General features: G+C 60.9%; 45 protein-coding genes and 7 pseudogenes. 30 read left to right on the top strand and 22 right to left on the bottom strand.

The genetic code is table 11. The annotated features are described in order from the left end of the window. Positions 1-139: 139 nt before the first annotated feature. The 3 genes from AC57BR_RS04745 to AC57BR_RS04735 are packed head-to-tail and all read right to left on the bottom strand — an operon-like array spanning position 140 to position 2694. A complete protein-coding gene (locus AC57BR_RS04745; RefSeq protein ID WP_496358600.1) occupies positions 140-1309 on the bottom strand; it encodes an acetyl-CoA C-acyltransferase in 1170 nt (389 codons plus the stop codon). Then, positions 1306-1983, bottom strand: coding sequence for a CoA transferase subunit B (locus AC57BR_RS04740; protein ID WP_496358599.1), 678 nt, complete (start codon positions 1981-1983; stop codon positions 1306-1308). Before AC57BR_RS04740 ends, AC57BR_RS04745 begins: the two co-directional genes overlap by 4 nt. A gap of 3 nt (positions 1984-1986) precedes the next feature. Continuing rightward, positions 1987-2694 (bottom strand): CoA transferase subunit A, encoded by a 708-nt coding sequence (locus AC57BR_RS04735; RefSeq protein WP_496358598.1) that lies wholly within the window; start codon positions 2692-2694, stop codon positions 1987-1989. Positions 2695-2844: 150 nt separating this feature from the next. Between AC57BR_RS04735 and AC57BR_RS04730 the strand changes: the two genes are divergently transcribed. The 14 genes and pseudogenes from AC57BR_RS04730 to AC57BR_RS04665 all read left to right on the top strand — a co-directional run bounded on the left by AC57BR_RS04730 (position 2845) and on the right by AC57BR_RS04665 (position 17715). After that, positions 2845-3612, top strand: coding sequence for an IclR family transcriptional regulator (locus tag AC57BR_RS04730; RefSeq protein ID WP_496358597.1), 768 nt, complete (start codon positions 2845-2847; stop codon positions 3610-3612). 234 nt (positions 3613-3846) lie between these two features. Next, positions 3847-5044 (top strand): annotated as a pseudogene (locus tag AC57BR_RS04725) (IS110 family RNA-guided transposase). An 861-nt stretch (positions 5045-5905) separates the two neighbouring features. Continuing rightward, positions 5906-7051 (top strand): acyl-CoA dehydrogenase family protein, encoded by a 1146-nt coding sequence (locus AC57BR_RS04720; RefSeq protein WP_496358596.1) that lies wholly within the window; start codon positions 5906-5908, stop codon positions 7049-7051. Further along, positions 7048-7815, top strand: coding sequence for an SDR family NAD(P)-dependent oxidoreductase (locus AC57BR_RS04715; RefSeq protein ID WP_496358595.1), 768 nt, complete (start codon positions 7048-7050; stop codon positions 7813-7815). The genes AC57BR_RS04720 and AC57BR_RS04715 overlap by 4 nt, the downstream gene beginning before the upstream one ends. Next, positions 7812-8645 carry an SDR family NAD(P)-dependent oxidoreductase gene (locus tag AC57BR_RS04710; RefSeq protein WP_496358594.1) on the top strand — a complete coding sequence of 278 codons (834 nt, stop codon included), beginning with the start codon at positions 7812-7814 and terminating at the stop codon, positions 8643-8645. Before AC57BR_RS04715 ends, AC57BR_RS04710 begins: the two co-directional genes overlap by 4 nt. Next, positions 8642-9541 (top strand): CoA transferase subunit A, encoded by a 900-nt coding sequence (locus AC57BR_RS04705; RefSeq protein WP_496358593.1) that lies wholly within the window; start codon positions 8642-8644, stop codon positions 9539-9541. The genes AC57BR_RS04710 and AC57BR_RS04705 overlap by 4 nt, the downstream gene beginning before the upstream one ends. Positions 9542-9548: 7 nt before the next feature. Continuing rightward, the gene (locus AC57BR_RS04700; RefSeq protein ID WP_496358592.1) at positions 9549-10337 is read left to right on the top strand and encodes a CoA-transferase; all 789 of its coding nucleotides are present in this window, start codon (positions 9549-9551) and stop codon (positions 10335-10337) included. Positions 10338-10354: 17 nt separating this feature from the next. Continuing rightward, positions 10355-11902, top strand: a complete 1548-nt coding sequence (locus AC57BR_RS04695; protein ID WP_496358591.1) for an AMP-binding protein — start codon at positions 10355-10357, stop codon at positions 11900-11902. A 1-nt stretch (position 11903) separates the two neighbouring features. Next, positions 11904-12668, top strand: a complete 765-nt coding sequence (locus tag AC57BR_RS04690) for a citrate/2-methylcitrate synthase (protein WP_496358590.1) — start codon at positions 11904-11906, stop codon at positions 12666-12668. Between the two features lie 100 nt (positions 12669-12768). Continuing rightward, the gene (locus AC57BR_RS04685) at positions 12769-13800 is read left to right on the top strand and encodes a 3-keto-5-aminohexanoate cleavage protein (RefSeq protein ID WP_496358589.1); all 1032 of its coding nucleotides are present in this window, start codon (positions 12769-12771) and stop codon (positions 13798-13800) included. Between the two features lie 17 nt (positions 13801-13817). Beyond that, positions 13818-14336: a thioesterase family protein gene (locus AC57BR_RS04680; protein WP_496358588.1), complete on the top strand. Its 519-nt coding sequence runs from the start codon at positions 13818-13820 to the stop codon at positions 14334-14336. A 60-nt stretch (positions 14337-14396) separates the two neighbouring features. Then, positions 14397-15173, top strand: coding sequence for an electron transfer flavoprotein subunit beta/FixA family protein (locus tag AC57BR_RS04675; RefSeq protein ID WP_496358587.1), 777 nt, complete (start codon positions 14397-14399; stop codon positions 15171-15173). Positions 15174-15175: 2 nt separating this feature from the next. Then, positions 15176-16156 carry an electron transfer flavoprotein subunit alpha/FixB family protein gene (locus tag AC57BR_RS04670; protein WP_496358586.1) on the top strand — a complete coding sequence of 327 codons (981 nt, stop codon included), beginning with the start codon at positions 15176-15178 and terminating at the stop codon, positions 16154-16156. 263 nt (positions 16157-16419) lie between these two features. Continuing rightward, the gene (locus tag AC57BR_RS04665; protein WP_496358585.1) at positions 16420-17715 is read left to right on the top strand and encodes a cytochrome b/b6 domain-containing protein; all 1296 of its coding nucleotides are present in this window, start codon (positions 16420-16422) and stop codon (positions 17713-17715) included. Between the two features lie 433 nt (positions 17716-18148). Here AC57BR_RS04665 and AC57BR_RS04660 read toward each other — a convergent pair. Together AC57BR_RS04660 and AC57BR_RS04655 are read right to left on the bottom strand one after the other, a co-directional pair. Further along, positions 18149-18310 (bottom strand): annotated as a pseudogene (locus AC57BR_RS04660) (IS30 family transposase); the annotation flags it as partial. A 467-nt stretch (positions 18311-18777) separates the two neighbouring features. Further along, on the bottom strand, positions 18778-19593 hold the full coding sequence (locus AC57BR_RS04655; protein ID WP_496358584.1) for a FadR/GntR family transcriptional regulator: 816 nt from the start codon (positions 19591-19593) through the stop codon (positions 18778-18780). 725 nt (positions 19594-20318) lie between these two features. Between AC57BR_RS04655 and AC57BR_RS04650 the strand changes: the two genes are divergently transcribed. From AC57BR_RS04650 to AC57BR_RS04640, 3 genes and pseudogenes are all read left to right on the top strand, one after another. Then, positions 20319-21686: an MFS transporter gene (locus tag AC57BR_RS04650; protein WP_496358583.1), complete on the top strand. Its 1368-nt coding sequence runs from the start codon at positions 20319-20321 to the stop codon at positions 21684-21686. Between the two features lie 70 nt (positions 21687-21756). Further along, positions 21757-22178 (top strand): annotated as a pseudogene (gene panD, locus AC57BR_RS04645) (aspartate 1-decarboxylase). Positions 22179-22343: 165 nt separating this feature from the next. Then, positions 22344-22883: a 3-methyl-2-oxobutanoate hydroxymethyltransferase gene (locus AC57BR_RS04640; protein ID WP_496358582.1), complete on the top strand. Its 540-nt coding sequence runs from the start codon at positions 22344-22346 to the stop codon at positions 22881-22883. Positions 22884-23356: 473 nt separating this feature from the next. On the opposite strand, the gene AC57BR_RS04635 is transcribed toward AC57BR_RS04640, so the two are convergent. Next, positions 23357-24106 (bottom strand): FadR/GntR family transcriptional regulator, encoded by a 750-nt coding sequence (locus AC57BR_RS04635; RefSeq protein ID WP_496358581.1) that lies wholly within the window; start codon positions 24104-24106, stop codon positions 23357-23359. A 628-nt stretch (positions 24107-24734) separates the two neighbouring features. On the opposite strand from AC57BR_RS04635, the gene AC57BR_RS04630 reads away from it, so the two are divergent. The 11 genes and pseudogenes from AC57BR_RS04630 to istB all read left to right on the top strand — a co-directional run bounded on the left by AC57BR_RS04630 (position 24735) and on the right by istB (position 34602). Then, positions 24735-25583, top strand: coding sequence for an HpcH/HpaI aldolase family protein (locus AC57BR_RS04630; protein WP_496358580.1), 849 nt, complete (start codon positions 24735-24737; stop codon positions 25581-25583). A 72-nt stretch (positions 25584-25655) separates the two neighbouring features. Beyond that, a complete protein-coding gene (locus AC57BR_RS04625; protein ID WP_496358579.1) occupies positions 25656-26186 on the top strand; it encodes a PPC domain-containing DNA-binding protein in 531 nt (176 codons plus the stop codon). A gap of 17 nt (positions 26187-26203) precedes the next feature. Then, complete coding sequence (locus AC57BR_RS04620; RefSeq protein WP_496358578.1) at positions 26204-27319, top strand: mandelate racemase/muconate lactonizing enzyme family protein; 1116 nt, start codon at positions 26204-26206, stop codon at positions 27317-27319. Positions 27320-27336: 17 nt separating this feature from the next. Beyond that, on the top strand, positions 27337-28098 hold the full coding sequence (locus AC57BR_RS04615) for an SDR family NAD(P)-dependent oxidoreductase (RefSeq protein WP_496358577.1): 762 nt from the start codon (positions 27337-27339) through the stop codon (positions 28096-28098). A gap of 308 nt (positions 28099-28406) precedes the next feature. Beyond that, positions 28407-28967, top strand: coding sequence for a PCC domain-containing protein (locus AC57BR_RS04610; protein ID WP_496358576.1), 561 nt, complete (start codon positions 28407-28409; stop codon positions 28965-28967). A gap of 16 nt (positions 28968-28983) precedes the next feature. After that, on the top strand, positions 28984-29529 hold the full coding sequence (locus AC57BR_RS04605) for a nuclear transport factor 2 family protein (RefSeq protein ID WP_496358575.1): 546 nt from the start codon (positions 28984-28986) through the stop codon (positions 29527-29529). Between the two features lie 27 nt (positions 29530-29556). After that, positions 29557-29995: pseudogene (locus AC57BR_RS04600) on the top strand (CoA-transferase). Positions 29996-30022: 27 nt separating this feature from the next. Continuing rightward, positions 30023-30574: a group II intron maturase-specific domain-containing protein gene (locus AC57BR_RS04595; RefSeq protein ID WP_496358574.1), complete on the top strand. Its 552-nt coding sequence runs from the start codon at positions 30023-30025 to the stop codon at positions 30572-30574. Next, positions 30571-31321, top strand: a pseudogene (locus AC57BR_RS04590) (ISL3 family transposase). The gene AC57BR_RS04595 and the pseudogene AC57BR_RS04590 overlap by 4 nt, the downstream one beginning before the upstream one ends. A 966-nt stretch (positions 31322-32287) precedes the next feature. Continuing rightward, positions 32288-33817: an IS21 family transposase gene (gene istA, locus AC57BR_RS04585; RefSeq protein WP_496358573.1), complete on the top strand. Its 1530-nt coding sequence runs from the start codon at positions 32288-32290 to the stop codon at positions 33815-33817. Beyond that, the gene (gene istB, locus AC57BR_RS04580) at positions 33814-34602 is read left to right on the top strand and encodes an IS21-like element helper ATPase IstB (protein WP_496358572.1); all 789 of its coding nucleotides are present in this window, start codon (positions 33814-33816) and stop codon (positions 34600-34602) included. The genes istA and istB overlap by 4 nt, the downstream gene beginning before the upstream one ends. A gap of 177 nt (positions 34603-34779) precedes the next feature. On the opposite strand, the gene AC57BR_RS04575 is transcribed toward istB, so the two are convergent. The 13 genes and pseudogenes from AC57BR_RS04575 to AC57BR_RS04515 all read right to left on the bottom strand — a co-directional run bounded on the left by AC57BR_RS04575 (position 34780) and on the right by AC57BR_RS04515 (position 51168). Next, entirely contained in the window at positions 34780-35592 is an 813-nt protein-coding gene (locus AC57BR_RS04575) for an SDR family NAD(P)-dependent oxidoreductase (protein ID WP_496358571.1), read from the bottom strand. A 19-nt stretch (positions 35593-35611) separates the two neighbouring features. Beyond that, positions 35612-36394 carry an SDR family NAD(P)-dependent oxidoreductase gene (locus tag AC57BR_RS04570; RefSeq protein ID WP_496358570.1) on the bottom strand — a complete coding sequence of 261 codons (783 nt, stop codon included), beginning with the start codon at positions 36392-36394 and terminating at the stop codon, positions 35612-35614. Positions 36395-36887: 493 nt separating this feature from the next. Continuing rightward, complete coding sequence (locus AC57BR_RS04565) at positions 36888-37925, bottom strand: ABC transporter permease (protein WP_496358569.1); 1038 nt, start codon at positions 37923-37925, stop codon at positions 36888-36890. Further along, positions 37925-39451 carry a sugar ABC transporter ATP-binding protein gene (locus AC57BR_RS04560; RefSeq protein WP_496358568.1) on the bottom strand — a complete coding sequence of 509 codons (1527 nt, stop codon included), beginning with the start codon at positions 39449-39451 and terminating at the stop codon, positions 37925-37927. Before AC57BR_RS04560 ends, AC57BR_RS04565 begins: the two co-directional genes overlap by 1 nt. Before the next feature lie 82 nt (positions 39452-39533). Further along, a complete protein-coding gene (locus AC57BR_RS04555) occupies positions 39534-40652 on the bottom strand; it encodes a sugar ABC transporter substrate-binding protein (protein ID WP_496358567.1) in 1119 nt (372 codons plus the stop codon). 862 nt (positions 40653-41514) lie between these two features. Further along, a complete protein-coding gene (locus tag AC57BR_RS04550; RefSeq protein WP_496358566.1) occupies positions 41515-43497 on the bottom strand; it encodes a hydantoinase B/oxoprolinase family protein in 1983 nt (660 codons plus the stop codon). A gap of 8 nt (positions 43498-43505) precedes the next feature. Beyond that, on the bottom strand, positions 43506-45545 hold the full coding sequence (locus tag AC57BR_RS04545) for a hydantoinase/oxoprolinase family protein (RefSeq protein WP_496358565.1): 2040 nt from the start codon (positions 45543-45545) through the stop codon (positions 43506-43508). Positions 45546-46024: 479 nt separating this feature from the next. Continuing rightward, complete coding sequence (locus AC57BR_RS04540) at positions 46025-46165, bottom strand: hypothetical protein (protein ID WP_496358564.1); 141 nt, start codon at positions 46163-46165, stop codon at positions 46025-46027. 494 nt (positions 46166-46659) lie between these two features. Next, on the bottom strand, positions 46660-46815 hold the full coding sequence (locus AC57BR_RS04535; RefSeq protein ID WP_496358563.1) for a hypothetical protein: 156 nt from the start codon (positions 46813-46815) through the stop codon (positions 46660-46662). Between the two features lie 148 nt (positions 46816-46963). Further along, positions 46964-49108 carry a hypothetical protein gene (locus AC57BR_RS04530; protein WP_496358562.1) on the bottom strand — a complete coding sequence of 715 codons (2145 nt, stop codon included), beginning with the start codon at positions 49106-49108 and terminating at the stop codon, positions 46964-46966. A 195-nt stretch (positions 49109-49303) separates the two neighbouring features. Continuing rightward, positions 49304-49813: a GNAT family N-acetyltransferase gene (locus AC57BR_RS04525; RefSeq protein ID WP_496358561.1), complete on the bottom strand. Its 510-nt coding sequence runs from the start codon at positions 49811-49813 to the stop codon at positions 49304-49306. 107 nt (positions 49814-49920) lie between these two features. Further along, a complete protein-coding gene (locus AC57BR_RS04520) occupies positions 49921-50229 on the bottom strand; it encodes a hypothetical protein (RefSeq protein ID WP_496358560.1) in 309 nt (102 codons plus the stop codon). A gap of 378 nt (positions 50230-50607) precedes the next feature. Next, positions 50608-51168 (bottom strand): annotated as a pseudogene (locus AC57BR_RS04515) (recombinase family protein). A 205-nt stretch (positions 51169-51373) separates the two neighbouring features. Between AC57BR_RS04515 and AC57BR_RS04510 the strand changes: the two are divergent. Further along, a pseudogene (locus tag AC57BR_RS04510) lies at positions 51374-51675 on the top strand (DUF4193 domain-containing protein). A 1020-nt stretch (positions 51676-52695) separates the two neighbouring features. On the opposite strand, the gene AC57BR_RS04505 reads toward AC57BR_RS04510, so the two are convergent. The 3 genes from AC57BR_RS04505 to AC57BR_RS04495 form a co-directional block, all read right to left on the bottom strand. After that, on the bottom strand, positions 52696-53178 hold the full coding sequence (locus tag AC57BR_RS04505; protein WP_496358559.1) for a cupin domain-containing protein: 483 nt from the start codon (positions 53176-53178) through the stop codon (positions 52696-52698). Positions 53179-53472: 294 nt separating this feature from the next. After that, entirely contained in the window at positions 53473-54237 is a 765-nt protein-coding gene (locus AC57BR_RS04500; protein ID WP_496358558.1) for a glucose 1-dehydrogenase, read from the bottom strand. A gap of 111 nt (positions 54238-54348) precedes the next feature. Next, positions 54349-55782: a sugar porter family MFS transporter gene (locus tag AC57BR_RS04495; RefSeq protein ID WP_496358557.1), complete on the bottom strand. Its 1434-nt coding sequence runs from the start codon at positions 55780-55782 to the stop codon at positions 54349-54351. Between the two features lie 562 nt (positions 55783-56344). Here AC57BR_RS04495 and AC57BR_RS04490 point away from each other — a divergent pair. After that, positions 56345-57535 (top strand): ROK family protein, encoded by a 1191-nt coding sequence (locus tag AC57BR_RS04490; RefSeq protein WP_496358556.1) that lies wholly within the window; start codon positions 56345-56347, stop codon positions 57533-57535. Positions 57536-57671 lie beyond the last annotated feature (136 nt).

Raw genomic sequence — 57671 nt, 5'->3', positions numbered from 1 at the left:
TTGGTCCGAAAAACAGCACGTAGTCGCCAGGAATGAGCTGATCCCACTTCTCGATGCGCGATCTGGTGACGCCGTACTGGCTCGGTCTTGTCAATTGATCGAAAGAAAGCTCCACGCGTTGGGTCATTGAGGTACGGTCCTAAAGCGATCTGAGAACGACCGCGGAGCCCTGTCCGCCGCCGCCGCAGATGCCTGCTGCGCCCAGCCGTCCTGGTCCAAACACGAGAAGTTGCCTTGCCAGTGTGCCAACGATGCGTGCTCCTGATGCACCGATAGGGTGCCCGAGAGCGATAGCGCCGCCACGCGTATTGACGATGTCCGGGCTTATCCCCAGTGTGCGGACGGATTGGACGGCAACTGCGGCGAACGCCTCGTTGATCTCTACAGCGGCCAGCTCTTCCACTCCGGCATTGACGCTCTTGAGTGCGGCCAAGATGGCTTTGGCCGGCTGGTCGTGCAGCCGCACGTCCGGCCCGGCCACGAAGGCATGCGATTCCACGACGGCGATTGGGGCCAAGCCCAGCCGTTCAGCAGCTGCTTGGCTGACGAGGACCAATGCACCGGCCCCGTCCGTAATCTGCGAGGCGTTGCCCGCGGTGATCGTGCCTTCCTTGCTGAAGGCCGGGCGCAGACCCGCCAATGACTCGGTTGTCATCCCGTTCCGCACCCCGTCGTCAGCGGAAACCAGGGTGTCTCCACGGCGCGAGGCAATCGTATAGGGGGCGATCTCTTCGGCATGGAAGTGTGTGTGTGCCTCGGCACGCTGGTGCGAGGAGGCCGCCCATGCATCCTGGATTGCCCTGTCCAAACCGTAGTCGGTATTGCCGTCCTCGGTGGAGATCCCCATGGATCTTCTTTCGAAGGCGTCAGTAAGGCCGTCGATTTCCAGTGTGTCCACCGCCTGCACGGCCCCGTACTTTTGACCGGTCCTCGCGTTGAACACGTGAGGGGCCAAGGACATGGATTCCTGGCCCAGCGCTACGACGATGTCTGCCTCACCACTGTCGATCAAGCGTGTAGCAGCAACGACGGCCTCCATCCCGGAGAGACACACTGCGTTCAGGGTAATTGCCGGGACGTTCAACGGGATGCCTGCGCCCACGGCAGACTGCCGGGCCGGGTTCTGCCCAGCTCCGCCCTGGAGCACCTGCCCGGCGATCACTCTTTGGACTTCTTGCGGATTTACACCGGCACGGCGAAGTGCCGCGTCGATTGCGTGGGAGCCCAGGGCTGTGGCCGGGACCGAGGCGAATTGTCCGTTGAACCGAGAAAAAGGGGTCCGGGCGTATCCGGCGATCAGCGCGCTCACGCGTCTGCTCCTACAGCCTGTGCTGCGGTCTCCACCTTGCAGTCGGGTCCAACGCTAAAGGGCGCCCCGGTCTGTTCGCGAAGTTCCGCGACAGTGTGCCCTGGGGCTATCTGGCGCAAGACCAAGGCTTTGTCCACTACATCGAAGACGGCGCGGTCGCTGATGATGCGATCGACGACGCCAACGCCGGTCAGCGGAAGGTCGCACTCTGACACGATCTTCGGGGTACCGTCCTTGGCCACATGGTCGGTGACTACGATCACGCGTGGTGTGCCGGCGACCAGGTCCATAGCACCGCCCATGCCCTTGACGAGCTTGCCGGGAATGGTCCAGTTGGCCAAGTCTCCTGCCCCGGATACCTGCAGGGCGCCAAGGATGGCGGTTTGCACGTGTCCGCCCCGGATCATGCCGAACGAGACGGCCGAGTCGAAGAAGCTGCCGCCCGGCAGCACCGTCACGGTCTGCTTGCCCGCGTTGATGAGGTCCGCGTCCTCTTCACCTTCATACGGGAAGGGACCCATGCCCAGCAGTCCGTTCTCGCTCTGCAGCGTCACTCGGACACCTTCGGGCAAGTGGTTGGCGACCAGGGTCGGGATTCCGATGCCCAGATTCACGTACTGGCCGTCTTCGAGTTCACTAGCAGCAATGGCCGCCATTTCATCCCGAGTCCACATGATTCATACCTCCACGCGGACGCGCACGGTCCGCTGCTCGATGTCTTTGGTTTGGTTGGCGACGCATACCACTCGCTGGACGAAGACTCCCGGCGTCGCGATCTCGTCAGGATCCAAGTAGCCCTCGATGACCTCTTCCGCTTCAGCGACAGTCATCCGACCGGCTGCAGCGACGAGGGGATTAAAGTTCCGGGCGGTCATCCTGTACCGCAGGTTGCCTTCACTGTCCGCCTGGTAAGCGCGCACCAATGCAACGTCGGCGACGATGCCACGTTCCAGAATGCAGCGCCGGCCGTCGAACTCGGCCTCAGGCTTGCCTTCCGCAATTGGCGTACCAACGCCGGTGGGAGTGTAAAAAGCGGGGATTCCGGCGCCACCGGCACGCAGACGTTCTGCGAGGGTGCCCTGCGGAACGAACTCAACGTCGAGTGTGCCTGCCAGGTATTGCTCGGCAAAGAGCTTGTTCTCTCCGACGTAAGAAGCCAGAATCTTGCTCACCTGCTGGTTTTCCAGGAGGAGCCCGAGACCCTTGCCGTCGACGCCCATGTTATTGGATACGACTGTCAGGTTCCGCGCTCCGCTGTCCCGAACTGCTTCGATGAGGTCCCGGGGGATGCCGCTAAGGCCGAAGCCGCCGACAGCGAGGATCGTTCCGTCCTGGATTGTCCCGGCCAGTGCCTCGGCGGCGCTGCCCCAAAGCTTCGTTGACATTATGATTCCTACCTGTCCATTATGTGGCTCATCTGCGACTCGTCATGAACCGTAGCTTTGTCCACGAGTAGCGGTCAATCCTATTAGGACTCGAATACTAATATTGATCGTTATGTGGTCATCCCGAGGTTGTCTGTCCATAATGTAGACATGAATGACCCAGTACCCGGAGCCCAGGTGGTCGGCCGCATCGGCCAAGTCCTTCGAGCTGTCAGCGGGGCCATGCCGCGCGGCATTGGCACGACGGAAGTCGCTCGGACCACGGGACTGGCCCGACCGACCGCTCACCGCTTGCTCTCTTCCCTGGCGGCCGAGGGGTTCCTCGACCATGATTCCAAGCTCGGCCGCTGGCACCTTGGGCCCGAGCTCTACCTGATGGGGGCCGTGGCCGCCGAGCGTTACGACATCACCGAACTGGCCCGCGATCAGGTCCGCGCACTCGCCGACGAGACCGGAGAGAGCGCCTTCCTATCGGCCCGGCGCGGCGACGAAACGGTCTGCGTGTTGCGCCAGGACGGCAGCTTCCCGATACGGTCCTTCGTTCTCTACGAGGGCAAGCGGTTCCCGCTCGGCGTCGCATCGGCAGGCTTGGTCATCCTCTCCTTCCTGCCGCAGGACGCCGCCGAACGCTACCTCGCCCGCGCTGGCCTCGAGGAACACTACGGTCCGGAGCACGCTCCCGACCGGATCCGCCAACGCGTCGAAGCGACCCGCGCCGCGGGATACGCAACCAATCCCGGGCTCATCGTGCCCGGCAGTTGGGGCATGGGCGCTGCAGTGTTCGACGCTGCCGGGCAGCCCGCTTGGGCCCTGAGCATCACTGGCATAGAGTCCCGCTTCTCCCCCGAACGGCGCCCCATGCTTGGGAACTTACTGCTTCGCCAGGCCCACGCGTTGTCCGAGAGGATCAAGCGCTGATGCCCGTTACATTTATTCCGTCCCCGAAGGCCGGGGATTTGGTCGCTGGACCTGGTATGACTTTGTTGCCATGTCGCTGATGATCCGGGGGTGTTGTCGCCAGGTTCGGAGGCACGCGTTGACTGCTGATAGGGACACGGCCGGCTCCTTTCGCGGGGGCCAGGTCTCTTCGTAACGTGGGTGCCAGCATCGGGTGTCGTGACTGCGGCCAGAAGTGGTGCAAAGGAGCGCCGGATGGACGAAGGTTACGAGGTCTACTGCGGGCTTGATGTGGGCAAGTCCGAGCATCACGCCGCGGCGTTGAACGCGGCCGGTGAGCGAGTTTTCGACAAGCCGTTGCCGCAGGACGAGGCGCGGCTGCGCGAGCTGTTCACCGGCCTGCAGCAGCACGGCAGGGTGCTGGTGATCGTGGACCAGCCCAACACCATCGGCGCCCTGCCGATAGCCGTGGCCCGGGACTGCGGCTGCACTGTTGCTTACCTGCCGGTCCTGGCGATGCGCAAAGCCGCTGATCTGTACCCGGGAAAGTCCAAGACGGATGCGCGGGATGCCTTCATCATTGCCGAGACGGCTCGGGCGATGCGGCACACGCTACGGGCGGTTGACCGGGACAGCGAGGTGCTCGCGGCGCTGAAGGTCCTCTCTGGATTCGACGCGGACCTGACCCATGAATGCACCAGGGCGATCAACCGTTTGCGGTCCCTGCTGCTGCAGATTTTCCCCGCCTTGGAGCGGGTCTTCCCGGGAACGGTGCTGACCCGGTCCCTGGTGCTGGAGCTGTTCATCAAGTACTCCGGGCCGTCCGGCTGCGGGTTGCCGGCCGGTCCAACGTGCTGCGCTGGGCCAGGAACCACAGCCGCAAGGACCCTGTGAACCTGGTCGACGCTATCTTCGCGGCACTGGGCGCGCAGACGGTCACTGTCATCGGCACTGAAGCCGTCGAACTGGTCATTCCCCGCGTCGCAGCCCAGATCAAAGAACTCAAACATCAACGAGCCATCGTGGCCGAAGAAGTCGAAAAGCTCCTCGATGACTTCCCTCTTCCAGGGTCTTGATGTCCATGCCAGGAGTAGGCATCAAGACCGCAGCGACGATACTCCTGACCATTGGCGATGCCGGCACCTTCACCTCAGCCGGGCACCTCGCGGCCTACGCAGGCATTGCTCCAGTGACACGACGCTCCGGCACCTCGATCCGCGGTGAATTCCCTGCCCGCTCCGGCAACAAACGACTCAAGAACGCCCTGTTCAGATCGGCGTGGATCGCCAGCTGCCACCATCCGGCCTCGAAGGCCTATTACCAAAAGAAACGCGATCAGGGAAAGAAGCACAACGCCGCCGTCATCTGCTTGGCTCGGCGCCGCTGCGACGTCATCTACTCAATGCTCAAAAACGGCACCCTCTACGAGGAGAACCCTGCCCAAGCCGCTTGACGAAAGACATAGGGACACCACCCTGAGCCCGGGCCGTCGGCAGCGCGTATCCGGAACGCATTAGGATCGTGCAGCCAGGTCGAGATCGGCCGATTCGGGGAAGGCCCGAGCACCGACATCGGCGAAACCATGGGGAAGGTGAGGGAGGAACAGAATCCCCCAGAAGTGGTTCAGGGTTCAGCTGAAGAATTCCTGCAGAACAGCTCTCGCCTACATGTTCGCGCCACGTCGACGGCAGCGCCGCAAAGTGGTGCCTCCAGTGGGAAGCCGTTCCCCAAGCGTAGGCGCTGTGGCAGGTCAGGGAGCGCCTCGGTCCTAGAGGAGGCAACCGGTCAGCATCTGGCGGAAAGGCAGGCAGAGCACCACGTGAACATCCTCCTCGACAAAGTTTGTCTGTTCCACAAAGGCGATATGCAAACACAGCGACCCCGAACATCTGATCCAAAAGGCTCCGAACCGGTGGTTCCCCGGCGTGTGAGTACGCGAATGCAGACACTCCTTGAGCGCTGTCTCGTGGGGTAACGAGGCACGGCCTGGGCCTACGTTCCGGATTCTTGCACCTACACCCCTGGTGCGTCTTTGAGTAGACCAGAAAGCTGAGAACTGTCTGTCAAGCGGCGCTCTTGCTCTTTTTCTCGCAAGTTTGTAAGAGGACTCCTTCAGGCCAATGTTCAATATCAGGCAAGGCGCAAGACCTAGCGGGATGGCGATGCACGGCCTTCCGGCAGCAATGGCCCCGGTGTTCGTCGGTCGAAGCCCGAGACCGCGTCGTTCTTAGACCAGCGCCGTAGGGGCATGGTTGACTTTGTCTGACAAGCGTGAAATGGTATGGATAAGTACAGGACGTCGAAGAGGACCCCAATGGCCACTACCAGTGAAGACCAGCAACTAATGGTCAAGGCGATTGATCAGATCTGCCGAAGCATTGTTACGGACGAGTACTCTGCCGAGATTGATCGTGAAGCGCGCTACCCGGTGGAGGTGATGAACGCACTCGCGGCGCAGGGCTGGGCGGCACTCCCGGTGCCGGCCTCCGCGGGAGGCGGCGGGGCGTCGGCCCGCGATCTCGTGGTGATCCACGACGCACTCGCCCGTCATAACCTGGTGGTCGGGCAAGCGTTTTTCTCCCTGTGGGTGCTTGGTGCCGAGGCGATTGAGCGGATGGGCACGCAGGAGCAGAAGGATGAATGGCTGCCCCGCGCCGTCGAAGGGGCGAACATCGCGTTCGCATTGACCGAGCCCGGGTCGGGATCGGATGCGGCAGCTCTCCGCACCTCGGCTGTTCGGGAGGGCGAAGACTTTGTGCTCAACGGGTCGAAGGTGTTCATTACCGGCGCGGCGGTCGCTGACGTGATCATCACCGCGGTGCGTACGTCGACTGAGGGCAAAAAGCACGGCGGCATCACGCTCCTGCTCATCGATCCGAAGGCACCGGGTGTGGAGATCCGGAAGCTCTCCAAGATGGGGCTGAAGGGGCTCGACCTCTGCGAGGTGTTTTTCGAGAACGCCCGGGTCCCCGTATCCGCGGTACTCGGCGAAGTGGACCGCGGATGGTCCGGGGTCACTCCGGGGCTGGCCAAGGAGCGGATGCTCCTCGCCGCGCTTGCCGTGGGCGCGCTGCGTGACCTCCTCGACCGGTGCCTGGAGCATGCACAGGCGCGGACGACCTTCGGTAAACCCATCGCGAGCCATCAGTTCATCGCGGACAAACTCGTAACGATGCGGGTCGCGATCGAGGCCGGCGAAGCGCTGGCGCTGCGCGCCGCAGACGCAGTCGACGCCGATGATCCTGACGCCGCGAGCATCGCTGCGATCGCCAAGCTGTACGCCACCGACGCGTACTGCACTGCGACCCGCGAGGCCGTGCAGATCTTTGGCGGCTACGGCTTCACCGACGAGTATCCGGTATCGCGCCACTACCGCGACTGTAAGTATCTGGAGATCGGCGGCGGTACCAGCGAGATCCAGAAGATTGTGGTCGCTCGCTCGATGGGGATCCGGCTGTGAGCGTCCTCGACGCCTTCCGGCTGGACGGCCGGATCGTGATAGTCACCGGCGGGTCCGGCGGGTTGGGGGCAGAGGGCGCCGCAGCGGTTGCCGACGCGGGGGCGACGGTGATCATCACCGGACGCCGCGAGCAGAAGCTGGCGGAGGTGGCCGACCGCATCCGTTCCGCCGGAGGCTGTGTGCACACCCGCGTTCTCGATATGACCGACGCCGACGCCGTCCGTTTGGCGTTCGCCGAGCTCGCTGACACTGTCGGCCCGTTCGATGCACTCATCAACAACGCCGCGCAGGCCCACCAGGCCGGAGTGCTCGATGTCACCGATGTCGACTGGGCGCGCATCATCGACATCAACCTCACCGCCACCTTCACTGCGGCGCAGGCGTTCCTTCGCCTGCGCAACATGACACGGTCCACGTCAATAGTGAACATCTCTTCGCTGGCCGGCGTGATCGGTGTGCGCGGCCAGGCCGCGTATGTGGCGAGCAAGACGGGCGTCGTCGGACTGACCAAGGCGCTTGCTCTCGAAGTGGCGCGTGAAGATGTGCGCGTGAACGCTTTGGCGCCTGGCTACTTCGCGACCGATATGCCCGGCGAGGTGCTCGCCTCTGAGGCCGCGGCCGCGGCGCTGCTGCGCAAGATCCCGCTTGGCAGGGTAGCCGAGCCGGCCGAGATCGGCCCGGCTCTCCTCTTCCTGGCATCTGATGCCTCCCGGTACATGACCGGGGCCGTTCTCAATTTCGATGGAGGGTACACCGCACAATGAGCGAACAGACACGTCCCGTCGCGCTGATCACAGGCGCCGCGGGAGATATCGGGCAGGCGACCGCGGTCGCCTTTGCCCGACGAGGATATGACATTGCCGTTTTCGACAGGTTCGAAGAGCTCCTCGCCGAGACAGTCTCACTTTGCGAGGCGGAGGGTGCCAAGGTGCACGCCGCGGCTGTCAACCAGACTGACTTCGAAACCGTGCGCCAGGGCGTCGCCGACGTCGTCCGTGCGCTCGGGCGCATCGACGCGCTCTTCGCCAACGCTGGCTACGGCAAAATGGCCGAACTCGTGAACGAGCCGATCAAGGAGTGGCAACGCCATGTCGACGTCAACTTGAACGGCACATATTACATCGCCCGCGAGGCCGCGAACGCCATGATCGCGCAGGGTGAGGGTGGAGCCATCGTGCTCAACGCCTCCTCCGGTGCATCGCAGTACTCCGACCTACTTGGCGCGTACTGCATCACGAAGGCCGGCGTGAAGATGCTCTCGGTGGGACTCGCATCGGAGCTTGGCACGCACCGCATCCGTGTCAACTCCATCGAGCCCGGCGTCGTCGAGACCGGTATGACCGCCCCGATGCTCAATGGCGAGAACGGCGAAAGCCACCGCGAGGTGCTCGGTGTGAACACGCCCGTGGGGCGTCTCGGGGCGCCCGAGGACGTCGCCCAGCTGGTCGCCTTCCTCGCCTCGAACGAGAGCGCCGGGTTCATCACCGGCGTTAGCGTGCCGATCGACGGCGGTCAGGTCATTCACGGCCACCCGCAGTGGTACGCCACCGACTACCGCGATACCGGAGCTCCGAAATGGGAGGCGAAACTGTGAGTGACGTGCGTGCATCCCGCATCGTCGAGGTCGAAGAGGCCGCGGCCGCCGTCGAAGACGGTATGACCATCGCGATCGGCGGGTTCATCAACTCGGGCCACCCGATGGCCATCGTGCGCCAGCTGATCAAGGACGGACGCAGGGAGCTTACGGTCGTTGGCGCCGCATCTTCGGGGCTGGAGACCGATCTGCTGATCGCGGCGGGCGTGGCCTCGCACGTCGTCTCGCCCTATGTGGGCGCCGAGGGCTTCGCAGGCATCGGACCCGCCTTCCGCAAGGCCGGCCAGGACGGGCTGATCGACATCTTCGAACTTGACGAGGCGCATTTCTACGCAGGGCTGCGTGCCTCCGCGCAGCGGGTGCCTTATAACCCGTGGAAGGCTGGCGTCGGCACCGATCTGCCCAAGGTCAACCCCTGGCTGAAGGAGTACCGGGACCCTATAAACGACGAGTTGCTCATCGCTGTTCCTGCCATCAACATCGACGTCGCCTTCCTGCACGCTGCAGTCAGTGATATCTACGGCAACGTACAGCACAACGGCACCCGGTACGGCGACATCTCGATGTACAACGCTGCTACGAAGACCTACGTCTCAGTCGAGAAGGTCGTGTCTCCGGAGCGTATCAAGGCCGATCCGTTGCGCACCAGCATCCCCGGTGCGACGGGCATCATCCGCGCACCCTACGGATCGCACCCGTACTCCGCCGACGGGTACTACGTGCCGGACGCCGAGCACATCAACACCTACCTCGCCGCGGCCACCTCGTGGCTGAAGACCGGCGACCGGACCGAACTCGACGCCTACATTGCCGAGTTCATCACGGGTCCGGCAGACCACGCTGACTACCTGGAGCGTATCGGCATCCGCACGTTGCTCTCCCTGAATGAGTTCTGAGGCTGAGATGACTGAGACTGCATCCCCGAAAGAGGTTATGGCGGCAGCCATCGCCCACGACCTGAAAGACGGCCAGTGGGTCGAGGTCGGGGCCAATCTTCCCGTCCCGCGCGCGGGCGCTCTGCTCGGCCACCTGCACCACGGTCCTAACATGACCGTAATGATTGCCATGACCAAGGCCTATCTGCGTGACACACCGGTAATCGAGGAGTTCGAGTTCATCACCGATGTCGGCGCAATGCAATGGTCCGAGGCGTACTACCAGCACGACCAGCTGCTGAACAACCAGCGACACCGAGCGAACGGAGTGTTCTTCTGCGGGGGCATCCAGATCGACCGCTTCGGCAACTCCAACATGATCGGCATCGGCTCGGACTACAAGAAGCTCAAGTTCCGGGGGCCGGGTCCAATAGGCACAACCAACGCCACCGCCCAGAACGGCACATGGCATCTGGTGACCAACTCGCATGACCCCCGCGTCCTCGTCGATCGCGTCGACTACATCTCGGCTCTTGGATACGGTCGCGGTGAGAAGAACCTGCGCGAAGACCTGGGGCTTCCAAACGCAGGTCCCAGTTCGATCATCACCCCGTTGTGCGTGTTCGACTTCGACGAGGAGACGCGCAGTGCCCGCCTGAAGTCGATTCACCCCGGTGTTTCCCTGGATGAGGTTGTCGAGAGCACCGGCTTCGAGATCATCGTCCCCGAAGACGTGCCGACCACTGCCGGCCCCACTGCCGAGGAGCTCGTGCTGCTGCGAACCCGCATCGACGCAAAGGGGGCCCTACGGGGATGAACATCGACGATCGATCTATGCGGACCCTGCCTGCGCTGCTAGCACGCAACGCCGCAGAGGATCCGGATCGCGTCTTCCTCGCCCACGGGGGCGGGCACTCGAGCCGCGGCGAGGTCTGGGAGCGCGCGCAGCGCACAGCAACCGGGTTCCTGGGCCTCGGCCTTAAGCCGGGAGATCGCGTCGCGATCATGCTCGACAACGGGCCGGAGTTCATCTCAGCCTGGTTCGGTCTCGCCACCGCTGGGCTCGTGGAGGTGCCGTTGAACCCAGAGGTGGGCAACGCTCGGCTTCTGCATGCGATGCGCAACTCAGGCGCTGTCGCTGCCGTCGTCGATGTGCGCTACCTCGCTCAATTCACCCAACTGTGTCACGAACTGGCGGATCTCACGACGATCGTGCTCGTAGGCGGGGACGCCGAATCCCCCTTCAGGACCGAGTCTTTGGCGGCCCTGGAAAAGACTCCGATCGGGGAGCTCCCCGAAGTGACCCGGGCGGATCCCGCGGCAATCATGTACACCTCCGGGTCGACCGGGCCTGCCAAGGGTGTCATCCTTCCGCACGGCCAGCACTACATGAACGGCTGGCAGGCTCGCCGCCAGGCCGAGATCAGGTCGGATGACCGGATCTTCGTCGTACTTCCGCTGCACCACAACCAGGCACAAGGCTATGGCGTAATGGCCGCGGTCGTGGCGGGTGCGCAGGTCTTCATCGCCTCGGGATTCCGGCGGGCCACGTTCTGGCAGGAGGTAAACGACGCACGCGCGACAGTCTTCGTATTCGTCGGGGCACTACTGGCGCTGCTCGGCGCGCAGGAAGGGAACCCGCAGAACACAATCCGTGTGGCGTACGGGGCGATGGTGCCCAAAGAGCTCTACCTCGAACTCGAGCAGCGCTTCGACATGCGGATCATCGACGGATACGGATCAACCGAGGGCACGATTCCGGTGTGGGGGAGCCTGCGCGGAGACCGCGCCATCGGTTCCTCCGGGAAAGTGATTCCCGAGTTCGAGGTGACCATTCGCAACGAGATGGACGACGAACTGCCCGCCGGCCGGATCGGCGAGATCTGCATCCGCTCACGCGAACCGTTCTCGATGTTCCAGGGCTACTTCGGCAATCCAGAAAAGACGGTCTCGGCTTGGCGCAATCTCTGGTACCACTCCGGTGACAGGGGACGGTTCGACGAGAACGGAAACCTCTGGTTCGAAGGCCGGGTCGATGATGCGATGCGCCGTTTCGGTGAATTCGTCTCCGCTAAGGAAGTCGAGGACGCCATCCTCACTCTCGACACCGTCGAACTTGTCGCCTGCTACGGCATTGCCGATCCGGTGGCCGGCCAGGAGGTCATGGTCGCCATCGTCCCGCGTGAGGGCCGTACCCTCGACGCCGACCAGGTAAGGGAGCGGACGGCGGCGATGCTGCCGAAGTTCGCAGTGCCGCGCTACGTCGAAATCGTCGACGAGTTACCCATGACCCCGACCGGCAAGATCCAGAAGCACACACTGCGGGCACGTGGTGTTACAGACGTCACCTCGGATGCCCGACGTGAACAGGAAGGAAAATAACATGTCCTACTTCAGCACCAGCGTAAGCGAGGTGACCGAGGGCGTCGTGAACCTCCGCGGGTACTCCCTTGCCGAAATCATGAAGAAGGCGACCTACACCCAAGGCGCATTCCTTTCGCTCACCGGGCGACTGCCCGACGCTGCCGAGACACGTCTGGTCGATGGCGTGCTCACCAGTCTTCTTGACCACGGTTACGTCGCTTCTACGATCACCGCTGCGCGGTACATCGCGTCCGGCAACCCGCAGTTCATTCCCGCGGTCGCCGGAGGTATTCTCGCCGCGGGCAGCAACACGCTCTCACCCGAGCACTCTTTCCACCTGCTCGATCACACCGACGAACTGCGCGGAGACGGCACGTTCGAGGAAGGCGCCGAACGAGTCGTCGAGGAGTACGTCTCGCAGAAAAAGCGCTTGCCCGGCTTCGGCCACCCGACCCACAAGACGAGTGACTTCCGTGCAGACGTTCTGTTCGATCTCGCAGAAGAACTCGGTCTGGACGGCAATTCAATTAAGCAGATACGCGCCATCAACCGGGCGTTCATCGCCAGGACAGGCAAGACGAACATCCCCATCAACATCGACGGTGCACTCGCGGCGGTCGGCCGCGACTTGGGCTGGTCCGCGAACCAGACTGTGGCGTTCGCGGTTCTCTCCGTCCTGCCGGGGCTGATGGCCCACGTGGTTGAGGAGATTGAGACCGGGCGGCCATTGCGCTACATCCAGGACGGCGTCTATGTGGGCGAACCCCTGGCGAAGCAGATTTAGCGATCCACTCACCGTAAGACAAGAAAAAGATAAATTCCTCGGCAAGCCAGCGAGAGTGAGTCTCTCAAGCGCTGCCGGGCAGAAATAAGGAGCATCAGATATGGGACTCAACGACAACACTGTGCACTGGGATCGAGTTCAAAAGGGCGTCGAGCGCGCGGACGGGCGGCTGATCTGGCGGCCGTACGGCTTCCCGGAGATCATCGACCCCTCGCACTCGTACTTCCACGAGGGGGAGATCCAGCCGAAGTGGGACGTTTCCGACAAGATCGTCGTGCAGTCCGCGATCACCGGTGCCTTCTACACGCGCACCGCGAACCCGAACCAGCCGATCACCACTGAGGAGATCCTCAAGGACGCCCAGGAGTGTGCTCGCGCCGGCGCCAGCGCGATCCACCTGCACATGCGTGGCGACAACGGCTACAACGCACTCGACCGTGAGCGCTTCAAGGCCGTAGTGAACCCGCTGCGTGAGGAGTTCCCCGGCATCTCGGTCGACGGTTGCTACGTCACTGCCCTTCAGGGTGAGTGGGACGAGATGAAGATCGCGATCAAGGAGCAGATCCTCGATGGCGTGCCCGTGAACACCGCCGTGCTCTACAATGGCGACGCGCTGTTCGCGAAGCCCGCTCCGCTCATGATCGAGAAGACCCGCCTGATCCTCGAGTCCGGCGCCGCGCCCATCGTTGCGGTCTACACCGATGCCGACGTGAACAACGCTGAGCGCTTCCTGTTCCGCTCGGGCCTGCTCGGACCGGGCCAGGTGTGGTGCGTGTTGCCCTCCATCCCGGGCGCGAGCCCGATGGAGAACCCACATCAGATGTTCACCGGCCTGCTCCGCCTGGTCGAGCTGGTGCGCGACGTGGATCCCGAGGCGAAGATCTTCGTCTGCGCCGCAGGCCGGGCGTCCGTCTTCCTTGCGACGGCCGCTGCCCTTCTTGGCCTGCACATTCGTGTCGGCATGGAGGACACGGTCTGGAAGTACCCGCACAAGGACGAGAAGCTGACCAGCAACCTCGAGGCCTTCCTGCAGATTAAGCAGATCGTGGAGGCGCTCGGGCGCGAGGTGGCCACCCCGACCGAGTACCGCGAAATTATGGGCGTGAAGCCGCTCGAACAAGTGGCGAGCTGAGAGCCACGGGAGCTTCCATGCGTGTCAGACGTCCGGTCGACGACGAGGTGCTTCAGCTCCCCGTCGTCGACCGCGGTGTCGTCGGGACTGCGGATATCGACTTCAACGATCACATGAACGTCAATGTGTATCTGCGTATCCTCACGACGACGACAATTCGTGGACTCGAATACTGCGGACTGGGGTATGACTACCCGCCTAACTACCACTGCGGGCTGTTCTCGGTCGACCACCATGCACGTTACCTCTCCGAACTGCGGCTCGGGGCCAGGTACACGACGCACGTACGCCTCGTAGAGGCCTCCGACCGCGGCGTCCGGACGGTCGCCTTGCTTCGAGATGTGGAAGAAGAACGGATCGCTTGCTCGCTGGAGAGCCTGCTTCTGAACGTGGACCATGCCACCAGAAAGGTCACGCCGTTTGCGCCCCGGATCGCCGAAAGGCTGGCCGAGGCGGCGAAAAGGGCGAGCGGTTGGGAGTGGTCGGCGACAAGCTGCGATTCGATCGCCATACCGGGGAAACTTCTGCCGGCCTGACAATGGTCCTAGGATGCAAACCGGACCCAGGGGTGTAACCGTGAGTTTGAGAGGTAAACGATGAAAATTTTCGTCCTGGTGAAAGAGGTACCCGATACCTACGGGGACCGCAAACTCGACGTGGAGACGGGCCTCGCCGACCGCGGCGCCGGCGACGTTGTGCTCGACGAGATTACCGAGCGTGCGCTGGAGGTCGCGCTCAGCTACGCGGACGCGAAGCCCGACACCGAAGTAGTCGCGCTGTCAATGGCTCCCGAGTCTGCGACCGCATCGACACGCCGGGCCCTCGCGATCGGCGCGGAGTCCGCGGTGCACGTCGTCGATCCGGCACTCCGCGGTGCTGACCTGGGACTCACCGCGGCAGTTCTGGCGGCAGCGATCCGGCGCGGAGCGCCGGACCTGGTCATCACAGGCAATCTGTCAACGGACGGGTCCGCGGGCGTGATCCCAGCGATGCTCGCCGAGCACCTCGGCTACGCGCAGGCAACATCCCTCAGCGCCGTACAGATTGACGCCGGTACCGTGACCGCGACCCGTGAGACAGACTTCGGACCGCAGCAAGTGACCGCACCGCTGCCGGCAGTGATCTCGATCACCGAAGCGCTCCCGGCGGCGCGTTTTCCCAACTTCAAGGGGATCATGGCGGCCAAGAAAAAGCCGCTTGAAGTGCTCTCGCTTGCGGATCTCGGCGTGACCGCCGATCCTGGCCAGGCACCGCAAACGATCCTCACCGCGGTATCCGAGAAGCCGCCGCGCGCGGCAGGGGTGAAGATCAAGGACGAGGGCGATGCGGCCGCGCAGCTCATCGAGTACCTCGTGCAGAACAGGCTGGTGTGACCATGGCGTACCCTAAGAACCCGATCCTCGTCCTCGTCGATATAACCCCGTCCGGTGCGGCAGCACCCTCGACCGCTGGACTGCTCGGCGCAGCCGCGCAGCTGGGAGCTCCGATGGCGCTGGTCGCCGCACCCGCGGACACTGCCCAGGCCGCGGTGAATGCCGCCGTCGCGGCGGGGGCGCAGCTCGTGCTCACCGCCGACATCGACGCAGGAGCCGTTACGGTACCAATCGTCGATGCGCTGCAGACCGCCTACCGCGCGGTCCAGCCGGATGCAGTGCTCGTGTCAAACTCAGTCGCCGGGCGCGACGTCGCCGGACGTCTGGCCGTGCGCGAGCACCTGGCGCTGTCGGTCGACGCGATCGGCGTCTCACGCGACGACGAGGGCGTACTGGCGCACCACTCGGTCTACGGCGGGGCGTTCCTCACCGACTCCGCGCCGACCTTTGGTGCCCCCATTATTACGGTCCGCCAGGGGGCGATCGACGCACGTGCAGAGGTCGCGGCGGATGCCCATGTGAAGGCGCTCACGTTCGAGTCGTCCGGAGCGCCCGTCGCGACGGGAGCCGCGATCGAGGCCGCTGAGGCCGCCTCCTCCCGGCCCGAGTTGCGAGGCGCTAAGATCGTGGTGGCCGGGGGTCGAGGACTCGGATCAAAGGAGAACTTCTCGCTCGTCGAGGACCTCGCGGATGAGCTCGGTGCCGCGGTCGGTGCCTCCCGCGCCGCGGTCGACGCAGGGTATGTCCCTTTCTCGCATCAGGTGGGCCAGACGGGTGTCTCGGTCTCGCCGCAGTTGTACATCGCACTCGGCATCTCGGGAGCGATTCAGCACCGCGCCGGCATGCAGACGGCCAAGACGATCGTCGCGATCAACAAGGATCCAGGCTCTCCCATCTTCGACGTCGCTGACTTCGGGATCGTCGGCGACCTGTTCACCGTCGTGCCGCAGATGATCGAGGCGCTGCGCGGGCGGAAGAAATAGCGATGGCGACCGTACGCAGAGGATTACCCCGCACCCGCGGCGGCGAAGCCTGGCCACCCGCAGGGATAGTCGCCGTCCGTGCCGAGGAAACCCTCTCCGGTGTACCTGGGAAGGGATCCCGGGATTCGGGCACCCGGGGTGAAGCGACACCAAGTGTAAATACCATTTTGTCTCCCGTCAACGTCTCCGGGACTGCCACCTCCGTGCGCCGGGGGCTGCCCCGAGTCCCCGGCGGGGATCCATGGCCTCCCGCCGGATCCACCGTGGCAGTGACTTCCCCCGCCCACCCCCAAAACGAGTCCACGCAGCCATTTGAAGGTGCCCACTCCGACGGTGCCGCTCCCATCGCTGAACGCGCGCGGAGCGCCAAGGCATTGCTCGTTGACGACGCCGTTCCGTCGCTGGCAGCGTCGGTGCAGGATGCGTCCGGCAAGTCCGGTTCTGCTCTGCGCCGGGGTCTTCCGCGCGTCGCCGGGGGAGAGGCGTGGCCTCCTCCGGGGACGGCAGCCGCCAAGCAGGGCAACGCAGCTCGTGGGGCTTTGGGGGTCTCAGCGGCCGGAGCCGTGGCTCAGGTGGACCCGATCACTGTTTCCGCTCCCGCCGGGCGTCCCGATGCCGCCACCCCGCAGCTGCCCGCCAGGGCCGGAAAGACCCAGGGACGCGCCACGGCTCAGCCCGACGCGAAGCGCCGTCCGAGCCGGGCGCAGGTGCTTGGCGCAATCGGATTCGGCGTGGTTGCGGTTTCGGTAGTGTTCCTTGCCAGAGCGGTGCTGAGCCTGCAGGCCGTGCAGGACTTCCTGACGCGGTTCCCAGGCGAGTACGCCACTCCTGCGCGACCCGGCGTTGCGCTCTGGGTGGGGTGGCAGCACTTCTTCAACATGTTCCTGATGGTCCTGATCATCCGCTCCGGCCTCGGCGTACGCCGTGAGAAACGCCCCGAGGCTTACTGGAATTCGCGGAGCGGGAAGACCAAGATCAGCCTGACGCTCTGGCTGCACCAGACCCTCGACATACTCTGGCTGGCGAACGGCGTGGTCTTCGTGGTGCTTCTGTTCCTCACTGGGCATTGGGCGCGGCTCATCCCGACCAGCTGGGAGGTCTTCCCGAACGCGCTGTCGGCTGCGTTGCAGTACCTGTCGTTTGACTGGCCGGTTGAGAACGGATGGAGCAACTACAACAGCCTCCAGCAGCTCGCCTACTTCACCACTGTCTTCCTCGCGGCACCGCTCGCTGCGATCACAGGGTTCCGGATGTCGGGCCTGTGGCCAAAGCGCGCGGAGTGGTTGTCCAAGGCATACCGCGTCGAGTGGGCGCGGGCTGTTCACTATCCGGTGATGCTGTATTTCGTCGCCTTCATTGTCGTGCACGTCGCTCTGGTGGTGCTCACAGGGTTCCTACGCAACCTCAACCATATGTACGCATCACAGGATACTGATGGCTGGCTCGGATTCTGGATCTTCCTCGGATCGATCGTTATGATCGCAGCCGGGTGGATTCTCGCCCGCACCTCGCTGCTCTCTTCTGTAGCAGGCTTCTTTGGCAAGGTGTCTTCGCGATAACGGCCTGGCCGCGTCCGGTTAACTAATCGAGCACGATGGTCACCACGAACGAGACGCCATTCGCGAGGAGTCGCGGCTATACACCACATCGCTGCCGCTGTGAGCTCGGGCGACACCGGGCAGAGGCCAATTGTGCGGTGACGGGCCTGATGGAGGCGCGCACCTTGAAAGCCGGCCAATTACGAAAATGAGAACCGGAAGATTGATCAGCGCTGGTATATGCAGCGATCCGTGCGATTCCTCGGTGTTCCCTATGCACTGGGGGAAGGCACGGGGGTCCGGGCACGGCCAGGCTCGTTTGGACCACAGCAACCGTACTGACGTGTCAAAAAACACGGGATGTCATGTGTTAGCGGCCATGAAAAACTGCCCGTAGGCGGCCACGAAAAAAGTCCACTAAGGCGGATTCTAGGGGTCGATGCAACACCCGAGGTCAGCTGGGTATCAGTAAATCACGAAGACGCTCGGCGGGTGTGTCCCAGTCCAGCGTTTTGCGTGGTCGTGCGTTGAGTTCTTGAGCGACGTGTTCGAGGTCCTCGGGGCCGTAGGCATTGAGGTCGGTGCCTTTGGGGAAGTATCGGCGTAGGAGTCCGTTGGCATATCTGGGTCTCTTTTTCATTGGGAAGCGTAGTCGCTACCAATTCAACGGCGCTCGATCTCTCCCTTCCCGCATCATGCCGCAGCGAAACAGCCCACCGCCGCAACCGCTGGTTCAACCTGTCTGAACACTCTCATTTGCGAAGGGCCGCTTTGCAACATGTGCCCTCCCCGCAATCCGAACCAAATCTACGGAGTGCGGAGTGCGGTAACTGGACAGCTTCTGGATATTCGTAGTTCAGTCGCGCTCATCGCAGTGTCCCGCCCTTTGCCCGCCTTTCTTGCATATACCCGGTGCGCGGCTCTTTCCGCGGCGGTTTATCGCGATGCGCCGGACAAACTTTCCACGACACCCTCGATGACGCCCTGCTTACTGTGTAAGGACGTGGACTCACGCCACTGGGACTTCGAGTGGACAATGGGCCGCTCACTTGGCAGCTAAAAAGGGGGCCGGATGGTCTCAGATTAAGAAGCCTGTGTCAGTGCGTCAGGCAAGGGTCCGTTTGAGTGCCACCCGCCGCCCACTGGGAGAGGTGCTTCCTTGCTATTGCCGTTCGCGACGGCGTGGTCGCGTAAATAATTCAAATGTGATTGCATCGCCTCTGCAGCCGCCGCCTGATCCTGAGCCTGGATTGCTCGATAAAGCTGGATATGATGCGCGACCGACTGTTTCCCCAATGCCTCATCCGTGTTAACGAAAGCGAGTGGGCGTGCCGTGCGATGTAAGGCGGACACAAAGGCAGCGAGGACCCGGTTGCCCGATGCATTCGCGATCACACAATGGAATTGTGCATTTAGTTCGGGAATCGCGGGATCATCATAAGTAGTCGCACGCTCCCGGTCTATGATTTCGTGGAGTTCGACGAGATGGTCATCGTTTCTGTGGTGTGCCGCTAACCGCGCGCTAGGTACTTCCAGCATGTCGCGGAAGTTTGAAACTTCACCTGGCGTTACGGATCCTATATCCAGAACGCTGATCAGCCGATCAGAGACCACCCGCGAGAACGAGTTATGGTCCACGCTTTGTACGAAGAGTCCGCTTGTCGTTCCAGGCCCCTTAGTCAGCAAGCCCGCCTCAACCAAGGATCTCAGGGCCTCCCGAATCGTTGCTCGGCTGACGTTGAAAGACTGCGCCAGGGCATGTTCGGCTGGCAACCGGGATCCGTCTCGGAGCGAACCATCGAGAATGGCTTGCTTGATCTGGCTCTCCACTTGCTGGCGAGGCCGTTGCACGGGCATCGCCGGGAATGGCATCGACGTTGGTGACGTATCCGGCATCATTTCCTCCTATAAGACAAGCATCTACCTCATTGTATGACTAGTTCAGGCAGAGCCATAGACCGTTCGAGTGGCTAAAGTCTGACAGGGGCTACTGTCTGCTGAGTGGGAGGTGTCCAGGAAGGAACCGTCGTTTCCGCGGCTTGACTTGCCACGTAATCAAGGAGCGTTGTAGCAACGGGCGTGGGCGAGCGGACGGCAAACGGCCCGCCCTATACAAGTGGCGAGAGGAGCCTCTTCCTTCTCCTTTGTATGGAAACCCCCATCTAGTACAATCATGTGACTCTTGACACTTGTCGGACAAAGATGCAAAGATACTTTTGTGAGGGCTTAGGTTCAGTGAGGATGCCAACAGGCCCGCTTGCAGAGTGCGCGATTCTTGGGGTGCCACCCGATATCGAATTTTTCGGAGGTGCTCATCCCTCGGAGCCATCGTCCGTAGGCCTCGAAGGTTCACTACAGTGCAACCGAGTAGCCGACTAAACCACGTGGGGCTCCAGTGGTAGTCGATCCGGCAGGACTTACCCGCAATCCAGGGCCTGTGCGCCCGAGCCGGGCTGGAGGACCTGTACGTCCTTGTCTTTCACCCCTAACATCACGTTCCTGCTGGCTCCCGTCGCCTCCCAAGGCAAAGGTCTACTCTGACCCAAGCTCGGCTTCGAATCGGGAATATCGCCCGAGCCATTGCAGGTGCGTTCCATCTACTGGATCTTGAAAGGATCGCAGCTATGAGCCCATCACCAGCATCGATTGTTATCGACCCCCGAGCCAGGCGTCGCGTAATCGCAGCAACCCTTATCGGAAACTTCATGGAGTGGTTCGACTTTGCCGTCTACGGCTTCGTGGCAACCATCATCGGAGCTACGTTCTTTCCAGCCGGCGATGCCACGAGCCAGCTGCTGGCCTCCCTGGCGGTCTTCGGAGTTGCGTTCTTCTTCCGTCCCCTGGGCGGAGCAGTTTTCGGCTACATCGGAGACAAGATCGGACGCCGAACCTCCCTTGCACTCGCCATCATCATCATGAGTGTTGCCACCGCTCTTATAGGAGTACTTCCGGGGTACGCCACCATCGGCTTAGCCGCCCCGATCCTGCTGGTTGCCATTCGGTGCATCCAAGGACTCTCCGTGGGTGGTGAATGGACTGGCGCGTCCTCGTTCCTCGTCGAGTACGCTCCAGATCGCAAGCGCGGACTCTGGGCCAGTTTCATCGCCGCGACAGCCGCCCTCGGCATTATCGGAGGCAGCGGGGCCGTCTTTCTACTTTCCAACGTCCTCAGTGCTGAGAACATGAATTCATTTGGGTGGCGTCTTCCCTTCCTGCTCGCCCTTCCCATCGGTATTGTGGGCCTCTTCATGCGAATGAAATTGGAGGACACCCCAGTTTTTGAGGAGATCAAGAGGACCGGGGAGCGGGTCAATCCCTTCAAGCACATCGGCAAAGGCGGAATTCGCAACATACTCATCGCCTTCGCGTTCTCCTCAGCAACCGGCACTGGCTTTTACTTCTTCGCAACGTACTTCGTTAGCTACCTGAGCGTCACTTTGGAATTTCCTCGCCCTACGTCAATCCTTCTGAGCATGCTTGCCCTGGTGCTGTACGCAATCCTCTGCCCCTTAGTGGGAGCATTTTCCGACCGTTTCGGCCGCCGCATCAGCTACATCCTTGGATGCGTCGGACTCGCCGTTATGGTCGTCCCCGTCTTCCTGCTGATGGGAACCGGAAGCTTTGGACTCGCGCTACTTGGCCTCGGAATCTACGCAGTCTTCGTCTCTGCGCTAGTAGTCATGAGCTCGGTGACCATCGTGGAATTCTTCCCACCCAAAATCCGCCTTACCGCCGGCGCTATCGGTTATAACCTAGGAGTTGGCCCCGTGGCTGGTATGGGTCCACTGGTAGCTGCTGCACTGGTCGCCGCCACCGGGAATCCGCTCTCTCCGGCGTACTACCTGATGGGGCTCATGGCCTTCGTTGCCCTAGTCCTCCTCAAATTCCTGCCGGAAACCTACAAGCGCTCTCTGTACGCGGAACATGATCAGGCGGGACGGCCCTCAGACATCAGGGGCAGCGAACCAACTGTAGCAGTCGACCAGAAGTAATCGTCGAGGGACTTCAGACGACACTGCCGGCGTCCCGCGCCTCCCAAGGGGTGTAAAAAACCATGCATTTTTGAATCGCAAAATGTTCAAATCCAAAATCCACCGGCCACGGTCACGCAGGCCGACCTGCACTACGTTGGTTCCGTCACCGTCGATTTGGACCTGCTGGAGGCCGCGGACATCCTGCCAGGCGAACTCGTTGCGATCGTAGACGTTACCAACGGCGCCCGCCTGGAAACCTATACAATTGCCGGCGAACGCGGCTCCGGTGTCCTCGGCATCAACGGCCCCGCCGCACACCTGGTCCAGGAGGGCGACATCGTCATCCTCATTACTTATGCCTTGATGACCACGGAACAGGCCAAGGCCCACGACCTCAAAGTCGTCCACGTTGATCAGCACAACCGGATACTTGAGGTAGGCAGTGATCCAGCTGAAGGTCTCACTCCAGGGCTTATTCGCCCGTCCTTCGCAGTGAAAAACCAGGGGTGAACTGACGCACGACAATGGACAGAAACCCAGACTCCATATCGTCCGCGGAAGTTTCACGCCCCTACGGCAACAGCCCAGGCCAGCCGGCTGCAACGCCGCCGGTCACCGGGAAGAAGCCGATAGCACGAATCCCTACCCACTACCTGCAGCAGGTCAGGGAAAAGGGTGAGCACCTTGCGATGCTCACAGCCTAAGACCAGTACACGGCCGAAATCTTTGACGAAGCGGGCATCGAGGTGCTCCTGCCAGGGGACTCCGCCTCCACGTCTTCGGCAACCAAACCAGCCTCCTGGTCACCGTGGACGGACTGCTTCCCCTTTGCCGCGCCGTTGCCCGGTCGGCCAAGCGTGCCCTGTCGGTCGCCGACTTGCCTTCGGTAGCTACGAGGCATCAGTCGAGCAGGCAGTCGCAACTGGTGTCCGATTCGTGAAAGAAGAAGGACTCGCTCATGACGGCAAGATTGAAGGCTGCAAGTTTTATGCGGACACCGGTAAACCCATTTCCAAGCCGGGGTCTCGGTCAGGGTGCACATTGCTTCACGCCGCAAAGCGAACATTTCCTGGGCGCTACCGGGTTCCGGGCACAGGCGACGATGTGCAACGGCTTGTCGACGACGCCGATGCCGCTGCCGGTGCCGCTGCCGGTGCTTTCAGCGTGCTGATGGACATGGTTTCGGTCGCCCAGCCGCGGCTGTCGTCATTCTAATCGTGGCCCGGAAACTCTCGGCCGCCCAGGTAGGGGAGTGGGCCGTTTTACCTCTTGGGTGGAGTCACAATGAGCGCTGTCTTTGTCGTGTCCCGTCCGTACTTACGGTGGACAGCTTGTTTGCTCATCCCAAGCACAGCGGGATGACCTCCTGAGTAAGGCCGGACAGGTGGTCCGACTGCGACAGGTGGCCCAGCACTGGTCGTCGGGGCGTGCAGTCATGATCTGAGATGAGAACGTCATGGACTTGTCGTACTAGCAGCGATCTCTCGCACACTTTCGGCTCAGTTGCCGCGATTAATGCGCGAAGTCGATCTACTGAACGCCTCTCAGCGTTTCACACTCTGGCTGCCAATCAACACCACAACGACGGGAGTACTTCATGGAAATCGGGAGGCGGCCGACGGTAGCAGCTTCAAAGGACCATCTCAACATAAAACTCCCTGGAATCGGCTGAGGTGCACGTTCTGCCATCACCCAGCGGCTACGTTTGATGGCTCGATGATGCCCCTTGCGGTGGCGTGCTCCCGCAGATAATTCAAATGACCTTGCATGGCTTCAGCGGCAGCCCCCGGGTCTTGTGTTTGGATAGCCCGGTAGAGCTGAATATGGTGGGCAACCGACTCCCGCCCTAACACCGCGTCAGTATTAACGAACGCAAGCGGATGCGCTGTCCGATGCAACGCTGATACAAAGGCCGCCAGGACTCTATTGCCTGAAGCGTTAGCGATCTCAGAGTGAAACTGCGCATTGAGCTCGGGGATAGCTGCATCGTCAAAAGTAGTAGATCTCTCTTTGTCGATGACCTCGTGGAGCCGAACAAGATTTTTTTCCGTCCTGTTCTCGGCGGCTAGTCTTGCGGACGGCACTTCCAGCATGTCGCGAAAGTTCGAGACTTCCTCCGGGGTGACCGATCCTATGTCGAGAACGCTCGACAGTCGGTCAGACACCGCAAGCGAGAACGAATTATGATCCACGCTTTGCACGTACAGCCCGCTTGTCGTCCCCGGCCCCTTGGTGAGCAGGCCGCTTTCGATCAATGACCGTAGGGCCTCCCTGATAGTCGCCCGGCTGACGTTGAATGACTGGGCCATAGCCTGTTCCGCGGGCAGTTTGTCTCCGTCCCGCAAGGATCCGTCGAGAATCGCATTCCTGATTTGATTCTCCACTTGTTGGCGTGGGCGTTGGATTGGCAAAGCTGAAAACGGCAGCGGAGGGGCCATTTGTCTTCTCCTGCTTACGGCGGATAGGGAACTCGTTGTCTATTGTAAGACTAAGTTCATTGAGCCAGCAGATGGGGTGGCGACAGAATGCTTGCAGCCCACGGCACGCGCGGGGCTACGAGCCAGCTCGTCTGTAGCTGGTATTTCCCATCACGTCGCCCGAATGACAAGCAGTCGACTTCGCTAAGCCCTCCTGCTCGCCGCATCCTTGGACGTCAGGCCGGTTACGCGGGTGTACGCGCGGCTGATGCGCCAGGCACGACGACGCTCCGACCGGCATCCTGCGCACTGCAGGCTATGACCTGGTGGTCGACATGGTGACCGGCCATATCCGGGAGCCGGATAAGCAGCGCGCCGGTGCATACGGAACGGCCGGCAGATGGTTTCCTTACTGACTCACCGGGACGTCGCCGATGGGTCGCCTCGTCACCCTCCACCAGCATGGAGACGGCCCCGCGGCCGCACTTCGTCGCAAAGACTTCGTCCGGAAAGGGCACGCGCCTGCGGTCGGCTCGCCGTCCCGTCCTGGGAAAGCGGACGACGAGGGGCTTCTGGTTGTGCCGTGCCGATTGCGCAATTCCGCTGTCTGACAGTGGACGCCTAAAGGTAAAGGCCATATAGTCTGGAAATGGACATAAACCTCGCTGAAGCAAAAGGAGCCAAATTGTCTGACAAGGTAAGGCAGCGCTTTAAGCATAAGCTGCGCAATCGTGAGCCCGTGCTTGGAACTTTCCTGTTTGTTCCGAGCACTGATGTAGCGGAAGCCGTGGCTCGTACCGGGTTGGACTTCGCCATCATTGATATGGAGCACTCTCCAAAGAGTTGGCAGACTGTCAGCGAGATGGTCCGCGCGGTCCAGTTCGGCGGAGCAGCCAGTCTCGTCAGGGTCGCGTCTAACGACCCAATTAACATCCTTCACGCATTAGAAATCGGAGCAGACGGAGTCGTCCTACCATTCGTAGAAAACTCGGCCGACGTCGAGAGGGCGGCGGCGGCAGCGCTTTATCCCCCTTTGGGCAGCCGAGGAGTCTGCACGATGAGTCGGGCCGCTGGGTACGGCATTGGCCGCGAAGGCTTCGCAGCCACAGCGGAACGGGCTAATGATGAGGTGGTGATAATCGGTCAAATCGAAAGCGCGCGTGCGGTTGACAACATCGATGAGATCGCCCAGGCCGTACCTGGCCTCGATGCCTTGATCATAGGTCGTGCAGATTTGGCGACAAGCATCGGTCATCTGGGGCAGACGGGCCATGCCGATGTCGTGGCACTGAGTGGCAGGGTCTTGGACAGGCTTGCCGAATTGAACAGCACAGCCTTCGGTCTGGCAGTCTACGACGCAGCCGAGTCAGAACAGTGGGCCACGCGGGGAGCCACGGTCTTCGTCCACTCCGCAGATGTCTCGGTACTCGTACGGGGATACCAAGAGGCGTTGGCCGGCTTCACCGTCGTTGGGTCTGAGCTCGTGCAAAAGGGCTAAAGGCTGAACGGGGCAAGTCCAAAAACATTTAACCCATGGAGCGACGTTCCGTGTCATAACAGAGAGATACCAATGAGAACCACTGCAATTGGTCGGCTGGGTAGAGTCGTCTTCGCACGTCTTGCCCCCGGAGACGACATTTATCGATCAATTATCGAGATCGCACAGGCTGAGGGAATTCAAACGGGCGTGGTACTGGACATGACAGGCGCTGCGACCCGATTGCGCGTTGCACTGCCGATATCAGCCACCGATGGGGAGAAGCCGCCACAGATTTTGGAGGTCGACGGACTCGCCGAAATCATGGGATCGGGCATTATCGGCCGCGTTGTGGACGACTTTGTCTCGGCTGACGGTGAGGTTAGATACATAAAGGGTGAACCGTACGCGCATATCCACGTGTCGGCGACGACGAATGGAACGACGTACACCGGGCATCTGGTCGAAGGGACCATGGTGAGGTCGGTGGTGCCGCAGTCGCACTTTACGATCGCTCTCGCCGAGGTCGAAGGGGTTGACCTGGCATTGAACGTGGACAATAGCGCCACCGAGGATTATCCCGCTGGCGTGCCTTACCACACCCTCGTCGCGCGCAGCGCCTAACCTTTAGGGCGAAGACTATGGAAATCACAGACGTATACGCAATTCCGTTCCAGTTGCCTCTTCGGCATGAGATCCGTTGGGCAAACGGCGCCATCAGCTCAGCTGATCATGTGCTGGTTATCATTGAGACTAAAGACGGTGTCCGAGGGTACGCCGAAGCGATTCCGCGACCGATGACTTACGGCGAGACGACGGAGTCAATTCTGGCCGCGATTGACACGTTCGTGCGACCCGCACTGATCGGCCGATCAATCCTCGACCGCGGGGCCATCGCACATGCGTTGCGGAACGTCGTCTACAACAACACGACGTTCGGTGCCGTCGATACTGCAATCTGGGATGCCATCGGCAAGTCACTCGGTGTTTCAGTGCATCAGCTCCTCGGCGGCTACACTGACCGCGTGGCCGTCAGTGCCGTGCTCGGAGACGGAAATCCCCCCGAGCTTGTGAACGAGGCGCTCGGGTTCTCAGCTGAGTATGGCATCCGGTCGTTCAAGGTCAAGGTCGGATGGGACGTAAGAAGGGACGCGGAACTCGTACTCGAGCTCAGGAAGTCTCTTCCCGACGCCCATCTCTGTGTCGATGCGAACCATGGTTTCTCCGCAACGGAGGCGCTCGAGTTCCTACGTATTACACGTGACGCGGGACTCGCATGGATCGAGGAGCCGTCCCCAGCAGAAGATACCCATGGACGGGCTCGCGTTGCCGCACATGCTGAAGTGGGAATCCTTGGCGATGAAAGCTGCCGGGACGCGGCTGAGGTGGCAAGAGAGGTGCTCTCCGGACGCTCATCAATGGTAAGCATCAAAATTGCCAGGACGGGCATATCCGGCTCCGAACGCATTCGAGGCTTCTGCGAGGCTAACGAAACCGCAATGGTCATCGGAAACCAGGGTGACAGTGCCATCGGCACCTGGGCGAGCATCGCCTTTGCAGCTGCCAATCCGTCCACTGCACTGTATCCGACCGAAATGGCCTATTTTTTGCACATAGCAGACGACATTGCCAATCGGCCGCAGATTAGCGATGGGTATCTCACCGTACCTCGCGAGTCCGGCTTCGGGTTCGCCATCGATTTCGACCAGCTTACAAAGTACGCCGTTAACCCGGATCTCGTTAAACCAATTCGTTGAGAGTAAATATGGGACGTTTGAACGAAAAAATCGCGGTGATCTCGGACGCCGCCACAGGGGTCGGCACGGCCACGGCGCGCCTGTTCGCGTCAGAAGGCGCGGATGTCGTGATCCTGGACATCAATCAGGATGGTACCCGGCTTGTTGACGAGTTGGCCTTGCTCCCGGATCGAGTGCGGCTTCTGCAGTGCGATATGGCCGGCCCGGCCGCAGTGCGCGAGTCCGTTGACGCGGCCGCCGCGGAATTTGGCGGCATAGATGATGTAGTCTTCGCGAACGCCAGCACCGGCGCCGTCCACGTTGGTGGAACCATCGACTCAATCGATCCGGAGAGGTGGGATCGCGGGTTTGAGGCGAACGCCCGAAAAGTCTATGCCTTGGCTCAGGCCGCGATCCCTGACATGAGAGGGCGGTCCGCCTCTATTGTCATCACCACCTCGGTGTATGCATACGTTGGCACTACGGGCCGCCCAACCCGCGCCCATGCCGCGTCGAAAGGTGCAGTCTCGGCGCTAACTCACGCCACGGCAGCGACCTGTGGGCCAGAAGGCAACCGCGTCAACGCCGTCGCACGTGGAGCCACCAGAATACAACTGAACGACGACGTCGCTGGCCAGGAAGATGTCTACGGACGAGTCGCCGAGGCCATTCCCCTCAAAAGGATGGGCACGCCGGAGGAACTCGCGCATGCATGCTGTTCCTCGTCAGCGACGAATCCAGTTTCCTTAACGACGCCAAGCTCGTGGCACAGGGTGGACAAAGGATCATCAAAACCTTGAGCCTCCATCAAAAGAGAAGTGGCTTGGACGTGACCGCGGGTGGCTCGACCCTGCGCTCGGCAGGTATACGTACTGCCTAGTGGAAGAAGTTTGCAACGTTCCCACTAGGCGTAATGCATAGCTACGGGAAGGTCGCCCAAGGGGCAGGATTCGGCTTTACCATCGACCTGGGCAAGTCGCAGGAATACGCGACGCACCTGCATTCAGCGAGTGCGGGCCTGCCTGTCGTTTCACCCCACAGCTGTTTAGTGGCATCACGATTGGGCGCGGCAACCGTCGAACGCCTACCGCAAGTAAGAGGAGAAACCATGAGAAAGCTGGCTACAGGACGCCTCGGTCGCGTCGTCTACGCGCATCTGGAACCGGGCGAGGACGTATATAAGGCCGTCATTGAGATCGCACGAGATGAGCAAATCATGACCGGACTGGTGCTGGACATTACCGGCGGGGCTTCGCAGCTACGTCTGACCCTCCCGAAAGCGCCAAGAGAGGCGGCCGAGGGGAACATGCCTCCGGAGGTCATTGAGGTGCAGGGCCTGGCAGAGGTGATGGGGTCGGGGATCATCGGCCAGGTGCAAGAAGAGTTCATGTCCAAAGATGGGCACGTCCACTACGCCAAGGGCGACCCGTACGCCCACATTCATGTGTCGGCCACGGCCGCAGACGGCAAAACCTACACTGGGCATCTCGTGGAGGGAACGCTGGTCCGATCGGTCATCCCAGAGTCGCACTTCACAATCGCTGTTGCGGAAGTTGAAGGCGTTCAGCTCGACCTCATGGTCGAGTCGTCCGCGTCCAAAGACTACCCGTCCGGAGTTCCCTACCACCGCCTCACGTCTGTGTCCTCTGCCGCCCCTGCTGCAGGTTAGAGCGATGAGGACACACATGAAACTCCCAGATGCTCGGGGGGACGGCGTCGCTGGCGAGGGCTCATACGAGGACAAGCAGGAGATCTATGAAACTGTAATGCGCTACTGCCGGGGCGTCGACCGGGCCGATATGAGTCTGGTCCGTTCGGCGTACCACTCCGACGCCCTCGAGCACCATGCGGGGTTTGACGGAACAATCGATCAATACATCCCCTGGCTCGAGGAAACCATTTCCAAGTACGACGGACTCATGCACCTTATGGGCAACCATCTTGCCACCGTGCGTGGAGACCGTGCGGTGGCAGAGACCTATGGCCTGGGCGTGCACTGGGTCACGTCGGCGGACGACCCACGCAACTTCACCAGCGGGATCCGCTACATCGACCACTTCCTCCGTCGCGACGGGCGATGGGCGATCTCCGAGCGCTGGTCAGTGCGCGACTGGGTCCGGTCCGACGTTGGCCGCCTTGCGCCTTCACAAGGGGACGGGCCAACCGGTTCCCGCAGTCACGAGGACCCCGTCTACACCGCTCAGGCATGGCTGGCTGTACCTGAAAGATGACTTTCCGGTTATGCCCTACCGGACGGGATGACTTTCGCCGCTGGAGGCTTTGACTTGAGCGGCATCCCGACGGATGATCCAAGCGGTCCGGGATTCAGGCGTAACTGGCGTGGGCATCCTGGTGGCAGAAGGCAAGCCCCGCGAAGTGTTCGACGCCAAAACGTAAGTCCGGGAACGCGCCATCCGGGCCGACGTCGCCTTGGTCCGCGCCCACACAGCGGACACGGACGGCAACCTCATCTACCGTTCCACCGCCCGGAACTTCAAGCCGGTGGTGGCTACGGCGGGATAGCTAACCATTGCCGAGGCCAAGGGCAGTGTGGAACCGGGCAGGCTGGACCCCAACCCCATCGCCACCCGGCGTCTTTGTCCAGCGACTGGTGCAGGCAGCCGGGTCAAGGATATCGAGCAGCGCAATGAGCGGCCGCACAACGTTTCCGAGGCGGCCGATGCACTGACCGTCTAAGCCTCACTACTTACGCACGAGTTCGCCATGGCCTGGACCAGGGATGAAATGGCTAGGCATCGCGGCCGAAGCCGGGTGAAGACCATGACGTACAGATCGACCCTGCACAAAGAGCCCGGATACCTGATGGACTATCTGGGGCGGGTGCTGCGAGGGTGGGCCAGCTACTTCCGGCACGAGTATCCAAGGCTACGTTCTCCTCGATCGACTCCTATGCGTGGGAGCGGATTACCGCGTGGCTACGGAAGAAACACCGCGTCGGTTGGCCAGAACTACGGCGCAGGTTTTGTCTGCCCGGAACCTGGCGGCTCGCCGTTGACGGGACAAGGTTCAAGGGCGCAGCCAGCGTCACTGTCATTCGGTACCGCTACCGCGGCTACCGGATCCCGACCCCGTGGACACCCGCTGCCCCCACGGGCTGAGCGACAAATCTTCACGTGGAGAGCCCGGTGCGGTGAGAATCGCACGCCGGGTTCGGCGGGCGGTCCGGGGAAACGGAACGGCAGCAATGCTGTCACCGCGCCTCGGGCCGACCCAGCTGGCGGCACACCCGGCGCGGGGACAAATACGTCACCGTGATCATCGACCTCACCCCGGTCCGTGACAGGACCGGCCCGGCGCGGTTGCTGGACATGATCGAGGGCCGCTCGAAACAGGTCTTCAAAGCCTGGCTCGCGGAGCGGCCCAGGGCCTGGCGGGACGCGATAGAGGTCGTTGCAATGGACGGGTTCACCGGGTTCAAGACCGCAGCCGCCGAGGAGCTACCGGACGCGGTCGAGGTCATGGACCCGTTTCACGTCGTCCGGCTTGCCGGCGACGCCGTGGACAGGTGCCGCCAGCGCGTTCAGCAGCAGAGCATTGGGCAGCGCGGACGGTCCGGGTACCCGCTCTACGCCGCCCGCCGGACCCTGCACACCGGACATGATCTGCTGACCGACAAGCAGAAGGACAGGTTGGGGGCCACCTGTTCGTTGCCGACGACCATGCCGAAGTCGAAGCCACATGGGGAATCTATCAGCGCGTCATCGCCGCCTACCGCGAACCCTACGGCAGCCGAGGGAAACAGCTCAGCAAGCATTGATCGAGGCGTACGCGCTGCGCTGACCGAAGTCATTACGCTCGGCCGAACGCTGAAGCGCCGTGCAGGGGACGTGCTCGCATACTTTGACCGGCCCGGCACCAGCAACGGGCCCACCGAAGCGCTCAACGGCCGGCTCGAACACCTCCGCGGCTCCGCCTCGGCTTCCGGAACCTTGCCAACTACATTGCCCGCTCGCTCCTCGAGACCGGCGGATCAGACGCCGGCTACACCCTCAAATGCGATGAGCCGGTTTGCCTACACCGAGATCCGCCGACGAGAAAAGGAAACCGCAGCGGGTTGTTGGGAACGGGCCAACGCTTGCCTTCAACGCCGCCGGGATTACTGTAAGCCGGGTCCTGACCGACAACGGCTCCAGGCTCGGGGCCCGGAGATCAACTTTCCTGGCGTGGCTGCACCACTACAATCACACGAACCCGAGACCACACGACACTAAAGGTCAACCACACGCCAACCGCGTCACCAACCTCCATGGGTAACAGATCTAGGCCACCCGTTAGCGGCAGGTCAGCAGGGCTCGGATCATAGTTCAGGAGTAGACGGTGCTCGGCTAGTACCATCATCTCGCTTACACCGCGGTCGCTAACGTGACATCTGCGCCGAATGCTTTCGAGTGCGTCGGTAACTGTTTTCTGGCGCCTGGCAGAACTTAGCGCTCGAGTCTTCGATGCCGGTCGGTTCCCTCGGGAGACTTTCCGCTCCTGAGACTCCGGGGTTTGAGCTATTTCAAAGCGATTCGGCTCGCTGGCCCCATTTCGACGGTTCTCTCGATCGAGAAGAGCTCGCGTCGATCGTCTTTGAGGCGTCCCCTCTGAACCTCAGACCCTAACTGTTTCTCGCCTACGACGCTCCGCTGCTGAGCGAGACCCCCAGCCCAGGACATACGATGTCCCGCTGATTGTTGTTGTCCATAGCCCAACTTCCTTCCCTGACAACCGACGGGGCACGGGTGTGGCGTCACTTCGCATTCCATTGCAACGAACCCCAACGCGGTCGTCGTGTTAGCGGCCATGAAAAACTGCCCATAGGCGGCCACGAAAATGCCCACTGACGGCCAGTAGAAGTGCCGATTGGTGGCCATGAGATCTGCCCACTTCCTTACTGAACCTGCCGCGTCTTAAGCGGCGGGGGCCTCTCCCCGGGGATTGATGACGGTGTCTAGACGCACCAAGTCACTCAGGAAGAGGCCCTGTATGAAGCATGACGGAGAAATCATGGAAATTCTTGCTGCCTACGATCTGACCGGATCGTTGCGCGCCACGGCGGAGCTCACGGGATGCTCGCACCACACGGTTGCCAGGCATGTCGCCGCGCGGGACGCCGGCCGGCCTATCGCCGAACCCGCGCCGCGGCCCCGGGTCACGGACGCTTACCTGCTCAAGATCGAGGAATGGATCGAGGCGTCCAAAGGCCGGATCCGCGCCGATAAAGCCCATGAGAAGCTCCTAGCCCTGGGATATGCGGGGTCCGAGCGGTCCACGCGCCGGGCGATCGCGCAGGTCAAGGCCGCGTGGCGGCTCGGGCACACCCGCGTGCACCGGCCGTGGATCACCGAGCCGGGGATGTGGCTGCAGTACGACTTCGGCGACGGGCCACGCGTGGGCGGGGTGAAGACCATCCTGTTCGTGGCCTGGCTGGCGTTCTCGAGGTTCCGGATCGTGATCCCGTTGCGGGACCGGACCGCGCCGAGCGTGTTCGCGGCCCTGGACCGGTCCTTCCGGATCCTGGGCGGGGCACCGACCTATGTCCTGACCGATAACGAGAAAACCGTGACCACCGCGCACGTCGCCGGGGTGCCGGTTCGGAACCAGCAGACCCTGGACTTCGCCCGCCACTGTGGGGTTACGGTTCTGACTTGCCAGCCTGCTGACCCCGCCACGAAGGGAGGAGTTGAAGCGTCGGTGAAGCTGGCCAAGGCCGACCTCGTTCCCACGGACACCAACCTGCGGCCCGACTACGGTTCTTTCGCCGAGCTCGAGGCCGCCTGCCAGGCGTTCATGGACGAGGTGAACAACCGTGAGCACCGGGCGACCCGCCGTAAACCCTCGGCCGTGTTGGCGGAAGAAGCGCCCCGGCTGCACCGCATCCCGGAGACCGCGCACACGGTCGCGTTCGGACTGGCCCGCACCGTTCCGGAGAACACCCCAATGGTCACCTTCGAGAACGCCCAATACTCCGTGCCCGCGCATCTGCTCGGTGCAACGGTGTTCGTCCGCGCCCACGGCACCGGGCCCGATGAACAGATCATCATCGTCCACCACGGCGCCGCCGGTCCGGTCGAGGTCGCACGCCACGGCCGGGCAAGGCCCGGCAGCCCCTCGATTATCGATGAGCACTTCCCCGGGACCAGGACCAGGATCCCGGGCGACTACGCAGTGAAGGCCCGCAACGCCGGCGAGGCCGAGTTCCTGGCCATCGGTGAAGCCGCCAAGACCTGGCTTCTGGAAGCCGCCGCGGCCGGCACGGGGCGGATGAACGTGAAAATGGCCGAGGCCGTGTCCCTGGCCAAAATCGCCGGCACCCAGGCGGTGGACCGGGCCCTGGGCGACGCCGCCCTCCACGGCCGCTTCGCCCAAGGCGATCTGGCCTCGATCCTGAACGCGAACATCCGGCGCACCACCACCCACGCCGCGGACGAGACCCGCTCCCTGACCCAGGGCACGGGCGCCTGGGCAGGGCTGCGCGCAGCGACCTCCGGCACCGTAAGGGAGCAGAGCCGATGAGCCCCGTCACCACCACGAACACCACGGCCCCGGCCCTGCCGGCAGACCTCGAAGCCCTGATGCGGCAGCTGAAAATGCCCCACGCCCGGGCGCTGGCCCCGGAACTGATCGCAACCGCACGCGCCCAGCGCTGGGAACCGGTAGAGATCATCAAGGCACTCTTCGCCGAAGAAGCAGCTGGCCGGGCCCGTTCCATGCTCGCCACCCGCCGCAAAGCAGCAGGCTTCCCCACAGGAAAAACCTTCGACGCCTGGGACCCGACGGTTTCATCCATTCCCGCCCCGACACAGCAGGCCCTACGCACACTGGAATGGATCGGCCGCAGGGAAAACCTCGTCGTCTGCGGACCCTCCGGCACCGGGAAAACCTTCTTCCTAGAAGCACTCGGCCAACAAGCCGTCGAAGCCGGCATGCGCGTGGCCTGGTTCAGACTCGAAGACCTCGGCGCCCTGATCCGCGCCCACCGCACCGACGACAGCGTCACCCGGGCCGTGGCCAGAATCCTGCGGGCAGAGCTCGTGGTGATCGATGACATTGGCCTGTTGCCCGTGGCCACCGACGCCGCCGAAGGCCTCTACCGGGTCGTCGACGCAGCCTACGAAAAGCGCTCCCTCGCGATCTCCTCGAACCTGCACCCGGCCGGCTTCGACGAACTCATGCCCAAAACCCTGGCCACCGCCACCGTCGACCGGCTGCTGCACCACGCCCACGTCTGCCAGACCAGCGGCGACTCCATCCGCCTCACCCAGGCCCTCGCCGGAAAAGGAGTCACGCAACTGAACTAACAAGACCCGACGATGGCCAATCCCGCCGAACCAGAGTGGGCAGATCTATTGGCCATCACCGGGCAGTTTTACTGGCCACCAGCGGGCACCTTAACTGGCCGCCTCTGGGCACAAACCAACGGCCATTGACAGTCGTCGTTAGATCCGTTCACCCCAAGCCCATTTTCAACCCTGACATCAACGACCCATTGGTGCGAAGAGCAAGCTCTGTGAATGACCTCCATCGACATTGATCGACTGCGCAGTAACATACGACGCCGCGCGAGTGGTCAGGAACACGATGACTTCGGCGACCTCATCGGGATCTCCGAGCCGGCCCGCCGGGATGGCGCGCGCGCGTTCCGCAAGCGTCGCGTCGGGAACGGTGGATCTAGCTAGCGGAGTATCAATGGTGCCCGGGTTAACAACATTGGCTCGGATGCCCATAGGCGCCCACTCCATTGCCATTTGCTTGGTGAGCGCGATTAGAGCCGCCTTGCTAGGTCCATACGCACCGCCGAACGGTCTCCCGAAAACGCCCCCGAGCGATGCAATGTGAATAATCGAAGCGTTCGGGCTCTGCTTCAAAAAGGGCAAGCAGGCGAGAGCCGAGCTAAGCGCCCCGCCAACGTTGACGTCGAAAACTGACGTCCAGTCACTGGCGGAGAGGTCTTCGAGGGGACCAGGCGCGACCCTAGCTGCAGAGTTGATTAGGGCGTCTAGACGTCCTCCATTCGAGCGGATTACGTCAGGTATCACTGTCTCCACCTCGCTCGTAAGCGAGACGTCGAGCTCGAAGGCAGTCGCTGTACCGCCGCGCCGCCTGATGGTGTCGGCTACCACGCTCGCACTTGCAAGGTTTCTGCCGGATACCAGAACATGACCTCCATATGCGGCGAAGGCAAGGGCGCTGGACGCCCCTATGCCACTTCCGCCACCGATGACGAGGGCGGTGAGCCCCTTTGTATGGTTTCGCATCGACTCATCTACGCCTATGTCTTGATCGCCCACTATCTCGTCTCTCGAATGGTCATTTGAAGTCGGAGAGATAGCCTGTGGCCATTCCTCCGTCGATCGACATTAGCTCACCGGTCACGTAGTCAGCGTAGTCGGACAAGAGGTAGACGATCGCCCGGGCCTCGTCCTCGGGGAGGGCCAGCCGTCCCAGTGGGATGCGCGGCAAGAACGTAGTTTCGATGAACTCTTTCGAGACTGCATTACGCATCAACGGAGTGTCTACCGGGCCTGGATTCACGACATTGACCCGAATGCCCATCCGCCCCCAGTCGCAGGCGAGCGACCGTGCGAGGCCGATAACGCCGTGTTTGGAAGCAGCGTAGCTTGCGCGCCCGGCCTGCCCACCAAGCCCGGCAATGGAAGCAACAAAGACCATTGAGCCGCCCGAACCTCGTTCAAGCATGCGGCGGGCGGCGGCGCGAGCGATCAGGAACGTCCCTGTCAGATTGATCTCCAGCACGTCGTTCCAGTCGGCCAATGATGTCTCATCTGCCGGCGACGGTCGAGTGATCCCGGCAGCGGCGACGACGCCGTGTACCGGCCCTAGAGCGGCCTCCACATCATCAGTGACTGATTCGACAACCTCTTCGTCTCGAACGTCTATGACGAATGCTTGCGCAACGCCGCCCTCCTGCCTGATCAGCTCAGCCGTCTTCTGCCCCGCGCTCTCATTCGCGTCAAGGACCGCAACTCTTGCTCCACACTTCGCGGCTTCCAGAGCGGCTGCGGATCCGATGCCACCTCCCGCACCCGTGATGAGTACTACGCGTCCGTTGAGTCCGAAATCGACTGTCATGCTTGCTCCCTTTGCGGTTTAGTTTAAAAGGAATCGCTCGTGGTTCTAACTTGCAGCCGACTTTGAGTCGGCATCGCTTTCCATGGCAGGAAACACTGCTTTTCGAGCCCGGTTCAGCCGTGCTCGTTATACCCTCAAACAATGGAATACGGCGATCTTGGCCTACTTCGACACCAAGCGCCTCCAACGGAGCCACCGAAGCGATCAACGGCCCGAGACAACGCGCAGAATCGCCCGCGGCTTCCGCGACTTCACCAGGTACCAAATCAGATGCCTACTCACAGCCGGTCACCGCCCCTAGCGGATCACACAAACCAATCTAAATGCGAAGGACTCCCAATATTGCCCCGCCCCTCGGCCTTGGACCACCGTCCAAGGAGCAGTCGAAGGATGCCTGGTCTGCGGATCGCACGAGGCCGCCGGCGCGTCAGGCAGTGTTGGCTGCTCACGAACCGGTTGCCAAAGTTCAAGTGGACCCCAGTGCGCGTTTTGATCAGGAACGAATTGGCGACTTACCAGTTCGCCTGCGCCGACGTAGGCTCTGAGTCAAGGCGACGGCCACAATGAGTACTGCTCCGTTGAAGACTGGCTGGATCGCGACGTTCACGCCGCTGATATCCAATGCATTCTGAGCCATAGCGATCAGGTAGGTCGCCAATATGGATCCGATGACTATAAACCTCCCATCAGAAAGTATCGAGGAACCGAGAAACGCGGCGGCGAACGCTGGTAGTAGCCATTGGGGTCCGGTTGACGAATCAGCTGAACCATACCTCGCCAGAAAAACGAGGCCACCGAGGCTTGCGATGACCGAAGTCCCGACGAAGGCCAACACGATTGTCCGGTTCGTCTTGACCCCGGCCAATCGCGCGGCGTCGACATTGGACCCGACCGCGTCCCAGTAGCGCCCGAGAACGGTGCGGCGGGTTAGCACCCACCCAACGACAAGCAGAGCCAGGACGAAATAGACGGGAATCGGAACGTCGAGAATCTTTGCCGCTCCGATACTCGTCAAGGCCTCCGGGATCCCTTGGTAGATCGTTTGCCCATCACTTAACCAGATCGCTACTCCGACCATGGCGCCACCCGTCCCGAGCGTCGCAATAAACGCGTTCAGATGGAGACCAACAACCAGGAAGCCATTGAGAAGGCCGGCCACCACTCCCACAGCAACGACCAGGAGCGCCGACGGCCAAATCGACCAGTGGAGGGTAGCCGTACAGTGGGCCATGATCACGGTGGCCATACCCGCGCATGCCCCGACCGACAAATCGAATTGTCCCGCGATCAGAGTGATCGTTACTGCCGCGGCCAGGAAGGCCAGATGAGCATTCTGCCCCAGCGCCAGCGTGACATTTCCCCAAGATGCAAAGGCTGAACCCTTCAAGATTGCAAAAACAAGGTAGAACGCTAAGAAGAAAAACAACGTTGCATATCGCTCGGGCCGAAAGCCGTCACGGCGAAACGGGCGTGCTGCATCACCCGATCCGATCTTACTATCGAACTTGTGGTCGCTGGATAGGTTCACCATTAAATTGCCCTCAGAATTGATTGAGCGGATGCCGACGCGCGTGCAATCGGTGCTGAAATTTTGCCCTCATCGACGATTGCGATGCGGTCGGAAATAGCCAATATGTCCTCGATGTCGACCGAGATTACTACTACGGCTGCCCCGGCGTTACGCCGCTCCTCGATGAACTTGTAGACGGCGTGGCGTGTGGCGATATCAACCCCACGGGTTGGCTCGCACAGAACATACACTCTCGGATCAGCAAGCGAACATCGAGCAAGGAGCACTTTCTGTTGATTGCCGCCGCTGAGTTGCTCGATTCCCACACGGTAATCATTTGGTCGAATGTCAAGCAACGACATCATCCCTGCTACCCTGCGATTCTCAACTTTCTGGTTAATCCAGCCGAACTTTCTTGAGTATCGGAGCGAGCTGATCGTCATATTGGCGCGTAAGTCAAGAAAGGGAAGCGCGCCCAGGGCCTTTCGGTCTTCCGCGAGGAATGCAATCCCTTCGCGCGGAGTGTGGCCAACGTTGGCCCCGGCCAACTTTAGCTGGCCAGAGCTCAGCACACTTTGGGCCGCCATCAAATGACCGATGCCGTAGAGGTTGGAGGCGAGAGACCCGACAAGTCCCAACACCTCACCAGATCGGACTTCGACATTGATTGGGCCAATGCCCGGGGCTGACGCGTCAATCAATTCCAGCGCCACATCACCTGGCGCAGACAGGGAACGATTACTTTCGTAAGGGTCCGCGCGCCCCATTAGCAGACCGTAAAGCTCCAACAGGCTCGGTGTCGGGCCATCGAAGCGGACCAATCCATCGCTGACAATTGTTATTGTGTCGCAGTATTCGACGATCTCTTGTAAACGGTGGGACACCACCAGGATTGCGACGCCTTGACTGGCGATCGCACGGGACTTCTCGAGCAACCAGTCGCTGTCTCGAGGGGTAAGCGCGGCGGTCACCTCGTCAAGAATGATCACGTCGAAATCTAGTGCCAGTAAACGCGCTACGGCCACTAGAGTCTTTTGCCCGATGCTCAGTTCCGATAGTCGTAACTCCGGATTCACGTCCAAGCCGACGGCATTCAACTCATTACGTGCGCGAGCTTGTTCTGCGCGAGATGAGATAACAACTCCAGCAACCTTAGGACTTGGCCGACCTAGCCCCAAGTTCTCACGAATGGTCATGGCATCGACCAGCCCGAGATCCTGGTGTATAACGCCGATCTTTCCTGGGCCTTTGTGGTGGAGACTGCGAACGAGAATCTCGCCATCGTCCTTGCGATGAATACCGGTAAGAATTTTGATCAGGGTCGATTTCCCGGCGCCGTTGGGACCGAGCAGACCTTTGACTTCACCTCGGCGGACCGATAAGTCAACGCCGCGTAACGCCTGAAGAGTTCCGAAGGACTTCTTGAGGCCTCGGACTAACAGTGCGTCGGGCTCGAGCGTCGCGGCACTGTCCTCTAATTCCTTGTCGACTGCATCCATCACGATTTCACCGTCCGATAAAGCATTCATATTGGTTGCATGCGTCATTTTGACGGACTCATACCGCTGACCGTTCAATGTTGCCGGGCGGGCAGCGTTGGACGCACTGCCGGCCCAGCCGATGAAATTGTCAGCCCACATTCCAAAGCTTCTCGAAGTATGGAACGTAGTCGTAATGCGGTCCTTCGTCACCAGTCGCTGGCACATTGTCCTTGGTGACCAAGGTGAACGGCACTTTCTCCGTTTTCATGTCTTGGCCCACCATGTGATGAATCACCAGGTTTAGCGCGGCGTATGCACCGAACGCCAGATTGGTGTCTGCACAAGCAACCTCGGGCCCACCAGCGCGGATAGAAGATATGCCGGTCGAGTCGCAGTCGTAGGACACGACTTTCGTATCCGTCCGGTTGGATGCCCTGATTGCCTGAAACACACTCGGGTTAAACACGTCGCTGGCAGACAGGACGTAATCCAACTGTCCGACGGGATGCTGTGCCAGGGTGCTCTGAGTAACTTGACTCGCTACTTGCCCGAGGTCCGTGCCCATCAGTTGCTTCTCCGAAATGACATCGCACCCAGAACAACCGTTAGCGATGGCCGTGTTTGCCGCTTTCTCACGGGTTTGGGCAGCCTGGCTGGGGGAGTAGTGCTGAACGGCGATTTTGGCCTTTGCCCCGCTGTTCGCTATGACGTAGTTTCCAACAGCGATGCCCTGTTCAGTCGGGTCGACTCCGGCATTGCCGGCCGACGGGTAATCCACCGGCGCGAAGCCACTATTAGCGCAGAAAACGCACGCGACATAGATGCCAGCGTCGTGCGCTGTCTTCAGTGCCTGAGGAATTGCTGAGTCCGGAACTGCAATGGAGATGATAGCGTCGGGTTTCTGTTGGACAAGTCGTTCCATTCCACTCGCCCAACCCTGCGGACTGAATTTCCCGTCCTGGACGATAACCTTCCACCCGAGTTTCTCCCCAGCTGATTGAAGTGCCGCTACTGCTCGCTCCTGGTCCGGGGCACCGGCTAGGCCGAGAGGCAATACACCCAGCGTCTTGTTCTTGGGTGCGGTCACCGGCGTGCCGCCCGCGTAATTACCCGTGAGAGTCTTCGGGACGGTCTGAAATGGCTCAAGCGCCTTCTTGGCAGCCGCCACCTCGGACGTGCCATCGCCGTTTGAGGAACTGCCTGTTGCACTACCGGCGGCCGAACAACTGGAAACCGTGAGAACCAGCGCTGTAGCGGCAAGCGCCACCCTTAATAGTCTATTCACTCTCTTAGAGCCCCTTTGCTGCTTGAGATATTTGTGATGCGTGTCAACTCGCGCACGGGCTAGTCCGATCCACTCCGTTATGGTGTCAGGTCAGCCAGATGCGTAGTGCTAAATAGTACAACCTTCTTGTCAGACTAATCAATTGTCTGATTATGCTGATTCAGTTGGTATCGCGCCGTCCCGTGCGCTGGCCACATCCTTCGACGCTAAGGCTCCGCATGAGTGGACTCGCCTGAATACAATCCATCGGCACCTACCAACTCCGCGGGGTGGCAGAGCCAGCCACACATGGACGTTCATGCCAGGGCTTCGGATCAGCGCCGACGTGTGGTCCGCTTATCCGGCACGGACATACATGGGCTACTGCGACCGACCGACGCAGCCAGCGAGCCACCGACTGCGGTGACGATGCCGACGATTTTCTGTTCCCGCGAACCGTATTGCAGTGCTGACCATGCGGCCGAGGTTCATTGTCCCGGGCAGTGACGACAGCAATCCCCAGGAACGAATGGACCGCGAGCTTGTGGAACCGCGAGCTTGGCCGAATGATTGGACGTGTTCGCCTCCCGGTTAAATCGCCATACCGCACAGACCGCGCCTGGTGTTCATGAGGCTCCTGCAACTCGCCACCGGCCCCGACCCGGTGCGCTACCGAGAAGTGATCTCCACCTATCCGTAGCGCCCGGGCGGTCCGGCGCTAGGGCACCTCGCCTCGAACGCATCCGCCCGGACCGACCGCGGGCGACACCCCGAGTTCCGCGGTCGGTAGAGAGCCCAGTCGAGGGCAACCACCTCGGAGCAACCCGAAACAACTCGAAACTTCTTACGTGTTCATGCCAATGAGTCAGCCAGGATTGCCTCGGGAGCTTCGCAGTTCGGCAGTCGCCTTGTCGTCGATTCTCAGCCCTTCGGGATCGAGTTGCGGGTCTCCACTGATCACCACTCCGAAGTTGCGAGCCGCTCCTTCAACGCTCACATATTCGTTTCTAACGTCGGCAAGTACTCGATCGGGTTCGCGGGCATATGGGTCGCCCCAGCCACCTCCGCCGTTCGTCTGGTATCGGAACACGCTGCCGGCCTCGGTGACCCATACCGGACTAGAGGCAAAGTAAGAATAGGTTCCATTTTCGGCGTCCAAGAACTTGCCTTCGGGATCTAGAACTCCTGCGACGGGGATTGAATCCGCATATACGTCTTGTGACTCACCTACGAGATGAACCGGTTGCCGCTCTCCGTCCTTAGGAGGAAAGATCCAGACCGCACCCACTGCGCCGGAGCGGCCACCGTTTGCTCCGACTCCAGTGGGCCTCTTGAGCCTGAATGGCGAGCTGTAGTGACTTGCGGCCGTCAGGAAGACCGAGTCCTTGCGTGTGGCGGCACCGCCGCGATTGTACCCAGGACCACCCGTATCAGCGGCGAACTCTTTGCGGAGAACCACACATGGAGTGTCGTGTTCGATTTGCTCGGCCGATGGCTCCAACCCATTGTCTTTATATGCAGCAACGTACGAGTCGGCGTCACCGACCTTGGTTGCTCCCCATGGACCGTGCTCACCTCCGAGTTGCGCACCGTTGGTCCACGCCGTCCCGTCGTCCCGGGTGCCCCAGCCATTATGGACGCTGTTTGAGCCATAGTCCCCACCGATACCGTTTTCACCAAGAATAGGATTCATCGCGCTGAGGACTGCCGTAAGGGCGGTGGACATAGCCTCGAAATACAACAAGGTGGGCCCCGTCGGCGGCAAAGCCGAGAGGAGCGAGCCTGGGGGTATTGCAATATCAATATTGCGCCAGGTTCCCGAGGTGAGCGGAATCGACGGATCGAGCAACATTGTCAGCGCGGCACCTACGGCCGTCTTTGCCTCCAGGATCGTGCCGTTGATGCTAGAGCGAGCTTGGGCCGATGTCCCAGAGAAATCAGCCTCGATGTTGTCGCCATGTTTGCGGATGGTGACGCAGACGGTGAACTCAACTGAATCATCGACGCCGTCGGCGTCCATGACTGAAGTTCCACGATAGTCGCCATCTGGAATGGCCCGTATTGCGTCGCGCATAAGTTCGGCCGACACATCACATGAGTAGCGGAAAGTGCCATGGACCGCGTCGAGGCCATACTTTTCGACGTTCTCGAGCAACAGACGCTCGCCGAGCTTCAGTTGCTGATAGATGCTCCAGAAGTCGGGCACCAGAAGCTGCGGAAAGCGAGTGTTGTCCCAAATCAGATTGAAAGTCGACTCCACGGGCTCTTCCGCGTGCCAAAGCAAGGTCGGCGAGATTGCAAGCCCGGCTTCATAGACACTCGTCATTGTGCCAGAGAACCCGCCTGGCACGGAGCCACCCATATCGAGTTGATGTGCGCGAAGATTAATGAACGCGATTATTCTGTCACCTAAGAAGACAGGACGGGTGAAGCACATGTCGTTTACGTGTGTCGCGACTCGATACGGGTCATTGCAGATCAGCACGTCTCCGGGTGTCAGATTTTCCGGGCCGAACTCCGCAACCATGTTGGCGACGGCGTCCGGCATGGTACCGATGAATCCGACGAGAGCGTTGCTGACCACAGGCTGTGAATAGTCAAATTCTGGAGGGCCGCTGATTGTGCAGGCAAAGTCGTAGTAGTCGCGGATAATAGGGGAGAACGCCTGTTGAAGTAGGCCAGTGGACATGTGTTCCACTGCATATCTGAGGCGATTCAGCAGGATGGACGCACTGAATCGATCGCAGTCGTACCTAGCCGAGAATTCCGCATCGTCGAGTTCACGGATCCTTCGGTCATCTCCTGATTTGGTCTGCAATTCTTCTGAAGAGATGGTCGCATTGGACATATCTAACCTCATTCCATCGTGATAGCGAGTTCGCCGCAGCGCCCGACGGTCATCGTCTGGCCCGCAGTCATGAAGGTGGTTGAAGACTGCTCGCGAATGATTGCAGGGCCGAGGATCACGTCGCCGCGACGCAGGTCCTGTCGCTCGTATACGAGCGCTTCAATCGAGCCCACCTGATCGCCGTCAATCTCGCCAAGAAACTCAAGTGTTGTGCTGCGAATAGGCGTCAGAGGGGAGTCGGCCGAACGGACCGGTAGCTCTGGATATGCGACCTTGGGTGTCTCAAGTGTTGCCTGCACCCGGTAGGTGACAGCTTCCACCTCATACTCATCGAATCGGTTGCCGTACCGCTGCTCGTAGGCGTCGTGGAACGCTGTGAGAATCGTGCCCACGTCGCCGGCGTCCAAGGTTTTGAACGGCATCGGAACGAATGGCGTGTCCCAGCTCTGACCGACCAAGTGCCCATCGAAAGTTCGCTCGAATGTCGCTGACGTATTCCCCAGCTGCTTTTTGAGCTGATTCTCCAAATCAACGTAGATCGCATCAATTTTTTCCATGCTCTCTGGACCCAGGATTGTGTAGGCGCTTGAAGCGACGGTGAACACTTGATCTGCAGAGAGCAGACCCAGCGCAGAGAATAGGCCCGGGTGCGGAGGCACGATTACCTGTTTGCAGTGGAGCTGCCCGAGCGCCGCGGGAAGGAGCATTCCTCCAGCGGCTCCGTAAGCGAACAAGGTGTAGTCACGGGGATCGATACCGCCACGAATCGCGACGTTGAAGATCCCCTCAGCAATGTTGTGAACAGCCATCTCGAATGCGTATCGAATGCTCCGGGCCGGACTAAGATCTACCTCAAGGTCTTCGAAAGCCTTTCGAGCTAGCTCGCGATCCAGCTTCATCCGACCGCCTGCGAATTCGGACGCATCGATGATTCCGATCATCAAGCACGTGTCCGTTGTCGTGGGGCTCGTCCCACCGAGTCCGTAACACGCGGGGCCCGGATTGGACCCGGCGCTCTCGGGTCCGACAAGGATCTCACCCACGGAGCCAACTTTGACGATGCTGCCTCCGCCAGCCCCGATTGCCGAAACCCCAACCGCCAACGTGTTGACAACCAGATCCTGCTCGAGTTCTACCGTGGTGTCAACGAAGGGCATGCCATCAGTCACCAAACTGATGTCGCATGAGGTGCCGCCAACGTCGGCGCAAACCAATTGCCCTTCGCCGATCATCGCGCCCAGATGCGCGGACGCAACTGCGCCAGCGGACGGTCCCGAGAACACGACCCGGAAGGGTTGCTCCATCGCGTGCTCGACGGGTATCAGGGTCGCAGCAGAGTCGGCGAAATTCAGCTGGCCCCCAAATCCCACGTCTTGCAGTCCGCTCGAGAGAGATTGTGCATAGTCGGTATACATAATCTTCATGAGGACATCGATCACTGTGGTCGATGCTCTGGGATATTCCTTCGCCAGGGGCGACACTTCGCTCGACACCGAGCACGCCACATCACCCAGAACCTCTTGCACCAGTTGCCGAAGTCGTATTTCGTGAGTGGGATTGATGTAGGAGTTGAGAAGGCAGATAGCAACACCAGCGACATTGCACCGCGCGAGCACTTCCAACTGCTGGCGGGCTTGTTCCTCGTCGAACTCGAACAGAACTTCGCCGTCTGCGGTGATCCTTTCCCGGATGCCGCGGCGAAGATAACGAGGAACAAGCGGACGAGCGGCGTCCCCGAAAGATCGCCGCCAGTGGGGGTTCAACATGGCGCCCGGTGGCCTCCAGACACTGCCCATGTCGAGCATGTCGCGATGACCCTCAGTTGTGAGAAATGCAATCTTCGGCAGGTTTCGAGTGATCACGGCGTTGAGCCCGTGGGTGCTCGCATGATTGAAAACCTCGGAACGCTCTACTCCAAGTTCGGCACCACCACGGATGACCGGGCCATAGACCTGAGAGTAGTCCGTCGCAAGCTTTGCGGTTCGAATCTCACCATCGAGAAAGGCGACCACGTCCGTAAACGTGCCACCAACGTCAACTGCGAACACTTCATTGTCTCCTTGACTTTGATAAGAGGGTTGTTGCTGCGGCGGGAAGAACTTTCACTCAGCCGGCGCTGGCACGGCCGCGGCGAGGAATTGGCACGCGCGAAATCGAGTGAAGACAGGCCTGGCACTTGACGACGTTGAACCAACCGCCCTCGCTGTTTACGGCATATGAGCTCAACTGATCTTTCCCGCATTCCGGACAAAGACCCGCGATAGCTTCTCGTTGGAGAGAAAGGACTTTAGTGTCCGTCTCTGGATCTGTACGCAATGAAAGCTCCCGTGTAGATGTGGACGATCTTTGGACGCCGATGACCCTGTTTGTCTGACAAAGTTTAAAATCGCAGCACGAGTAGGAATCATGATTTGTTGCGTCTGTCTGACAAGCTTAGGCATGATCGATGGAAGGCGCAAGGGTTCGCGTTGACTGACTACGGAGGGCTCAACCTGAACCCACTCACCCTGCATTTTCAGTGGTGATGTCATCGCCCGCCTTTAGAGTGATCACCCAGCTTTTTGCGGCCGACACCCGAGATAGTCAACAGGTACTCGATCCTGTCAACGAGCGGGGCGAGGAGTTCAGTATCGATCCGCTCGGTCACTTCCTCGATAATGGCGCTCATTACATCGATCCGCCCGCAGCACCCCTACGGGGTCACCCGAACCGCCACGCCCGGACGGCGCGCCATACGGTGTGGAGAGCTCGACGCCCGTCAGGCCCGGGAAGCGCTCCTACAGGGCATGGAGATCGAGGCCCGGCTCAGGAGCCCAGCATGCGGCTGTCTCGCGGCGGCCTACAAGACACGAAATCCGATCTGGTGAAGTGGACCGGAGCATTGGCTCGGAGGGCGGACGGCGGGCTCTACGGGTAAGGGACGGAGTAATGGTTACGGCCGAGGCGCCATTCAGGCCATCCACCTCAATGCGCAGCATCGCAGCAGTGCCCTGCGGAATAGCCTTCGGCGCCTTTCGACTCGCCCTTTGCCTTGAAGGTAGGCGCATATAACGAGGCAGAGCGTACGGAGTTCAGCTTCCTTCTCCGGCTCCACGTCGTCGTAATCGAAGAGAGTGGCCTGGACGTTCAACTCAGGGATGAAGGCATCCATCCGTGGCTCACTCAGATAATTGCTGTGCGGTCCCTGCCGAAGCTTCTGCTAACGTGGACACCGTGCAGCCAGGCGTCGCCGATGGAACTGACTTCAGCCAGAGTGAAGTTCTCGTTGAACACCTCGGCGACAACACGATGGAGCATGGCTTTGATGTCTATCGTCACCATGACAGTCTCTCAGTGCTTCCAGCCTGGGACGATGGCGAGCCGTAGCCGGTACCTTCGTTCCACGCTAGATACGCGATTCTCTCGCCCAATGACGACCCCTGGTAGAACGCCGATAATTTAGATTCTGTAAAGCTGGCCGACGGTGCTAACCTGGCTGGCCAATCCCGAACACAGGCAGCAGTGCAGAAACGAACCCCACACCGTCGACTATGAGCGTCCAGGCCAGAACGGGAAGCGCGAGTTTGAGATCCTTGCACCAGCGTGTCGCTATGGTGACCATTCCTCCAAGTGCGACGACACCCACTAAAGTTCCGATGCTGTTGTTTGTAAGCACCCCGATCACAGGAAAAGCGGCTGTGAGGAGGCACAGGCCAACGCTCCAGAGTATGCGCCGATTTCTGATCTTGGCTTCTGCCAAGGCGTTATCCGAAGCAGCTGCCTTCCCAAGGGCCTCCTGCAGTTGGCTTGCGAGCTCTGCGTTTGCCTTTTCGATTTCTAGTTCACGGATTCTAGCCTCACGAGCCTGATCGTATGCCTCACCGGCCTCGACCGTCACCCGGGCCAGGGCATCGTTTTGGCGGTCCTTTTCCTGCTGCATCATGGCGTCGACTCGCTTAGTTCTCGCAGCAAGAACGGCGGCAGCAATGACGGTGGATGACGACGTGGTTTCAAACTCATCCAGCATCTCTGGCAAAGAAAGCATCATCTGAGCATGCCGGAGATCCATGTCTGACCCACCTTGGTTCGGGGAAAGCTGGGCGGCGAGCCTCATAGCAAAATCCCCTGGGAATCGCGCTGGTAGCTGCCACATGGCTTCTTCAGCGAACTGGCCAGCTGCCGCCGATGCTAGATCTCGCAAATTCTCCTCAGGAGCACTGATAGATACGACAGTCGTCCACTGGGGAAGGCTCAATGTCAGGGACACCCTGTCCGATGAGATGGAGGCATATGCCGGCGCCATCTGGCGATCACTAGTTATTATCCAAGACCCAGGCCAATTCTTGGATTGCTCGCGGCTTCTGCGCCGCCAAGCCATTGCCATGGTGTCCGCGTCCCTCTCGATGGCATAGCTGGAGCGCCAGGATCGAGGACCCTTCTCGATCTGCTCCTGCAAAGCAGCTAGGCACCTTGCGACCCTGTCGGCAGACAAGTCATTGTTGTGGTGCCTGACGGTCGCACCCCACGAGACTAAGTCTTCTTCCAGACGTTCGCACGTGGCCATCATTTCGCTTAGGTTCTTGTATGTGCCATCCTTTAGGGCTGCTATACAAATCCCATGGATTTGGTCTTCGACCAGCGTGGCATAAAATTCGACCCTGGTGTTCCGATTGTGAGCTTCCCGGACGCGCTTCTCGACCTCCGGAATCTCTCGCTTCAGAAGTTGGTAAAGCTCATCGAGCGAATGCTGGCACACAACGACATCCCAACCAGCGGCCACCGCGCTGCGGATAGTCAATTCCGTGTCACGCCGGTCCGCCTTCCTACCAACCAGGGACAGAAGCACTGGCGTGTCTAAAATCGCGCGCTGACCTTCCGGGCTTCCGATTTCGCTCGTAATGTCAGCGCCGGAACGTCCGGAGACATAAGAATGAAGGATGCAGCCAGTCGTGATGAGGCTGACTAGCTCCTTCCCGAAGGGGTCAAGCGGATCTAGTGCTGCAAGGGCTAGCGACTTCAGCAGTTCGACCACTTCTTCATTGCTGCTGACATCGTCGAGATAGCTGAGGATGTCAGCGGATCTAACCTCTCTAGGCGTGATCTGGCCGTGGATGAGTTGCTCCACTTCCCCCATGTACGCTGCTTGCGACTTCTCGATTCCCACGATCAGTGCTTTCACCAGCTGGTTCAGCCAAAGAGCGGCCTCTGTACTGTCGGGCTCGTATCCCAATCCTTCACGGCTTCGAATTCTTAGATCAGCCATGACGCGTTCACGAAGGTCTGCAACCCAGTCCCCATGGCGTTGAACATCGGCTAGTCCCTCGGCCGTCAGGAACCATTCGGCGGACTCGTTAACTCCGACCAGCCGGAGCTCCTTACCAAGGGAAAGAGCAGAATTGATCTGCCCCGGTGTGGGCTGACTCCCGGGCCACATCTTCGATACCGCCTGACGAACGTCCTCGGATCTGGCGCGCTGGGCGCGGCGCAGAAATTGGCATGCGGCTGCACACAGGAGATCCGCTTCAGTTGAGGGGCGGGAAGACTTAAGGACGCGTTGGATGGCAGAGAGAAAGCCGATGGCGCCCGGGCCGGTTTCGTCTGGTTCAGTTGCGACATCAACGATTGCGGTCATGAAAGCCCCCTAAAGTACCCCGACTCGGGGAATTACAGCAGTGTCATTTATTTTAGCCAACATGGGCGTGGGAGAGGCGCGACATACGTTTTACTGGGTATGGTTCGCCGACAGCGCAAGACGATAATTCGTCTCGTCGCCTAGGAAGCGGTTACATGAAGTGAAGTCATCAACCATTCGCGAATGAACTCCAATTTATTGGAAGGACATGCTGAACCAAGAGTCCTTGCCAACCAGCGGGATATTCACCTGCGCTCTTCCGATCGTCAATTCGATGGTTCTGCCCTGCGGAAGTACCGTGAAGCCGCAGGCTCGATAGAAGGACGCGGACTCAGGTCCTGTCACACCATAAAGCCGCTTGAAGCCCTGCATTTGCACAAGCAGTTCCTTCATAAGCGCTTGGGCGACTCCCCGCCGACGACAATCTTTTCGAACAGCCAAGCTGTAGATCATTGCATGGTCCCTGATACCCTGGCCTGCCTCTGATGCTGGGAGTCCATGGCTGACGTAGGCTCGTATCTGCTCGGCTGCGGTGCCTGCATGCAGGGCTCCTACCAGCCCCTCGTCGTCCCGAACGGTCAGTATGTACGACGGGAACCCTTTGAGGGGATCTATCGCACGAGACAGCAAAGAGAATCTATTGACGTCGTGAATATGGGCGGCGAAAAACGCCTCGATTTCCGACCGGTCGGCGTCAGCGTTCACCCGGTCCACTTGAGCGGAGAGCACCTTGGGTGTCCTGTCATTTGGTCTCGGTGGCGACGGGAAGATCAATCGATGGGCAGTCACCCGCCCACTGCCGCCAATCAAAATCAGGACACATCCACGTAGCCGGCGGGCAGGCCTATCGAGTGCTTGGAGAAGGGCGTGAAGGGGGTAAACGGTGTAAAGGGGGTGAAAGGCGTGAACGGCGTGAAATGCGACGGCGCATGAACCTTCTTAAGGAAGCGATCGCCTACGAGCGTCCCGAGATACCTTTTGGTCGAAACTCCGCACACGTCGTCATTGTTCCAAGCAAGCCAGCCGATCCATTGGGCATTTGGGCCAAACAGGTTCTTGTCATCCTTGCTGGTACGGAACGCGACCCAGCGCCCAAGCGAATCGAAGTAGTAGATAGTCATAGATCTCCTGAGGTAGTCCGATTGCGATTAACTTAGCTCATGGGACCGACATTTTGCGGGGATGCGGTATGAGGGCCGTTGAGGCGCGATCTGCTTTACCAGAGCGCCATGGGTGCTTCAAAACGCGCTGAACATTCAGATGGGCTTTGCACCGATGAACGTCCAAGACAGGTTTGAGCCAATAAACGGCGCCTTCATGCCGCCCTTCGCGCGCTAAAGCCCGCACACACTCAGTTAGGCGCGGACGCCGAGATCGGCCGAAGATCCAGGAAGTGGCGAAACTCCGGCCAAATAGCGGTTGGCCGAAGTTCCATGACCAACCCTGCAGGGTGAACCTTGAGGTTGACTGGGAATCCGGGGGAGGGGAGAGGGCCCACTTCACGTGACTTGACGGAGGTACTGGTAGACCGTTTCCCGGCTGATTCCGTAGTCCCGGGCGAGCACGACTTTCGGGATGCCTGTGCCGGCGTGCTGGACCAGCTCTGCTGCCCGTTCTGGGGTCAGGGTTTTCTTTCGTCCTTTGTAGGCGCCGCGCTGCTTGGCCAAGGCGATTCCCTCACTTTGGCGTTCCCGGATCAGGGACCGCTCGAATTCGGCGAAGGCTGCCATGACCGAAAGCATGAGGTTGGCCATCGGAGAGTCCTCTCCGGTGAAGACCAGCTGTTCCTTGAGGAACTCGACCCGTACCCCGCGTCTGGTGAGGCCTTGGACGAGGGCGCGGAGGTCATCGAGGTTGCGGGCGAGACGGTCCATGCTGTGCACGACCACAGTGTCGCCGTCGCGGACGAACCGCAGCAGCTCGGTCAGCTGCGGCCGCGACACTGTCCCTGCCCGAGGCCTTGTCGCTAAAGACCCGGTCCAGGGTCTGGCCCTCGAGCTGGCGCCGCTCATTCTGATCCACCGCACTTACCCGGATGTACCGATGCGCTGACCGCTCACGGCAGCCTCCAATCCTCGACCTTGTGAGAAAGAGTGTCAGCGTCCTGACCGAACACGTCAAGACACCCGCGTCCAGCGCTGCCCGGGCCTGCATCCGATGCGGTACGCCGGGACAACGTCCATCGGTAGGGAACAACCCTGTCATGGTGCGTTGCACCCTGGCCAGAAGAGAGCCTGCCAAGTACAAAAATGAGAAGCGCCTACCGTGGCTACCGATTACGACGAAGTCCGTTCCGACGTCAAGGAATCCAGGACAGCTCCCTGGAGGCACTGAAGTCTGCCAGCGCCCCCGATGCCCGCAGCGTCGTTACTGAGCTGGACGAAGCCGACGCCCTCGACGAAGGGCTGACGCCCGGCGGGGAAATCGTCTCCGAGGAACTCATCGTCCAGGTCATCCCGCAGGGCAAGGATGAGTTCACCTGCTCGTCCTGTTTCCTGGTCCGGCACCGGTCCCAGCTCGCCAGTGAACGAAACGGCCAGTTCTACTGCATCGAGTGCGAAGGCTGACACCCCCGGCGGCTCGCGCACTGACGGGTCACCTCGTCTGCGAAGAGGAGTCAGCCGGCCGACGGCCGGTAAACGGACTCCAAAATGATGCATTGGATGCAATATGCAGGGTTTAGCTTTACATAACGCCGATTATCGGCGTCCGGGAATGGGACCAAAACAGCCGCCAGAACTGGTCCGGCTGCAGTTCAGCTGGGGCCTTCGTCGCTTGTGCTTCCGTTGAAAAGCGGAAGCAAGGGTCGTGCCGCGCTCCTGAAAACTTAGGAAGCCTGTCAGCAAATGCTGACAGGCTTCCTGGGAGTGGAAACATCCACAGCAAGCATATGCACCACCGGGGCCCGGCAGTTTAGAGCCGGTTCGGTCCGGGGCGTCTGCCGCCTGCACGCTGCGCTCAGTCTCCGTGTCACTGCGTGTGGGCTCTCAGGCTGGCGGACCCCGTGGCCCCGGAGCGCCGGTCGACACTCCCGGGTGTTCTGACACGCCGCTGGTTTTCGGTGGATACCGGGAAGGCAGTAGTTCACAGCCTCCAGTCCGGGCGGGCCGGTTCCGGTGGACATGCTGTGTTCAGCCGTTGCCGGTGACATTTGCTGCTGCTCGAGGTGTCGGCACCTGCCCTTACGATGGTCAGCCCAGTCGAAGGAACAGGTGGTCTCACGTGAACGAAGAAGGCAGTGGCAAGGCAACCCGTGTACAGGTCGCGGGATTGTGGATTGTGGATTGCGGCATGCAGTCTTGCCTTGGCGCTGCTCCGCACCGTCTTCGACGTGCTCGAAGTGATGGGACGGTGAGCGGCGGGCTGTACGGTTTTCCTTGATCACAGTAGTTGAGTTCTGCTCCTCACATCCGCTTCGTAGCCGCTGGGCGGCCCTGCCCAAACTCCGTACGGCAGGGCCCCGCGGGTCCGGCAGCCCCCGACACCCGCTGCCGGAACGCCTGCATCGGGAGGAGCTGCGCATCCTCTAGTTTCGCCTCTGCTTCAGCTCGACCGCTGAGCCGGCTACAAGCTCAGCGGCGCTCTTCTTAGCCGGCCGTGGCAAGAGGGAAAGAGGTGTACACGAATGTCGCCGCTTGGGGTTGCGCATTTCGAAGGTCGTGAATGCTGTCCCTCAATATGATCGAATCTCCAACCCCGAGCGTCACCTCGCCGTCCTGCAAAATGACGATCAATTCGCCGCTAAGCATCGTAATCACGTGCAGAGAAGGGTCACTGTGCAGATCCGGCTCAGCAGGGGCATCACCGTTTTCGGCCGGAATGGTAATCATCCGAACGACGGCTCCGTCAGTTGGAGCAGCTGGCCCCAACGCCCATTCGTCTTTGGGCAGGTCGTTCGGCCCAGCGGGAATATCGCGCTGCTGCCACAGCTCCTGCAGCAGGATTCCATTGGGAAAACGGGTGCAAGGCAGGGTTCTTTCGTCAGCCACTACCGTTGACTCGGCGGCGCCGTTGACACCCACGATAATGCGGCGGGCCGAGGGGTTAAGATCAGTGTTTTCTGGTTGCACAGATATTCCTTACATACTGCATGCGCGTGGGGTGGAATTTGGGACCGAATCATCAGGGACAAGGGATGGATGCCTTCCGTGTCCCCGGGATCTGATCTGGTGGGGCATCAGCGAATGACGCTGATGTGAACAGCTGAGACCGCGCAGGGCTTGTCGGTCGGATTCCGCCAGGCGTGCTTGGTGCCATGTTGGATGATGGTGCCCACCTGCCTCAAGATCGTCTCGCCCTTGTCCAGCAGAAGGCGCGCGCCTCCGGCTGGAATCACGGTGACGACATCGACATGTGTACCGAAGTCAGACTGTCTGTCCGCCGTCGACGACCATCGCGGCGCCGGTAGCGAATGAGGACTCATCGGAGGCTAGCCAGGCCACTGCGGCGGCGATCTCGGATGGGTAGCCTAGGCGTCCAATTGGCTCTTGGGCGATCATGGCGTCCCGTTTCTCCTGGAGGCCTTCAGTGGCGCGGTGGATCAGGCCCGTGTCGATAATCCCTGGGCAAATCGCGTTGATGCGGATACCGGATGTCGCGTACTCAAGTGCTGCCGACTTCGTAAGTCCAACCACTCCGTGTTTGGCGGCAGCGTAGGCAGCCACTCCGTTAAAGCCCTTGATCCCAGCGCCTGAGGCGGTGTTCACGATCGATCCCCCGCCGGACTCGAGCATCAAGGAAAGTTCGTACTTCATACAGATGAAGACACCGCGAAGATTCACCCTGACAATGCGGTCCCATTCATCCTCGCCGATCTCCGCCGTCGTCTTGAAGGGTTGCTCAATACCCGCATTGTTGAAGGCGATATCGATGCTGCCGAATTCGTCCGTAGCGGTCTGAAGCGCGGTCTGGACCTGTTCGCTTTCGGTGACATCACAGGTGACCCACAGGCCCTTTCCTCCGGCCTCGGTGATCAGGCGTGCAGTTTCCCGGCTTCCTTCTGCGGACAGGTCTGCTACGACGACGTTCGCGCCCCGCTGAGCAAACGTCAGTGCTGTGGTCCGGCCGATATCGCCGGCGCCGCCGGTCACAAATGCAGTCTTGCCGGCGAGTGTTCCCTCGTAGTTCATGATTTTCTCTCAATTCCTAAAGCTCAAAATTGTTTGAAGCGGATGGCAGGCATTACCCCGCGGTCCCGGTTCGGGGACGCCGGTGGGACAGGTGCGCGTCGAAAGCGGGCGTTAGGGGGTAAGGGCGGGTTGCTTGCGTTCCCCGACCTCACGAACGTCGGTTTCGATTTCCTCTAGAGTGCGTCCCATGGTCTCTGGCACGAAGCGCATGACGAAGATCAAGGCGAGTACATTCAGGACGGCGAATATTCCGAAGGTGGTGCTCGAGCCGATCATGTCGACCGCGACTGGGAACAGCATGGAGACCAGTGCGTTGGTGGCCCACAGTGCCGCAACTGCAAGCCCCATGGAGAACCCTCGGATCGGCAAAGGGAATATCTCTGAGAGAACCAGCCAAGCTGTGGTTCCCAGGAATCCGGTCATAGATGCGCTGACGCAGAGGAGAAGCGCCAGTATGAGGTATGAGCGGAAGTCCGACTGAGGGAGGAAGTACGCAAGTGCCAGAGCGGCGTGTGAAATCGTGACACCGGTGTAGCCGATCGCCATCATCCGTCGCCGGGGCGTGAAGCCTAGAAGCCAGATTCCCAGAAGGGTCATGACGATAAGTTCGACACCGACTACCAATGAGGCGATCAGTGCCGCCGAGTCCGCGAGGCCGCTGTCGGCAAGAACAGTCGGGGTGTAGTAATTAACGACGTTGGTGCCAGTCGTCTGCTGGGTAATCGCCAGCACGATCCCGATCCCCAGAATACGACGCATCCACGGGCTACCCCGCAGCAGCCGGACCGATCCGGAAGTCGAAGTCGTTTTCGTGTCATCCCGTTCCACGATCTCGATAATCTCGCGGTACTCGACGTCAGCGGTGTGCTTGTCCCGAAGCCGAAGCAGTGTGCGGTGCGCCTCTTCAAACCGCCCCTTGTGCGCGTACCAGCGAGGGGTGTCCGGCAGGAAAAACATCCCCGCGAACAGGGCGATGGCCGGGATCGCCGCGATTCCGAGCATGTACCGCCACACAAGGGGGTCGTGGATAGTAAGGTCCAGGGCCACGTTGGTAGTGAAGGCCAGGAAGATGCCGACCACGATCATCAGTTCGTTGATGGTTACGACACGGGCGCGCCGCTCCGGCGGTGCCAATTCGGCGAGATAAACGGGGCACGTCACTGAAGCGCAGCCCACGCCGAAACCTAGAACGATTCGGGCAACAACCAGGAGAGTCACGGTCGGGGCGAGAGCGCATCCGAGGGCTCCGATGAAAAAGATCACCGCGCAGATTAGCAGTGTTCGTTTGCGGCCCACGTGGTCAGCGAGCGGACCGCCGAGCAACGCGCCCAGCGTCGCCCCTGGGAACAGCAGTGATGTCACGACGAGCCCGGACTCGAATGCGTCAAGGTTCAGATCTTGGCGCATGTAAAGAAGGGCTCCGGAGATGACGCCCGTATCGAGGCCGAATAGGAGTCCACCCAGCGTGGCGATGGCGATGATGCGGGACATGGTCTTCTTCGCAGTAACCCGCTCTAGCGGCGGGGACATGGCGTTTTCAGGCATACGTTTCTCCTGGGGATCTTCATTGATTCTTGTAAGTACTTTGACTGTGTGCCATTGACCCTGAGTTGGTGCGGCCGCGCGGCAAAGGTTGCGAACGAGTTCAATCCGCTGTGTGCGGGCAAGCGCCCTAATACCTCTGGTCCTGATGTTCCGGTTCTGGTGAGCGGCACGACGGTGCGTTGTGAACTGCTCCTTCTCGATGTGAGCGGGCAAACACGCGACCGCAGCTGCTTCGTCGGCACATTCCGGTTAGGTACCAGGCTGGGCAGCCCTGCTGCTTCGGCCTACCGACCTCAGACAGCAGTAGTGATGCCGGCAGGCAAGCGCCGTGAATCTCGTGATTCGGGGTGGTAAAGCAATGAATCCTCCTCATTGAAGACATAGCCGGATGCTCACATGGGTATAGCGCGCTTTGTTGGGGCAGTAAACGGGACGGCCGACGAGTTCCTCAAGGGGACGACGACGCTGTGTGTTCCACAACACTAGAGCGCTCTTCGGGTTTAAGTCAAGGGTTGAGTAAAAGATATTGCATCTTCGTTCAGTGCTGGGACAAGATGAACCTATGCCCCTTTCCCCTGCGCTCTCAGCTGATGTCGGCCGGCACAACATGTCCTTGGTCATGGCTGCCGCGGCGGAGCACGAGCCCTGCGCGCGGAGCGAGATTCGGGTGCGGACAGGGCTTGTCAGCGGGACTGTAACGACGATGGTCGAGGAGCTTATCGCGCGCGGCCTTCTCATCGAGAGCGGGAACGCGCAAGGAAGCAGGGGCCGGCCCCGGAGGCTCTTGACCCCGGCGCCGGATCGCGTTCGCACTGTCGCAGTCCAGCTTTTCCCCGGGACAGTAGCCGGAGAAGTCCGCGATTTCGCCGGGCAGATCCTGTGGACCGAGACCTGGGAGCACAGCACGGCACGCGGGGATACCCAAGGGTTTGTAACCGTACTGGCGGGGATGCTCGATGCCGCGGCACAGCGTGCCTCGACCGCCCCCAACGCGTGGGTCACCGAACCGGTGATAATCGTGCCGGCCATCGTGAAATCAGACTCCCGCATTGTCGCTGCACTGCCCCTGGGCCTGAAGGACGTCGACCTTCGGGCTCCTTTGATCCGGTCGCTGAAGCATCCCCGGAGTCTGAGTTTCATCAATGACGGCGGACTCAGTGCTCTGGCAGAGTATTCCGCCCGCCCGCTCGAGGGCCGTCCCCGGACCATGGCCTACGTTGGCGCCCGCCACGAGGGCGTCGGCGGGGGGCTCGTCATCGACGGGGCCCTCTACGGGGGATCACACGGGTTGGGCGGACTAGTCGGCCACATAAGTGTGGACATGAGCGGCCCCGCGTGCAGTTGCGGTGCACGCGGGTGCCTCGAGCTCTACCTCAGCCTCCCGGCCCTCCTAAACCGGGCGGGCCTTGACCCCTCTCATTCCCTGGCCCAGCTAATTGAACGGCTTGACGAAGATGACACCAGAGCCCGCACAGCCCTAGATGAGGGAAGCCGAGCCCTGGCGGCAGCAATCGGCACCATGAGCAACTACACCGACATCGACCTCGTGGTACTCGGCGGCATCCTGCCCCCGCTGTTCCCCTGGCTCGAACCGCAACTCACCGACTTCATCAACACGCGAGCCCAGATGGTGCCCCAATTCACCCCCGAAGTCACCCTCGCAACATACGGATTAGAAGCACCCAAAAGAGGCGCGTGGCTCCACGCCCGAAACTCCATCCTCGACAATCCCTCCGAAGTCCCTTACCTCTAACAAGGACTGGTCAAACGGGACTGTAAGAAAAACGGTGTGTGAGGGTCCGGCCTGATCCGAAAGGAGACGGCCGTGTCAGAGTCCACGACCGAGATGACAGGGGTGATGATCGATCCTGTGACGGGAGAGATCATCG

This window comes from Arthrobacter sp. BGA-UO-ETr-C19 (assembly GCF_059568005.1).
The sequence above is the reverse complement of the archived record's forward strand: the minus strand, read 5'-3'. Positions and strand labels throughout refer to the sequence as shown.

Coding starts and splice junctions, on each gene's coding strand:
- AC57BR_RS04740 (WP_496358599.1), bottom strand. CDS start 1,983: ATGTGGACTCGGGATGAAATGGCGGCCATTGCTGCTAGTGAACTCGAA.
- AC57BR_RS04735 (WP_496358598.1), bottom strand. CDS start 2,694: ATGTCAACGAAGCTTTGGGGCAGCGCCGCCGAGGCACTGGCCGGGACA.
- AC57BR_RS04730 (WP_496358597.1), top strand. CDS start 2,845: ATGAATGACCCAGTACCCGGAGCCCAGGTGGTCGGCCGCATCGGCCAA.
- AC57BR_RS04720 (WP_496358596.1), top strand. CDS start 5,906: ATGGCCACTACCAGTGAAGACCAGCAACTAATGGTCAAGGCGATTGAT.
- AC57BR_RS04710 (WP_496358594.1), top strand. CDS start 7,812: ATGAGCGAACAGACACGTCCCGTCGCGCTGATCACAGGCGCCGCGGGA.
- AC57BR_RS04700 (WP_496358592.1), top strand. CDS start 9,549: ATGACTGAGACTGCATCCCCGAAAGAGGTTATGGCGGCAGCCATCGCC.
- AC57BR_RS04695 (WP_496358591.1), top strand. CDS start 10,355: ATGCGGACCCTGCCTGCGCTGCTAGCACGCAACGCCGCAGAGGATCCG.
- AC57BR_RS04690 (WP_496358590.1), top strand. CDS start 11,904: ATGTCCTACTTCAGCACCAGCGTAAGCGAGGTGACCGAGGGCGTCGTG.
- AC57BR_RS04685 (WP_496358589.1), top strand. CDS start 12,769: ATGGGACTCAACGACAACACTGTGCACTGGGATCGAGTTCAAAAGGGC.
- AC57BR_RS04680 (WP_496358588.1), top strand. CDS start 13,818: ATGCGTGTCAGACGTCCGGTCGACGACGAGGTGCTTCAGCTCCCCGTC.
- AC57BR_RS04675 (WP_496358587.1), top strand. CDS start 14,397: ATGAAAATTTTCGTCCTGGTGAAAGAGGTACCCGATACCTACGGGGAC.
- AC57BR_RS04670 (WP_496358586.1), top strand. CDS start 15,176: ATGGCGTACCCTAAGAACCCGATCCTCGTCCTCGTCGATATAACCCCG.
- AC57BR_RS04655 (WP_496358584.1), bottom strand. CDS start 19,593: ATGATGCCGGATACGTCACCAACGTCGATGCCATTCCCGGCGATGCCC.
- AC57BR_RS04650 (WP_496358583.1), top strand. CDS start 20,319: ATGAGCCCATCACCAGCATCGATTGTTATCGACCCCCGAGCCAGGCGT.
- AC57BR_RS04635 (WP_496358581.1), bottom strand. CDS start 24,106: ATGGCCCCTCCGCTGCCGTTTTCAGCTTTGCCAATCCAACGCCCACGC.
- AC57BR_RS04630 (WP_496358580.1), top strand. CDS start 24,735: ATGGACATAAACCTCGCTGAAGCAAAAGGAGCCAAATTGTCTGACAAG.
- AC57BR_RS04625 (WP_496358579.1), top strand. CDS start 25,656: ATGAGAACCACTGCAATTGGTCGGCTGGGTAGAGTCGTCTTCGCACGT.
- AC57BR_RS04620 (WP_496358578.1), top strand. CDS start 26,204: ATGGAAATCACAGACGTATACGCAATTCCGTTCCAGTTGCCTCTTCGG.
- AC57BR_RS04610 (WP_496358576.1), top strand. CDS start 28,407: ATGAGAAAGCTGGCTACAGGACGCCTCGGTCGCGTCGTCTACGCGCAT.
- AC57BR_RS04605 (WP_496358575.1), top strand. CDS start 28,984: ATGAAACTCCCAGATGCTCGGGGGGACGGCGTCGCTGGCGAGGGCTCA.
- AC57BR_RS04595 (WP_496358574.1), top strand. CDS start 30,023: ATGGCCTGGACCAGGGATGAAATGGCTAGGCATCGCGGCCGAAGCCGG.
- istA (WP_496358573.1), top strand. CDS start 32,288: ATGAAGCATGACGGAGAAATCATGGAAATTCTTGCTGCCTACGATCTG.
- istB (WP_496358572.1), top strand. CDS start 33,814: ATGAGCCCCGTCACCACCACGAACACCACGGCCCCGGCCCTGCCGGCA.
- AC57BR_RS04570 (WP_496358570.1), bottom strand. CDS start 36,394: ATGACAGTCGATTTCGGACTCAACGGACGCGTAGTACTCATCACGGGT.
- AC57BR_RS04565 (WP_496358569.1), bottom strand. CDS start 37,925: ATGGTGAACCTATCCAGCGACCACAAGTTCGATAGTAAGATCGGATCG.
- AC57BR_RS04560 (WP_496358568.1), bottom strand. CDS start 39,451: ATGACGCATGCAACCAATATGAATGCTTTATCGGACGGTGAAATCGTG.
- AC57BR_RS04550 (WP_496358566.1), bottom strand. CDS start 43,497: ATGTCCAATGCGACCATCTCTTCAGAAGAATTGCAGACCAAATCAGGA.
- AC57BR_RS04540 (WP_496358564.1), bottom strand. CDS start 46,165: ATGAGCGCCATTATCGAGGAAGTGACCGAGCGGATCGATACTGAACTC.
- AC57BR_RS04530 (WP_496358562.1), bottom strand. CDS start 49,108: ATGACCGCAATCGTTGATGTCGCAACTGAACCAGACGAAACCGGCCCG.
- AC57BR_RS04520 (WP_496358560.1), bottom strand. CDS start 50,229: ATGACTATCTACTACTTCGATTCGCTTGGGCGCTGGGTCGCGTTCCGT.
- AC57BR_RS04500 (WP_496358558.1), bottom strand. CDS start 54,237: ATGAACTACGAGGGAACACTCGCCGGCAAGACTGCATTTGTGACCGGC.
- AC57BR_RS04495 (WP_496358557.1), bottom strand. CDS start 55,782: ATGCCTGAAAACGCCATGTCCCCGCCGCTAGAGCGGGTTACTGCGAAG.
- AC57BR_RS04490 (WP_496358556.1), top strand. CDS start 56,345: ATGCCCCTTTCCCCTGCGCTCTCAGCTGATGTCGGCCGGCACAACATG.